Below are 57671 nucleotides of genomic sequence, written 5' to 3' on the forward strand. Positions count from 1 at the left end.
GCTTCCGCCGCATGAGATACCACCCTCGGAAGTTCCGGTTCCGGGCGATCCAAAGTCGGGTAGCACGTCAGGTACATTCAGGGGAGCAGGTCAAGAAGCTCGCGCTCAAAATCGGTCCCGTGGGCGTTCCGTGGGCGAATTGTACAACACCGAGCAACTGCACCGCGCATTCGGATATCGACCACCAGCTCAAAAGACCATCTTGCCGCCGACGGTTCCGTTTCTTCGCAACGAGAGTCAATTACCGGCTCAGAACTACGAAGAAGCACCCTGGTTCCATTTGGATTTTGTCGCTGTCAAAGGCAGCCCTAGCCTTGATTGGATAAGAAGGTGACTGATGAACCTGTCCGCTAAGCGACCGAAAGTCTTGTCAACATAACTGCAGCTGAGTGGTGACTGCAGCCGAGTGATCTCCATCAACCAAGGCGCACTGGCATCATGGGAGGGATTCTATGTCCGTACCGCCGATTCAGCAGAACAAGGCGCTCCTTCTTTTCGTCGCGGCAAGTCCAGCCGCGCGCCTGGCTCAATTTGCCCAAAGCGTTACCAAAGTGGTCGGTGCGGCGCCTGGCCAACCACATGCCGGCGCGAGCAAAACCCACGCCGCACACGGTCCCACGGGCCCATCCAATGCCAAGCCGCTTCCGCCAAACCTCCAGCAATTGCTTCAAACGGATTCGCAACCGCCCGCACCCGATTGGACATCGCACTTCCATGGGCAGCACGGCAATGATCGGCAGTCGTCCAATGCGCCAAAGACAAGGCAAAACACGAACTTGTCCACCAACAGGCCAGGCCCGGGGCTGAACCACACCGACTACACTCATTGGCTCGAAGCCGGAAACACCCTCAAAAAAGCGGCTCAAGCCACTGGCATGACTGAAACCGAACTGGTGTCCAAACTTGCCGAGAGCGGCGTCACGCTCAGCGACACCACTCAAGAATTGAATGATGGTACCTGTGTGGGAACGGTTACCGTAGAGTATGAGAGCGGCCGAAGGGTAACGGTCTTTCACGATCCCCAGCAGCCCGGCCTGACGAAGGAGGTGAACGAGGACGGCAAGAAGGTCCGAACCACGATCGGCAACTCCGAATATACGGACCGGCGCGTTGGCGACGGCCACGGGTTCCCGCTCATTCCGGCAGTTTCGGATCAACCGCCTCCAACGCCTATTGAACTGTTCATACCGGAGGACGGAGGATATCCCGATGGCCCGCCCGACCTGTCGGTGACGTCGCCGCTGATCATGCCAGGTCGCTTCAACACCACGGTGATCGATGGCAACTCCATGACCACCCCATGGAACGGCGAGATTCTCGGCCTGGCGGGACAGGCCGCGAAGCCCGGAGACACGCTTTTCGAGCATTATGTAAGGGCCGGCATCGATCCCAACGACCCCGGTGCGACCCGAGACCAACTGGCAGCCACGCCCTCGCTCGATCCCAGTCCTTTCGGAACCCGGCCGGCCGCGTCCGGCGACAGCGACCGGAAGTTGCGTGCCGGTGAGATCGTGTTCGTCCTCGATCCAACGCGCCTCGGGTATTTGAAGTATCAGCGGGAAGCCCTGGCGAAGGCGGGAAATCTAGAACTCTCTCAGAAGGAACGCAACGCGGCGAAGAGCGACCTCGTGGTTGGGATCGTGAAGGAGATCGACTACGGGGCGACCCTGCAGGGCGTTCCCTTCGTCGGCTACGACAGGAACGGGGACAACAAGCTGGAGCTCTCCGAACTGACGGATCTCGTCAAGCCGATTGCTGCCCGGGCGCCCAACGACCCGATCTACGTCGCGGCGGTCGACGAGGCGATCCTCATCAAGAAACGGGAATGGATGCTCGACGGGCGCACCAACGATCAGCTCGGCGTCATTATCGCGGCCGCGGAGCGCGGCGACTACGCCGAGGTGTCCGCTCAAACAAGCAAGCAGCTCGTCGCCTCGGCTGACGATGCGGCAGCCATACCGGGCACGCAAGCCATCCCCGAAGCTCAGGCGGCGGCGATGCTGAAACGCGGCGGCGTTTACCGGACCTATGTCGCCGGAGACCGCGACCTGTATTTGAGCGCCGTCAACAAGGGCATCGCCGACGCACATGACGAGATCTTCAAGAGAAGGCCGATCGGCGAGCTCCAGACGGCATGGGGCGACGGCGGAATGGACGGCGCCGTCGCTCTGATGGCAAAAGCCAAGGCCCTGACCAGCACGACCGCGACGCTGCCGGGTTACGGCGGCAAGATACTCAACGATCCCCGCGTCCTTGCGATGATGGATCAAGCGATAGGCGTGCTCGCCGATGACGGGAGCAGCGTGCCCATGCCGCTCGGGGACGACCCAGCGGAGGTGTTGCCCCAGGAACAGGCGTTGCGGGACCTTGCCGAAGTCAGTCGAAACGTCGTGTATGGCGACGGCGACGTGCCCGGGGAGGGCAAGGCCGCCGTCGATCACATCGCCGGTACGATCGTGAGCAGGTTGACGTTCAACCCACCCGGCGGGGGTGTCTTCCAGGACACGACCTACCTTGGGATCCTGGCCCGGTCAGGGCGCGACGGGAACATCACCCTGCTTCTCGCCACGGCGGCGAAAGCCAGCCCGGAGATGAGGGAAACGGCGTTCATCTTCGCCGTTCGCGGGATCAGAGGCTTTAATGGCGCCCTCAACAAACTCGATGGAAAGATTGCGAAAGGCTACAACGACATCTTCCACGGGGTCTCGACCTGGGGCGGGCTGACGGATGCTCTGAACGAGGAAGAGGCCCGGAAGCAGGGCTGGGAAGACGTTCAGAAACTGCTGCGGATCAACCCGCAAGCGGCACAAGCTTTGAGGATGGACGGCGAGAAGAAGATTCATCAGTGGGAACGTCAGGAAAGCATGCAGCTTGCCGTCAAACTGTATGGCGGCGAACTGGAGAACACACCCGGCTTTGACCGGGTTCCCATGCCAGTCAAATTGCGCGTCACCGGCCACGAGCCAATGACGATCACCCAGGCGCTCGCAAAGCTCCCGCCAATCCCCACGCATCGAGATGCCAGCGATCCCGCGAACTCCAAGCTGGAGCACCCCGAGCTTCCTTCGTCGGCTTGGCTTCAGCGCGCCGTCAGACAACTTTCGACATTCCTGACGGTGGAAGCCCTGAAGCGCGGCACGAAGGAAACCACGTTCCACAAGTTGCTGATCGGTCCGGTTGTCCCCGGAGGCGAAGACAATTCCAGCAAATACGCGATCGGCCGCGTCTCCGGTGGTCTCAGCGCTTTTTTGTTCAGTCGCAGCATCGGAGAACTCGTCCAAAGCGACAAACTGCTCGACTGGCTCTATGTGCCCCTTCACGCGTCCGTGGCCCTCTCGGCCACGGCGGGCGCATTGCTTCCCAACAACTGGAAGACGGCCGTCTTCGGTGTCGACATGAGCGGCAACGCAAACACACCGTTTCAGCGCCGCTTCAGTGCAGCGGACAAGCGCATCCAACAGATGAATGTGGGCGATGGCTGGAAGAAATTCATGTCCAGTGCTGCCGCAGTTCTCACAAAAGACCTGGCGGATGCCGGGTACTTCCTCGTTGACACTGCCAGCGCTATCGTCGCAGGTATCCGTGGCGACTGGATTACCGTCGGCGGCTACGGTCTTGTCGCGTTGAGCGACGGCTTCGCCATGGCGGGTCCCGGGTTCCAAGCGGCTCGAAATGTTGGCCCGGCGAGTGCGGCGACCGGCAAGACCGGCGTCGGCAACAATGCATTCAGCAAGGCCGCGTTGAGCCGCAGCGGCACTTTCTTTACCGGCTGGGCAGCAGTCTTCATGCTTGTCGGTACGACCATTGTCACCGCACGTGGAGCCTGGACCAAAGCACACGAGTTCGATCAGGCAGATGCCAACTTCCTGACAACAATACTCGGCGTCAAGCCGGACGTCGCAAAGGTACTGGCCGAGCACAACGACTTTCTTGACCAGGGAGCGCCGGGATTCGCCTCGCTTCTGTTCCCGGACGAAAACTATCTGGGCGGGCCTGATATCCAACGGAGCGCCGGCCATCTCCTGATGGGCGCACTCGGCGACCTTAAATACACGCGAGATCGCGCCAGGGACACCTTCAATCAATGGAGCCCCGAACAGGCGGAAGCAGTGGCCGAGTTTGTAAAAGAAGAAGGGGGCAGGTTTTTCATAGGATTATCGTACTTCAACGCCGATAAGCTATTGGGTTTTTGCAATAGAAACAACATCCCTATTAAAGATTACCGAATATCATATTGGTGATTATAGAATATCATAAACGTGAGAATCCAAAGGCACATGGCAACGCGCCACCTCCGCCGACGCCCTCCGGAAAGCACGCCCCTGCCGGCAACATCGCCAACCTCATCGGGCCACGAGCCGGAGCCTCGCCGGATCGAGATGAACCCGCACCTCGTTCTCCGACGCGTCGTGCGCCAGGGTGTCGTGCTTGATGTGGAAGAGTTCGCCGACCGGCGTCTCGATGCGGTAGAGTACGCGGTCGCCAAGAAAAGTGCAGGATCTGATCTCGCCGGGCACTCCGGTTCTCTCTGAAGCGGGGCCGATGCTGATCGCCGACGACCTGGCGACGAGCTTCGCGGCGCCCGCCTCGACGCCGCTCGCGGCCACCGGAAACTGGTGGTCGCCGATCATGGCGACCCACGAACCGTCGCTGCTGCGCAGCGCTTCGCAGTCGAGCAGATTGGCATCGCCCATGAAGCTCGCCACGAAGGCGGTGCGCGGCTGTTCGTAGAGCTCCATCGCCGTGCCGTCCTGGGCGATGCAGCCGCCCTGCATGATGACGATGCGGTCGGAGACGGCCATCGCCTCTTCCTGGTCGTGGGTCACGTAGACAGTAGTGACGCCGAGGCGCTGCTGCAGCGCCCGTATCTCGTCGCGCACCTGCCGGCGCAGTTTGGCGTCGAGGTTGGAGAGCGGCTCGTCGAGCAACAGCACCTCCGGCTGCAGCACGACCGCGCGCGCCACCGCGACGCGCTGCTGCTGGCCGCCGGAGAGCTCGCTCGGCAGGCGCTCGCCGTAGCCGGCGAGGCCGACGATCTCCAGCGCCTGCTCGGCCTTCGAACGCGCTTCCGCATTCTTCATGCCCGACATGCGCAGGCCATATGTCACGTTTCCCATGACCGTCATGTGAGGGAACAGAGCATAGGACTGGAACACCATCGCGACGTTGCGATAGGTCGCCGGCAGCGTCGACACGTCCTCGTCGCTGATCAATATGCGGCCATCGGTGGGCATCTCCAGCCCGGCGATCATGCGCAACGTCGTCGTCTTGCCGCAGCCCGACGGGCCGAGCAGCGTGACCAGCGTGCCGGGTTCCAGGTCGAAACTCACCGCCTCCACCGCACGCACGGCGCCATAACTCTTGGACACCCGGTCGAAGATCACCCGGCCATGATCGGCCTTGGTCGCGGTCGCAGCGTTGGGATTGTGAAGCATGAGACGTCCTCCTTGCACTTTTATGGTGGCTGCGTCGCGCGCGGATCAGCTTCTCGCGCGGGCGGGAAGCGCGTTTCCGATGCGCTCCTGCCGGCGCAGTCGGCGGCCGCCGAAGGCGAACTGAACCGCGAGCATCACCGCCAGCATGACAACGATCAGCACATTCGCGTAGGCGATCGCCACGCCATAGCTGCCGTTCTCGACCAGACCGATGATGTAGGCCGTCGCCATGTTGTGGTCGGCGCTGACGAGGAAGATGACAGCGCTGACCGACGTGATGCCGCGGATGAAGGAATAGGCGACGGCGGCGACGATGGCCGGCCGCAGGAGCGGCAGCAGAACGTAGCGCAGGGTCTGGAAGCTGCCGCCGCCGAGCGTCAGCGACGCTTCGTCGAGGCTGCGGTCGATCTGCTTGATCGCGGCAACGCCGCCGCGGACGCCCACTGGCATGTTGCGGAAGATAAAGCAGAGCACGAGGATCACACCGGTCCCGGTGAGCTCGATCGGCGGCACGTTGAAGGCGAGGATGTAGCTCAGGCCCACCACGGTTCCGGGAATGGCGAAGCTCAGCATCGTCACGAACTCGAAGGCCGTCTTGCCGAAAAACTCCTGGCGGATCAGCAGCCAGGCCGTCAGCAGGCCGAGGGCCGCCGTCAGCGGGGCGGCGACCGAGGAGATGGTGAGCGTCGTCCAGAACGAATTCCACGCCGATCCGCTCCACAGTACCGCGCCGTCGAGCCACTCGACGCGGAATGCCGTGCGATAGTGATCGAGGGTGATCGTGTGGTCGTAGCCCCACAGCTTCACGAAGCTGCCGTAGAAGATCATCGCATAGACCACCACCGTCAGGGCGAGCCACGGCATGGTCAGTCCGTGGACGGCCGCGCTGTGCCTAAGCGACAGCGGCGCGCGGGCCCCGTTGTCGCCCTTGCCAGTGATGGTGGCGTAGCTGGTGCGGCCGAGCCACATGCGCTGCACCAGGAACGCGCCGAGCGTCAGGAACAGCAGGATGATCGCGAGGACGGCGGCGCGCGCCGGATCGGCCTGCGCGCCGACCACGGCAAAATAGATCTCGGTCGAAAGCACACCGTCGGCGCCGCCGAGCACCAGGGGATTGCCGAAATCCGCCAGGCTTTCGATGAACCCCAGCAGGAAGGCATTGGCGAGGCCCGGCCGAAAGAGCGGCAGCGAGACCGTGCGCATCGTCGCCGAGAGGTCGGCGCGCAGCGTCTGGGCCGCCTCCTCGAGGGACGGGCTCACGCCCTCCACCACGCCGATCAGCACCAGGAAGGCGATGGGCGTGAATGCCAGGGTCTGGGCCAGCCATACGCCCCAAAGCCCATAGAGCCAGCGCCCGGCCTCGACGTCGAGGAAATCGGCGGCGAAGGTCGTCACCCAGCCGGCCCGGCCGAAGAGCAGGATGAGCGCCAGGCCGACGACGAAGGGCGGGGTGATGATGGGCAGAATCGTCAGCGCGCGCAGGAGCCCCTTGGCGGGGAAGCGGGTACGCGTGATCAGGAGCGCGAATGCAAGGCCGAGCACTGTGGTGCTCGTCGCCGTCAGAACGCCGAGCAGGATCGAGTTCACAGCGACGCCGCAATGGCGGCCGCCGGTGAAACAGGCAAGCCCCCATACGTCCCTGCCCGTCGCCGTCGAAAGCACGGAGCCGATCACGGTGCCCTCGCTGGGAGCGGATACGGCCTGCGTCAGCACGTGGAGGATCGGGTAGAAGACGAAAAGGCCGATCAGCACCAGCACAAGGGCGATCGAGCCGACGGCGAAGGCATCGCGGTTGCTGCGTCCCATGCGCGCCCAAAGCGTCGTCGCGCACAAGAGCAGAGACGCGGCCACGACGATGGCGCCATAGCCCAGCGCCTGGCCGCCGGCCTCGGGGAAGAAACCCAGCCAACGGGCGGCGAAAGGCGGCAGGGCGACGGCGGCAAGTCCCAGCACCAGCAGGCAGAGCAACAGGCGCGGACCGCGAGGGACGCCCCCGATCCCACAGGCCGAAAACAGAACATAGGCAAGCACCAGACCGGGGATCGCGAGCAGCGGACGTCCATGGATCAGCGTCTGCAGAAGTCCTGGCGCGCCCTGCTCGGAGAGAAGACCGCCGGCGTCGATCCAATCGCGCTCGAAGATGCCGTAGTCGACACCGAACCAGGGCATGGCGCAATAGCCCAGGAGTCCGAATGCCGCCAGGGTGAAAACTGCTCTCTGCATGACACAGCCTGTCTGTCGAGCCGGCCGGGCCGGTTCATTTGTAAGGTCGATGCGTGCCGGGACGAGAACCCGGAAAGCCATGATAGGGGAAAGAGCCCGGATCGCCGCCCGATGCCGGGGGGGCTGCGACGATCCGGGCAGTACGACATCAATGCGCCGTCTTCACCTCACCGTCGAAACGGGAGAGAAGGTGCGTGCGCATATCCGCCGATCCGTAAGTGGCGAAATCGTAGTCGACGAGCTTGATCGTCGCGATGTCGGGCGCTTCGGGCGGCACGGTGGCCTTGCCGTTCGACGGCACCTGGTTCTGGCCGGCCGCGGCGCCGGTCGCCTGGCCCTCGGCGCTCAGCGCGTAGTCGACGAACAGCTTGGCGTTGTCGAGGTTGCGCGCGCCCTTGATCACGCTGACGGCACCGATCTCGTAGCCCGTGCCCTCGCACGGAGCGACGATCTCGATCGGGAAGCCGGCTTGCTTCTGGGTCACGGCGTCGTGCATGAAGGCGATGCCGATCAGTGTCTCGCCGCGCGCCGCAGCCTTGACCGGCGCGGAGCCGGACTTGGTGTAGCTGTTGACGTTCTCGTTGAGCTCGCCGAGATAGCGATAGGCCTCGTCTTCGCCGAAGATCTGCACCAGCGTGGCGAGCGCCGTGTACGCGGTGCCGGACGAATTGGGATTGGCGATCTGCACCTCGCCGCGATAGGTCTCGCTCGCTAGGTCCTTCCAGCATGAGGGAGCGGTCAGCCCCTTCTTCTCGAGGATCTGCGTGTTGTAGGCGAAGCCCAGGGCGCCGGCATAGATGCCCGTCGCCCGGCCACCGGAAATGTCGTGAAAGTTCTGGGCCCACGGCAGAAGCTCGGAATGGACCGGGGAGGAATATGCCTCCAGAAGCCCTTCGGCGGCGGCCTGGAGCTGCGGGTCGCCGGTGCCGCCCCACCACACATCCACCTTGGGATTGTCCTTCTCGGCGCGGATCTGCGCAAGGATCTCGCCCGAGCTCTTGCGCACCATCGATACGTCGATGCCGGACTTTCGTTCAAAGGCAGCCTCGATCCCCGTGCACCAAGCCTCGTCGGCCCCGCACAAAACGTTCAGCCTGCCTTCGGCCGCCGCGGACGCAGTCATCGCAAGCAAGGCGACGGCACCTGCGCCGGAGTGAAACCTTCTCCTCATTCCTTCCTCCCGTCTGTCACGGAAGCCGGCCGTCCAACCCGACAGGCTTCCCTGAAGGAGAGAATGAAGGAACCTTCAGGCAGCGCAACAACGGTTCCGTTGCAAGCGTTGCGTTGCGCCCGGCAAAAAAATTGCCCGGATTGCATTTATTGCGAATGTGACTGTTATCGTCACAAGTCTTTCATTGGATATTTCTGTGAGCGGTTCTATCGTCGCATCGGGAGGAAGCGGTGTTGGACGGCAAGGATGTAAGAATTCTGATCGTCGAGGACGACCCGGATATGGCGGAGCTCATATCCGATCTCGTCGAATCCGAGGGCTGGCTGCCCTTCTGTACGGCATCGGCCGAGGAGGCGTGGCAGGCGCTGGCCGAGAACGACATGACGATCGCGCTCATCGATCACAATCTGCCCGGCCTTTCCGGACGCGCCTTCGCGCAGCGCCTGCGCGAGAAAAGCAATATGGGCATCGTCATGGTGACGGCAGCGGGCAGTCCCGCCGAACGCGTGCTCGGGCTCGAGACCGCGGCCGACGACTATGTGGTCAAGCCGTTCGAGCCGATCGAGCTGACCGCCCGCATCAAGGCGCTGCTGCGACGCTTCAACGGCCATGCGCGGATCGAGCCGGAGCGCGAGGCGACGATCAGGAGCGATGGCCGGAAGCCGCTGCATATCGGCGACTGGCACATCGACCTGAAAGCGCGGCGGGCGATCTGCCTGAGCAATTCGACGCTCACCCTCACCAGCTCGGAATTCGCCCTTCTCGAAATCCTCGCCGAGGCACCCGGCGAGGCCGTCGACCGCGTCCGCATCCTCAACCGCCTCGGCGCCGACGACGACCGCTACGCCGATCGCAACGTCGATGTCCTGGTGCTGCGCCTGCGCCGCAAGATCGAGCCCAATCCCGACCTTCCGCGGCACATCAAGACGCGACGCGGCAAGGGCTATGTCCTGATGATAGACGCCGCCGAAGAGGGACCGGCTTGAAGGATCGCTCGTTCTTCTCCTCGATCGCGTTCCGCCTGCCGTTCGTGATCATCTTCATCTGCGGGCTGGTCCTCGGCCTGTCGCTGATCGCCATACACGGCTTGACCAGCGCGCGCATGGAGATGACCTCCTACGGTTCTTCCGCCTTTGCCAGCCTCGCCAAGGCCTCGACGATCTCGCGGCGCATCTCTGCACTGTTGTCGGCTGCGCCTTTCCTGCCCAACAGCACCTCGCCCTACCGTCTCTCCAGCGAAAGCCTGGAGGTGGCGAAGCAGATCGACGAGCTGACGGGCTTCATCCGGAGCCGGCCGCCTGGCGGCTCCGCCGATCCGGAGGAGGAAGCGCAGACCGGAAAGGTTCTCGCGCTGCTCCTCGTCCTGCGCAGGGAGACATTGTCGCTCGCCGAGATCGCCGACGAGGCGCAGGACCACAAGGCGATGGCCACCGCCCAGATCGCGCGCATCGAGGCGGAACGCGACGAGCGCTATCTGGATCCGCAGCTCGGCGACGCCTTTCACCGCATTGCCCTGTCGGCCGCGGCATCGGAAAGCCTGCTTCATCTGGGCGAGATGCGCCGCCGCTTCCTGCAGGCGAGCGCGCCCGTTCGGGCAGACCTAGGCCAATCGGAAGCGGAAGCCGGGCGCGCCGGCTTCCTCGCGGCATACGAGCATCTCTTCGAGATGCGGAAGCGCTATCTCGCACGGCTGTCCGCCATCCGCTCCACGGTTGTCCGCCTGCGCTCGGCCTCGCAGCAGCTTGCAGCGGCAATGGAGGCGCAGACGGTACGGACCGGCGAGACGCTGAGCGCCGGTTTCGAGACCACCTCGCAGACATTGAACCGCCTGCGCGGCATGATCGTGCTGGCGCTGCTTCTGGTGATGGCGCTCAGCGTTTATGCGATCCGCTCGGCGGTCCGGATCTCGCAGGCCATCACCCGCATCTCCAACGGCATGGAGCACCTGACGCGCGGCGACAGGGATGCGGAACCGCCGCGTTTCGACGGCAGCGAGACGGAGCTGCGCAAGCTCGTCCGCGCCTTCGCCTCTTTCAAGGCCAGCGTCGACCGGGTTAGCCGGCTGCGCGGCACGGCGGAAACCGCGGCGCGCACCATCCGCTCGACGTTCCGCAGCATGAACGAGGGCATCGCCATCTTCGACCGCACCGGCCGGCCGATCACCATGAACCACCGCATCATCGCGCTGATGCGGGCACCGACCTCGGCGCGCAAGCTCAAGGCGCGCCATTTCGTTTCCGGCATCGCCGAGCTCGACCCCGGATTGCTGCCGCACGGCGAGGAGGATGCCGGCACGTTGCGCGCGCCGACCGTGATCCGCAGCCGCGGCACCGGCGCACGGGTGCTCGAGATCTCGCTGTCACGCCAGCCCGGCGAGCGGGTGGTGATGCTCGTGCGCGACGTGACGGAGGCTGAACAGCAGGAGCAGGAGGCGCGGCGCGCGCAGCGCCTCGATGGCCTGATGCTGATGACCCATCAGGTGAGCCACGAGGTGGGGAACATGATCGGCGTCATCACCGGCAGCCTCGGCATGCTGGAGAAGGCGGGCCGGCTCGACGACGGCCAGCAGCGCCACCTCGCCCGCATCCGCAAGGCGGCCGAGCGCGGCAAGTCGCTGGCGAGCAGCATGCTTTCGGTGGCAAGCCAGCAGGCGCTGGCGCCGTCCCGGGTGGATGTCGGATCGCTGCTCCACGGCATGGCGGACATCCTGGAGATGGCCGTCGGCCCGCGCTGCACGGTGAGGCTCGACGTGCGGAAGCCTCTGCCCGCCGTCTGCCTCGATCCCGCGGTGTTCGAGCAGGCGGTCTTCAACCTGTGCATCAACGCCGCGGCGGCCATGCCGGAGGGCGGCGAGATCACGATCGACGCTTCGGCGCGCCGGGACGTGCTGGCCGTGGAGGTGCGCGATCGCGGCGTCGGCATGGCGGCGGAGGTGGTCGACCGGGCCTTCGAGCCCTATTTCACGACCCGGCGCGCAGAGGGAGGCACCGGCCTCGGCCTGGCGGTGGTCTACGGCTTCGTACGCCAGTCGGGCGGGACGGTTTCCATCCGATCTCGTCCAGGGAAGGGCACGCGCGTAGAGATGCTGTTTCCCACGGCGCCCCACCCGGCAGACAATGCTTCGAGCCGGTGATCAGGCCAGGCTATAGGCACCCGCGAGGCTGGGATCGGGATCATCGGCGGCACCAGCCAAGGTCGCCGGGTCATGGGCCGCGACCGAGCCAAGCTCATCGTCAATCAGCGGATCGAAACGCTTCGTCTCCCCCAATGGCGGCAAGATTGGATAAGGCTCGAGCAGGTCACGGAGATCATCGAGCACGCCGTCGCCGAAGTCGAACAAGCGATCGAAAACGCTGGGATCGGTCTCTTCCTCGTCTTCACTGAGGAGTTTCGTCAAAAGGATCGCCGTAGGGACGGCTGCGCCAAGCGCGATCGCGCTGTATCGCATCACGAGCTTGGTCTTAGGACTGATGCTCAGCATCTTCGGAGTCTGCTGTACGAGAACCCAGCCGATGCTGCTCAGGGCCTGAGTAAAGGAGCCGCTGGCAAGAGCATAGTCGCCGGCCTTGAGATAACCGATGCCAACCAGGATGTTGCGCGCCGCGCTTGCCAGGCTCGTAAAGTCCGCCAAGGTATTCCATTTCCTGCGTTTGGTCTCGAGCTCGGCCAGCTTTTCCTCCTGCTCGGGCGTGCGCGGATAGGGGTGAGCGGCCTTGTAGTCGGTGATCTCACGCAGAGCCTTTAGATATTTCCACTGGACCCAAACGGCAGGCGCCACGCCCACCGGATCAGCCGAGTAGGCCGCCCAGTCGGCCCACGAGCCGTCCTTGGGCATCCCCTTGCTTCCCCAGGCCAGCAATACGTTGAAGGCGCCGCCGAACGAGCCGAGCTTGAAGAAGTAACCGAGCCAGGTGTCCGGAGACATCGAGCTTCCGGTCAGTTTCTCCGTCGCCTTGTGGTCAACCTTGTTCGGATCGCCTTTATCCGCAAAGCGTTCGTTGAGCAGTTTATGGAGTTTCTTGTAAGCCTTCTTCGCCTCGGCGGTCCGTAGCAGGTCCGATAGCATTTCCTGCTGCCGCAACATTTCCTGATTGCCGGTCTTTTCGAGCTTGGCAGCGAGGCTGCGGATGATCGTCTCGGGACGTTGGCCGTAGTACTCGCTGTTCCTGTCCGCGGCCATCGCAGCTAGCGTCTCGGCGACGCCATCGGCCTTTGCCAGATCGCGAAGAGTCTTTACGTTCGACAACTCATCGAGCGTGGGCAGCTTGCGGATCTTTATCGGTGGCAGCTTTCCTCGCTGTGCAGGATCGAGTTTGGCAAGCGCTTCCTGATATTTCTTGCCTGCATCGGCAACCTGCGCAACGAGTTTGCGCAGATCGGCAGCTTCTCGCTTGTTGAGTGGCAGGGCACCGCGTCGACCGGAGCGGTCGAGAATTTTCTCCAGGAGAGCAAGCGCATCATCCTTCCGCCCTTGTGCCGCGCGTTCGAACACATCGATCATTGCGTGGTTGTGTTTGTACCAGGCATATTTCGACAATGCCGACCGATAATAGGCGGCAGTCGAGGCCTCCGGCCCGCTCATGGAATTGAACGGGCCTTGTGCGCCGGTAACGTGACCGAAGGTGGCAGCGGACACCCGCGTCAAGACGATGTACATCGCCACCCGCGCAACATTCAGGAGCGGCGGCGCACGACGGTGGGTAGGCTCCCCGCTCTCGATCGCTGTCTTCTGCGCCTCGTCGAGCTTCGAAAGCTGTGCCGGGCCAAGGTCGTAGTCGAGGTTCTCCGCGATGGCCCACAGCTGCTCAACGTCCATGGCCGCCAACTGGTCCGGCGTGAGCTTTGCAACCTGTTCGGGCATCAAATGACGGACGTGCTCGACAGAAAGCCCGGCGACCGCCTCCGTGGGTATGGATGGCACCATTCTCGGCGGTATCTTGGCCAGCACCCGGGGCTTGAGCGCGTTGAGGTGGTCGGCCGTAACGCAGCGCCAGTGCTTCTTCCGCAGCGCGAGCAGCTGATCGAGCGTCAGCTCGGCGAATTGCTCCGGCGTCAGCCCAAGGAACTGCTCTTTCGTGAGCAATGCGAGGAGATGAGGCGGGATGGCGCGCAGTTCGGGGCCGGTCAGCTTTCCGATCTCACTCGACGTCAAGCCCCTAACCTCCGATTCGGTCGGCGCGCGCGGCTGCCCTACGTAACCAGGCTCCGCGTGGCTGCGTGAGGGCAAGCTCACCTCGACCTTGCCGGTGGTGGGATCGAAGACGGCCGTCGGCTGTTGCGATTGCCGTTCACCTTCAGGCCAATGGGGCTCGCCAGTATCGGCGGATTCTTTGTCACGGCTCTTGGCGCCAATCGTCTCGTCCACGCTGGGCGTGGGCTCGTCGCTTGCTCGCCGTGGCGTTTCCTCAGGCGATGCTTCCTGGCTCGCGCTCTCCGCGGGAGCATCGACGCGCAGCGCGTCCACGCCTTCGGGAGACCGTTCCTGCGTCTGTTGCGAAGAAGCGTCCTCTTGCAGCGCCGACGGCTCTTCCTCTTTCGGTCCGTCCGCGATCCTGGGCACAGCGCCCGGCTCACCGACCACCGGCCCGACGTTATGAGCCGCGCCGGCATAAGGCGGTTTCCTCGCTAGCCGATCCGGCCCCTCTAGTAACGATTGAGGTGCGGAATCAGTCTCCGTGCCTTCCGGATATTGCTCCGTCGCCCCATCAAGATTCCTAACCGGCTCGCGCCGCGGCATCGCACCCTTCGAGGGATCAAGATTCTTCTGCTGCACCAGAACCTGAAAAGCGCTGCCGAAGATCGTCATGCCCTTCGCCCGCGACTTTTCGGTCGGTTCCGCATCCTTAATGAGATCGAGAAAACCGTTGTCCTTCAAAAAGGTATTTTGGTCCGACAAAGCCTTCTGGCGCGGCAATGTGCTCGGCTCCAGGCCGACCTCACGACCTGTTGCCATCAGATGCTCAAAATCGACCCAGGATGTGATGTCGATGGCTCCAGGGGCCGCATAAGCAACATCGACGGGGAGTTTTTGCCGGAAGAACGAATAGGGCTCGCGCAGCGCCGCGTTGTTGGCGCCGTAGTCTATCGCGATCACGCCCCCCCTCTGCAAGGCATTTCCCATTTTCCGAATCCAATCGGCCGCCGCGAGGTTGACGGTTATGCGCTGCCCGTCCGGCAAGGAAGACCAACCGGGCACCAGTTGGTCGACAACGCCCAAGTTCTGCTCCAAATCCGGACTGAGGTCACCTTCCACCTCGACGATCTGTCCGTTTTCATCGACGGAAACGTAGATCTCCTTGAGTGTTCCTCCGCGAACGACCGCCTGATGGACCGGAAAAGCATCCGGCACCTCGTTCGACAGGAAGACCCCTTGGACATCCCGCAGAGGCATCTCGTAGGCGCTCCCATGCACCCATTGAACCTCGTGGTCTCCCAGCGTCTGCTTCTGGCGTTCGATCAGCGCCTTACCGCGTTCAAGAATGACGTAGTTGACGGCCGCATAGACGTCCGGGTGAGCCTCGCGCAACCAATCCAGAACGGTCTTCGCAAGCGTGCCGTTGCCAGCCCCCGTCTCGACGATATCGAACCGCGCGGGGCTCCCCATCGAACGATAGATGTCGGAGATGGCGTTTGCGACCGTATGGCCGAAATACTTGCTTCCCTCCGGCGACGTACCGAAGTCGGCCATGCCGTTGTCCGCCGCATCGGCGCTGATCGTCACGTCGCCGGAGTTGTAGTAGCCGCCATAGCCATCGATCCCGTAGAGAGCGTAATCCATGAAATCCCGGAACGTGATCTGACCGCCTTCGGCCTCGATCCGATCCTTGACGCGCGCGGCGAATTCGGGATCGACACGCGCCGCCACCTCGTCGGGCACCATTGGACCGGCGTGGACGCGACGGGTCTCCGGCGCTCCCTGAGCGGCATCGGCTGTGCCGGGTTGCGGATCAAGCGGCCGTTGCGCGGGCGGCGAAGAAAAGTCTCTTGCCGGCAAGCCCGTCGACCCTTGTCCAGCCACGGGCACGACATAGGGCGTGCCGTTCTCCCACACCACCTGGTGTGTCGCGCCCGCGTCGGCCTGCGACCCCGCCGATGATGCCGGTCCTCTTTCTGGTGTTACGCGCACATCGCCGGCACGCTGCGGGGGGCGCCCGACGATGCGTGCCTGGAGTATCTCTCCCGATCCGTCATCAAACTCGAAAAAGATCTGGCCGGCGTCTTCCTTGCCCGCATCCGGTCCCCTGAGCGCACGATGTCCGGGCCGGCGGTCGTCGTCGCCGGACGCGAGGGCGTCGTTCCGTTCCGAGGCGTCGGATGCGGGGGGGGACCCCTCCTCCTCCCGAGCGTACGCATCCGGGTTGGAACGGCCGAGCCGGCTTTGGCCCGGGATATCCCAGAGTTCCTGCCGGCGTTCGCCTTCAGGCGAAAGCCGCGGAGGTTGCGGCACGTGATCCGCGCTGAGGCTGGAACGCCTTTCATGCGGCCCCGGCTCCTCGATCGTCGGGCGTTCATGCGAGTCAGGATGAACTCCCTCCTGTCCCGCGACATAGGCCTCTGCTTTAGTTCGTGCAGGATCGGTGATGGATGCCTGGTGTCTCGCCCAATTGTCCTCCGCGACGTCCCGATAAAATCCTTCGAAATCTGTGCCGGCTTCCCCGCTCCTGAGCACTCTGACCATATGTCCGAGTTCACGCAAAGCTTGCTCAGGACCGATATCTCCATCGTGGTACCGCTCCATAACAGCCCTGCTAATCTGCGGCGAGGAAATTTCTAGAAACGAAGGGGGCAGATTCCGCTTCACGTCATTAAATATTATGTGAGATAAAAACAAATTTCTTGAAAATCTAAGTATCTCCTCATCAACATAATCTTTAATATAAGATTCCTTATCTGTGTAGTTATTTACCCTAACGTTGTCGTAATTGTTACCTTCAATTAAACAATTTACGAAATATACAAAAAATTCTTCTATACCAATTTCCGAATCGATAGATAGTCCATCTCTTATGTACTCGAACTTATTTGTAAATCTGCTGCCCTCGTCGGAGTTTTCCATCTCTTTATGCAAAAACGCGGAGGCAACTCTCCTCGTCAGCTCATCAGAAGCACTGGAAAAGTACGCAAGCTCATTGAGCAATGCCTCCCCTAAAGGCGACCTTGAAATCAGGGCGAAAATAATATGTGCTGTGAACTCTTGATTTTCGATGGAAATCGTTTCATAATTATTGTTGCCTACATTATTATTTAATATAATTATATCAAATTTATTCCTGCTTAAGGGATGATAAACTGGTATAATTATACCTCCCATGTAATTTTCTCTTACTTTTTCTCCGATTTGCTCCGCAACAATCCCTTCTATTACGGTGGCCCTCAGCTCCTCGGCATTCTTAAAGCTCCCATCCGAGAGTTTCGCATTGAGGAGACTTATTGACGCATCTCTATTTTTTATTGATAAGTTTGAATGAGCGATCTCGTGAATTAGTATAATTGATGGACTTATTATCTCATCATCGATCATAATTCCAGCCAAAGGATTCCAAACTATGAAATCGTTGTCCACGCTTGAAATATTACCCGATATGTATATTCTAACTATACCGTTGCTCTCCGACTCCCGGATTATCTCTCGAGCATACGAAGAGTTGTTTTCCAGATATGTGATTGCCTGATGAAACCAGTTGATCTCGACGGGGTTTCCACGCACCCGGAAGTTGCCGACCTTGTACTCGGCACGACCATCATGGGGAGAGAATTCGGATATCCTTTCCACTGACCTGGAAGACAGTTCGATCAGCAGGCTCGCCACTTCCTCGCCCTCTGGTACCGACCCCTGCAGGGCATGAAGTGTCTGCACCGACCCGGTATCGCGCTGCCCGGGGTATGCGTCGTACATGACGGGCTCCGCCGCCTTTTCCACCCCATCGTATACCGGTTGCTGTCTCGGATTGCCTTCTGGCTCGCGCGTTTTTTCTTTTTGCGGGTTTTGGTTGCTTTCGGAGAAGTTGATGAGTGTGGGGTCGTTTGCGCTGATCCATAGAATGTTGAGGAAGTGGACGAGTTCGTCGGGAGAGACGGTGCCGGGCTCGATCCGTGCGGCGAGCAGCTGGACGAGTTCGGCGACGTCCGGATCAAGGGCATTGAGGTCGGATATGGGATCGTCCGGGCTGCGGTGACCGCCGATGATGCCTGCGTTGAGAAGGGCTAGCATGTTGAAGATCTGGTGGTGGCGCGGCAACGCGCCGATGCTGAACGACGGGAATGTCAGCGTATGTAGGCTGAGTATGTCGCCGCCGATGAAGTCGTGCATCAGACCGCGGATGCTGAGACCGGTGCCGATGGTTCCCATGCTGAGGCCGACGATGGAGTCGGCGATTTCGACGAGGGACATGTCGCCGCCGCGCTCGATCAGTTCGGCCAGCGACTGGCCCAACAGGGGAAGCCCGACCAGCAAGCCGCCGGCATCCAGGCCAAGGATCGTCCGGTTCAAGGCCCGGGACCCGCTGCCGCGCATGGTCTTCATAGCTTCCCTGACGGCCGCCTCCGAAGGCAGCGCGCCGCCGAAGCTCATCAGGCCCCGGCCGCTCGCGCTGGCCATGTCGAAGCCGCCGGCCAGCGCATGGCCCCATGACATGCCGGTGCGCCGCAATCCGACGCCGCGCCCGACGCTTGCCGCCATTGGCAGGCTGATGGTGAGCCCGCCGGCCAGGGCCCAGAACGATTGCTCGTCAAGGTTCCCGCCCTGGACAAGCCAATGGTCGACAAACTCCTCCTTGATCTGCTTGCCGCCGAGATAGAGGCCTGTACCCATGGCGATCGGTTGCGCCAGAGGCCTGGCTAACGGAAAGAGCAGGGCCACGCCCTCGGCAGCAGCGCCAACAATGCCGATGGTGGCGTCGGCGATGCGCTCGCCCGTCGACACCTTGCGGGCGGCAATCATCTCCACGTCGCCGGGGCTGAACACGCCATCATCGCCGAGAGCCATGTCACCGCCCCTGGGGACGATCAGATGCCCTTGCTCGCTGTACAATCGGTTGTTGTGCTGGAAGCCGTCGAACTTGTCTTTGTCCGCCTCGTGCTCATGGTACTTGCCCGATGCATCGACGTAACCGACCTCCCGTCCGTCCTTCTTCACGGCAAACAGCGCCGATCCGCTCGCCATCCCCCCGTCGAGAGCAAATATGGGCACCACCCTGACTTCGGGCACGCCGTTGCTTCGATCCCGGATCTCCCCGACAACATCCTGTACGATCTCGCTGTGCCGATCGACGTTCAGCGCCTCCGCCGCGAGGCTCTCCAGCGCGTCGCCCTCGTAGAGGCGGAACTTGCCGTCCACGCCCGCCTCGTGCAGCCGCTCCAGGTTCCCTCGGTAGCGGGCCAGCGCCTTGTCGCGCTGCTCCTGGAAGTAGATGTATTCCGAACGGGATGCGTGGTCGACTGAACCACCGCCGCCAAAAAGCCGGAACCTGGCGGCGGATTGCCGATACAATCCTTGTTCGGCAACCATACTGCTGCGGCTTTCCCTTCCCCATTTCTCGTATTGCTTGCTCTCGTCCTCGGCCGCCTTGCGGTCAAGCTCCGCGGCCGCCACGTACGGATGAACCCAGCGCGGCCTGCCGTCAATCTCGATGCGGACGACCTTGTCGCTGGCGCCGAGCGCCTGGATGCCGTCCCGCTCATACAGTTCAGCGATCTCAGGGGAGACCCCGAGCGTGTATCCCTGGATCTTGATCTCGACGGTCTGCTCCCCGGGCTCCGGTACGCCCTCGCGCATCTCCATCGCGCCGCCCTGGTATAGCTTGAGCGCATCGTTGCGAGCCGTCATCAGTTCTACGCTTCGGGACTTGGCATTCTCGCGAAGGGCGTCCACCTGGTGGATCTGAAGACCCAGTATCCGCGCCTTCGCTCCGCTGAGCCCGGATTGAGAACCGTCAGCTTCCGCCTTGATGTCGCGGGTCACTGGCCGCGCGCTGTCTATCAGCGCTTGCCATTCCCGATTGGCGGGTCGGTCCCGGTATTCGGCGCGTACGGTCGCACCGCCCTCGCTCATAGGGAAGGTCAGCGTCCGGGCCAGGACCTTGGTGCCGCCCTTGCCCCGTTCCCTGTCGTAGAAGACGGAGTTCTCGTATTCGATGTGCAGACTGATCTGTCCGTCGTCGCTGTATTTGAGCTCGGCCTCCACCATCCGGCCGGTCCCCTTTCCTTCGCCGCGTAAGACCATCCCCTTATATCCCGCTCCATCGCCCCCAACGGTAAAGCCGTTCGGATCCTGAAGACGCGGATCGTTCCCAAAATACTCCTCCAAAATCCTTTGCTTGAGCGGTTCCGCACGCCAGTTCAGAACGGCCGCGCCATGCTGCCGCTCGGCATAGTCGTGGTAAGCTCCCGCCAGATTCGTCTCGCCGATGCCGATCTCCCGCAGCTCGACCATATCCTCATGCGCCTTCACCGCCGCCTTATGCTCGGCGCTGCCGGGCTTGTCCCGTTCGAGCCTCCGCCGATCCTCATCGGCAAGGTCGACCCAATAGTCGGCGTTAAGCTTGTCACCCTTGCTGATGTACATTGCGGCGGCGGTGAACGACTTGGCATTCCTGGTATGGGCCAGCCGAGCGGATGCATTCGGATCCGCGAAGTATTCGGCCGAGATACCCTGATCCACAGGGCGCTTCGCATCGGGCGCCTCGAGCCCGGGCAGTTGCGCCCGTGCGGCGATCGCATCCAGCAACTCCCCCCGGCCCTGCTCATATGCGCTGCGTGCCTGCCGCGCAGTATCGAGACGCCTATCGGCAGAGGCAAGCCGTTTCTGCGCCTCCGCAAGCGTGCCGCCAGACGCGCGAGCGGGCAATCGCTTGTCGTAGAACGCCAACACATTCTGGACCTTGCGCGTGGCTTCTCGCGCCGCCGAGCCGAACGCCGGATCCAACAGGTAGACGTCGAGCTGCGCATCATAGCGTCCCGCTTTCGCCTCGGCCTCGTTGTACTGGGTGACAGCGAGGTTTTCCGCGGTGATCGCATCGGCAACCTTGGGGTCGAACCATTTCCAGCCGCCGCCGACCAGCATGGGCGTCCAGTTGACCTTCGACGGCGGCTTATCGGATGGCGGTTTGCCGAATGGGCCGATCACGGCGCCGCTTGTATCGAGCGCGTCCTGGGCCGGACGTCCGGCCTCGTAGTCCGCTATCGCCCTGTCCTTGGCGGCGGCGCGTATCATCACCGCCTGGGACAGGGCCGGAAGCGCATCGCCATTGAGCAGGCTTCCAACCGCTGCCGTGATGATCTCGCCTTCCTTGGCTTTCTGCAGGTCGGTGCTGTCAGGGTCGGCGCCAAGCAGGAGCATGGCGAGCCCTTCCTGCGCGCTACCGGGCATGATCGGGATGGCGCTTCCCCCGTTCTCGTCGCCCAGCGTCAGCCTGCCGTCGGGATGGCGCGTCAGTGTGTGACCGTTGGCCGTCACCTTGTGCGTCGTCTCGCCACCACCACCGTCGATTCGGACGCTATCCGTCTCCGCATAGACCAGATCCGGGTCTCTCTGCGGATTGGCGAAGAGGTGCGGATTGTCGGCCTTGAAGGCATCCCAGGAGATGCCGCGCGGCTTCGCCTCCGCTTCCCATATGCCCGACAGATGCTCGCCCGGTCGGACGTCCCGCCAATAGCCCTTGTCGTCCAGCCGCCGGACGGTTTCCGTACGCCCGCCCTTGCCGTCCTCCACGATCCTCCGCTCGGTTCCCGCCTTTGGATCGACGATGGTGGTCGTGCTCCTGCCCGTCCGGAGATCGGTTTCGGTATCACTCGTGCGGCCATTGCCGTCCTTCCGGGAAGTGGTCCGCCTGCTTCCATCCTCCACAATCGTGGTGCGGCTGTCGTGCTGATGGTCGTGAGAGACGGTGGTGACCTTACCGCTCCGCCGGTCTGTCAGAGTGGTGGAGGCCACATCGCCATTGTCTCCGGTCGGCGCGGTTGCCGTCACCGTCACGTTCTTCTCGGATTCCAGAAGGGCCTTCAGCGCGGATTGATCAAGCCCCATGCTGCTGGAGACGTGCTCCAGCGTCTCGCCGTTCTCCAGCCGTTTCAAGGCGACGTCGCTCTGCCGCGGGCCCATCACCTTCGGCTGAACGGGCTGCGGCCGCCGGTCTTCCGCGGCGCGGTCGAGAGGCCGATCGGTGCCAAGCTCCAGGGGCGACTTGTGAAACAGCGCGACAGGAGACGAGCTCAATTGCAGGAGCCGGGGGGACAGAACGCGCGAAGACACCCCCGCCGGAGCACCGCCCCTCGAATGTCCGGCCGACGCCTGCCGCGCGACAGACCTGGCCATGTCGGAGAACGTCGTGGTGAATTTGGCGAACGGGTTCACCCCGGCGACAAGATCAAGCGGAGACTTCTGATGGGTCTTGTTCACCGACATCGGCGTCTCCGGATAAAGGGCCCACACGCCCAGGGAAGAAACCCCGAACGCTCCACGGCCAAACTCATTCTAAGATTGGACAAACGCACCGCGAGAACCCGGCTGCGACCGATCGCATGCATAGCGGATGCGGAATGCCGTCGCCGGACCCCAGCCCGCGGGCAACGCGTCAGGCCACATGATTGCAACTCGCCTCATGGATGGCATCGCTTCACATTCATCGAGCAGTCCGGTCATGAAATCCTCGCGTAGGCCCTCATCGAGCCACGTTCGCGCTCAAGTTAGATCGCCCCCGCAAGTGAGCAAAATCCATATGGAATGGCGAAAAGCTCGATGTCCGGAACGCCGGTCGCCCTGCTCGACCTGGCGGGAACTCCGGAAGAACGTTTCCCGAGGCATGGATGCGTAGATATCACATGTTGATTGTGATCAGTGGCTTCACCCGCCCTGCCCGACGCGTCCGACAGGCAGCGCTGCGCGCCATAGCGACCCTGAGGCATTACAAGCAACTCAACTGTTTAGATACGAAGCATCGCGATAGGGGCATACTCCTATTGTTCAGCCGGCGCGGGCGGCTTTCTTCGATATCACAAACAAGTCACAATTTTATCTTGCATATACTCACAAAATAATCCTATGTTCCGTCACGCGCTCCTCGCGCGGCTCAAACCATCCTCAACCCAATCCTTGCCGCGATCTGGCGCGGTTCATCGGACTGCCAAATTGCGACAAGCAGCGGCCTCCCCACGAAGCACGATCCTGCCGGGGACGGTTCGCCCGGCGATCGCCCCACTCGACATCACCATGCGAGCCTAGGAGATGAAAACGATGGACCACGCCTACCTGCCCGAACCCTGGCGCATAAAGGCGGTTGAGCCGATGAGCAGGCCGGCGCCCGCAACGCTGCATGCGTCGCTGCGCAAGGCCGGGTTCAACACCTGCCTGTTGCATTCGCGGGACGTGTACATCGATCTCTTCACCGATTCCGGCACGAATGCGATGTCCGCCGCACAATGGGCGGCCATGATGGTCGGGGACGAAGCCTATGCCGGCGCCACCAGCTTCTACCGCTTCCACGATACGATCAGAGGGTACTACGGCTATGAGCACATCATACCCGTGCATCAGGGACGCGCGGCCGAGAACATCATATCTCAATGCCTCGTCTGGCCTGGAAGCAATCTGCCGGGAAACATGTACTTCCCCTCGACGCGCATTCATCAGGAACTGAACGGCGGAACGTTCCACGATGCGATCATCGATGAAGGGCACGACCCCTCCTCGGCCCATCCCTTCAAGGGGAATTTCGACATCGGCAAGCTGAGAGATCTCATCAAGCGCCTCGGAGCGGCGACGATCCCGTATGTTTGCGTGGGTGCGACGGTGAACATGGCCGGCGGGCAGCCCATCAGCATGGCGAACCTGGCGGCGGTGCGCGAACTGGCCAATGAGCACGGCATCATGGTCGTCCTCGACGCGGCGCGGGCGATCGAGAATGCGTGGTTCATCAAGACGCGGGAGGAAGAATGGCGCGACCGGAGCATCGCCGAAATCCTGCTGGCGATGTGCGACCTGACGGACGCCGCGACCATGTCGGCAAAGAAAGACAGCTTCGCGAACATCGGCGGCTGGCTTGGTGTCCGGTCCGCCGAGCTCGCAGAGCAGGCGCGCTCCAAGGTGCTGCTCTATGAGGGTCTGCATACCTACGGCGGCATGGCCGGCCGCGATATGGAGGCGATCGCGCAGGGGATCGAGGAATCCGTTCAGGAAGACAGCATCCGCGCGCGCGTCGAGCAGGTCGCCTATCTGGGAAATCGGTTGATTGCCGCGGATGTTCCGGTCGTCATGCCGATCGGCGGGCACGCGGTGTATCTGGATGCGGCGGCCACGCTGAGCCATGTTCCCAGGGAAGAGTTTCCGGCACAAACGCTGGCGGCCGCCATTTATGAGCGGTCGGGCGTCCGCGGCGTGGAGCGGGGCGCCATCTCCGCCGGCCGCCACCCCGAAACGGGCGCCAATCGCATGCCGAAACTGGAACTGGTCCGGTTCGCCATTCCCCGCCGCGTCTATACGCGCAGCCACATGGATTTCGTCGCGGATTCCATCATCGATGTGCATCGGTCGCGGCACCGCATCCTCCGTGGCCTGCGCTTCGTTCACGAGCCGAAGCATCTTCGCTTCTTCCAGGCCCGCTTCGAGCCGATGCAGGGAAGCGAACTGTTCGCCGATGAGTGACGGTGGCGAACGCCCGCAGGCGGGCCGGCGCGCTATCGTTGCCTGCCCCTCCGGCGCAAGGCCTGTTGGCGGCGGGTCTGCCTGACCGGGGGTAGCCATGTGCCCGGCCTGTGCGGGCAGCGTGACACCACTGCTCGTTCCAAGCCCAAGGGCCAAACCGTTGCCCGGATCAACGCGGCTCGGCCGCGCCTCTCATGCAGGCACGCGCTCGCATGCGATGGGCACCGCATTCTGCTCGTGCCTTAGATCGACCAGGGTGATCCTGGTATCCGGCTTCAACTTCTCGGCAACCATTGCGGCCAGGACGTCGGCCACGGCGATCGCTGCTATGCCGGCGCACCGAGCGCCGTGGAAGGGTTCTGCGACCGTGATGCTGGCATTGGCCAGGCGCGCGAGCGGGGATGCCCTCTCGCCGACGATCGCCACCGTGGTGGCGCCGGCAGCGGCAGCCCTGCGCAGCATTCCGGCGGTCTCCGGACAATCGGGCGCCAGCCCGACCGCGAAGACGATATCCCCCGTCTTGGCCCGCTGCATGGACATGCCGTCCCTGTCTGTTTCGGGCGGCATCGCCGCGCGCATGCGCGACCCCAGCGAGAACGCGAAATGGTGCGCTGCCGCGTGATCGGCGTCGAGCCCTACGCATATGATGCCGCGCGCGGCAGCCATGTTCCGGGCGACCGCTTTCAGCTGGGCAACCCTGCCCTCATCGGCCAGTTGCATGATCTGGGCAGCAGCGGCATAAATGGCCTCGCCGCACTCGGCAACCCGTCCCATGGAGACTTGCTTGCCCGCATCGCATCCGTCCGACGCAAACCCGGTGTGACGGATCGAGTCGATATAGAGTTCGCGCAGCTCCTCGAAACGTTCGAAACCGACGAACTGCGCAAGCCGCACCATCGTGCTGTGCGAAACCCCAGCCTTGGCTGCCTGCTCCCGCATCGACAGCAAAGCCACGTCCTTAGGGTGCGCCAGAATGAAACGCGCAGCCGCCTGCAGTTGTTGAGACATCTCGTTGTAAGAGCGCAGCAGCTCTTCGGCCAGTGGATTCCCGTCATTCAGATTCTGATAAACCACGACAGACATCACAGAACACCTCATGTATCGCGCCTACCCCCGGCCGAGGCTGTTGAACTATTGACGAGTCAGATAATCACAGGACATCACAAATCCATTACAAAAGACATCACAATATTGATAAAGCGCTGTAATGTGATTTTATCACAGAAATTCGCGCGGACGATTTATGCAGAGCCTGGCGGGGGAGGACATCCGCCCGGTGCATTGCGTGACAAGGCATTGGTGAGGGAAATCTGGCGGCATGCACGAGGCAGGAACCAGCCAATCAGGCGCCGCCGGCCGGCGGCCGACATCAGGCGGAACCGCTTATCGTCCCGGATCAGAACCTAGAACGTTTTGCAGTCGGGTGGAATCACCCGACGCCCGCATAAACGCGGAGAAACAAGGAGTTAGAACGGTTCAGCGTTTCTGTGAAACGATGAACCGGTCTAGACGCAGGATTAAGAGGCTTTCGCCTCATCGGCGGCGTCCACCTTGGCATCGCCGAAGAAGTATCTGTACCGTCCATCGACGGAGGCGCGCCGGATCTCGTTGCTGCCGGACATGGTGGAGAGGGCAGCGCCCACCTGGTTCAAACTGTAGACATGGCCGTCCTGCCGCAGTTTCTCGACGATCTCCGCAATGCCATGCGGCTCGTTGAAGAAACCTTCGTCGCGCAACGCCTTGATGCGCTGGCGGCACGAGGGACCGGCACGACGCGATGCCTTTCGCGGCTGGCGGGGTTCGGCGGGCACCTTTTCGGGCCGCGACTTTCCCGTCACGGAAGGACGGTCATCGGGATCCGCGTCTCCGGCCGGTCGTTCGCCCTCCGGCTGCCCGTCGTCGGAGCCGATCCGCTCGATGATCGGCAACAGACGATCCAGATATGTGCGCACGAAATCGTCCTCTCCCTCGATCTCGATCGTGAGTGCTTTTGTGTTGATGTGGACTTTCGTGCTGGTCATTGTTTCACGGATTTCGGGGATCACAGGAAACGGCAGCCCGCATGATGCCACGGGCCGGGTCGTTGCGGAACGCCCGTGAAAAGCGACGGACGATCACCGATACAGGCGCTGTCTGCGCGCGCCGGCCAGGCGTTCCGGCTTCTGCATCGTCGACGGAAACTTGACCTCCAAGGTTATCGCCACCGCATCGGCTATTCCGTAGTTTCATCCTGGGCGATCCATAACCTTCACGGAAGCATCGGTTCTTGGGCGGACACCGTGCTTTTAGAACAGGAACCGCAGGTACATGCAATATGTAGCAAAAGCTTGGATCAGTGAATTGCTCCTGAAGGCCCCCTTCATACAGCCTCTGGGTATCGAGATGATCTCCGCCGTGCCGGAACGGATACATATAAGGCTGCCGTTTCGCGAGGAACTCACCGGCGTCGATCAGCATGTCCACAGCGGGGCGATTGCCGCCCTGGTGGAGTTCGCGGGCACCGTTGCCGCAGTGTCGGGCATCGGCGACGAGGACAAGGTTGCCGGCTGCATCACATCGCAGATCAACCTGACCTTCCTGTCGGCCCCCTACGGCACACGGGTTGATGCCGTGGCGACCGTGGCACACCGGACGGAGAAACAGGTGGTCATCGACGTTTCGATCCACGGCGACGACGACCGCGCGCTGGCCAGGGCGACGACGATCTGCAGGATCTTCGAAGCCCCCTATGTCGTCGAAGAGGCGGCATAGGGCGGGCCGCAAGTCCCGCATACGGCACATTCCATTCATACCAGGCCGAAGCGGATCAGGTTTCTGATGACGCTCGGAAACGCGCTCTGTCCTATGAATTCGCCGACGGTCGAGCCGGGATAAAGCATCTCCAGCGCCTCTCGGTCGTCGGTGATTGCCAATCCGCGCCGCTTCGCCTCGGCAAGCTGCGCCCGTGCCGCGGCGCCCTGTCCCTTGGCCACGACGACCGGAACCGATGTCTGGTCCTTGACATAGAGCAGGCCGACAAGGCGATCCTCGGCGAAGAAGACCAGATTGGCATTCTGGATGCCGGTCTTGACGCCTTCCTCGGTTCCGTTGGCATTCTGCTGTCTCTGCCGATTGCGTTCCTGGCGGATATGGGGATCGCCCTCGAGGTCCTTACGCTCGCGCTTATACTCCGTCTTGGTCATCCGCATGTCGCGCAGGAACAGCCAGAGCTGCAGAAACAGGTCGATCACGCCGGTCACGACGAATGTCAGGGCGGCGGCCGCTCCGAGCGGGATGAGAACGGCTTTGATGATCTGCTCGAGGCACGTTTCCCCGCATGCAGGCGCTTCGAAAAGGGACTGGAGCCATGTCAGGAAGATCGCCAAGAAAATGCCGGTAAGGAGAACGATCTTCGTCAGTCCCTTGGCGAACTCGACGACGTTGCGCAGGGAGAATATCCGCATGAACCCCTTTGCGGGATTGATGTGCTCGAACTTGGGTTTGACCGGCTCCACCGAGAAAACAGGCCCGCGGGTGGCGAGAACGCTGAAGACGATGGTGAGGACCACGACGAGTATGGTGACGGGTACGACCGCCGTCGCCACCACCAGAACGACATGTCGCGCCGACCGCGCCGCCATCGCCTCGAACGTGTCGCCCGGCCAGGACGTGACCGTGTCGATGAGCTGATACAGACGCTCCAGGAAGCCCGGCCAGGCGTAGAAGAGGTAAACCAGAGCGGCGACCAGCGTGAAGCCGGAAATCAGGTCGCGGCTATGGGAAACCTGCCCCTTGCGGCGCCCTTCCCTCAGTTTCCTGTCGGATGCCGGGAGTTGCTTTTCCTCGGCTTGCTCGTTCATCCCTGCATCCCCTCATTCCGCCCGCTTCCAGGCGTCGCATGGCCAGGGCGGCAAGCCGGCTCGGCGGCACAACGGCAAGGAAGTCCGCAAGAGGCTCCTTGCCCGGTCGCGACGTCACAATCCCGTATCGATCGACATCGATCCGGCCGCACCCCCGACCGGGATGCTCGTGTCGTCGGGATGAAGGTAACGCCTCGCCGCGCGGGCGACGGGGGCGGCGGCGGCCGGCCCCATGCGCCGCCCTTCGACAAGGTCGCGCTCGCTCTCGACCATGCGCTGGAGATTGTAGGCATTCGCGCAGCCCGGCGGCAGATGGGCGCCCAGGCCGGAAACGATTGTAAGCTCGGTTGCGGCCGGAGAAGGGCCGTCCGCCGGCTCCGCCAGGCATGCGTTGGGAACCAGCATTCCACCCCCGACGCTTTTCGCGGAGGCATTCGAGGGCGGCCCGTAGACATAGCTGTACCCCGAGGCCTGCTCCGGCATGTCGGGTTTGGCGTTAACGCAGCCGGCGGGCAGCGCCAGGACGATGAGAAAAGCGGCCTTCGTGGTGATCGAGCGGTCCAAATACGTGCTCCCCTTGCTACTTGATGATGAGCCCCATGGCCGACGAGTTCTTCGAGTGCCTCCGGGTACCTTTTCCCGCAGGGCGATCGCTGGGAGCGGCGAGAGTGTCGCTGACTGGCTCGACGAGATAGGGCGTGATCAGGATGACCAGCTCGGTCTCCTCCTTCTGGAAGCGCTGCGACTGGAACAGGGCTCCGAGAACCGGAACGTCGCCCAGCACGGGAAACTTCTCCAGATCGCGGGTGAATGTCTGCTGGAACAGACCGGCTATCGCAAAGGTCTGTCCACTGGCCACCTCGACGATCGTGTCGGCCTTGCGCACCACGAAGCTCGGCAGGTTGAAGCCGTTGGCGCCGATGGCGGATCCGCTTGTGGAAATCGAGCTGACTTCGGGCTTCACGTGCAGGCCGATCCGGTTGCGACCGATCAGCGTCGGCGTGAACGTGAGGGAGACGCCGAACGACTTGTACTGAACGGTGACCGTGTCGGACCCTTGCGGGACCGGGATGGGAATCTCGCCACCGGCCAGGAAGCTCGCCGTCTGACCGGTCACGGCCGTCAGGTTCGGCTCCGCCAGGATCTTGACGAGACCGTTGCGCTGAAGCGCTTCGATGAAGACCTCGAAATTGAAACCCGTGGCCTGCCCCAGCACCGCCCCGAGGCCCCCATCCTTGCTGGACGGCACGCCGTTGTTCTGCATGAGGCTGAATTCGAAGCCGCCCGACTTGTATCCCACCGACCAGTCGACCCCGTAGGACTGGAGCTCCTTGCGGGAGACCTCGGCGAAGCGGACGCGGATGTTGACCTGCTGGCCGCCTTGCATGGTGGTCGCATTGATCGGCGGCTGCCCGGGAGAGAAGGATCGCGCGACCTCGTCGACGTCGATGGCTTCATCGACGTTCCGCGCCTGGCCGACCGCCACCATCCGGTCCCCGAATATGGTCAGGTCTATCGACGAAGTGGGCTGCAACCTGTTTCGTGCGTCGCCCGCCGCGCGACCATCGGCCGAAACCCGGAAATGTGCCGTCGCCTCGATTCGCTGGTCGGCGGTGACGGCGATCAGATTGGTCGAGCCCGGTTTCAGGCCGAAGACATAGACGATGTCTGGCGAAACCACCTGGAGATCCGCAATCGTCGTGTCGGCGATCAGAACGGATTCGACCGGCTCGTTGAAACGCACGATGCGCCCCTGGCCGACGGGCAGATCGATGGTCGGTTCGCTTGGCAGAGGCGATGCATCCTGCGCATTTGCGGCCATCGGCATGCCGGCGAGCGCCAGCCAGAGCATCGCGAAAAGCCACGGCAAGATGCGCCTCTTCAGCGGCGGTTCGCCGGCGCTGCGCGGATCGGATTGAGCCTTGCCGCCTGCCACGCCGTATAAAGTCTGCCCGTTCGATCCCACGTAGCCCCCTTCTCGCCTCATGTTACGGTTTCTTGTGTCGCTCGATTTTCCATCGGCGGCAGCGCCCGGGCCTCCCGCCCCTCTCCGCTGCCGGTGTCCTTGACCGCGATCCCGGCGAGCGGCTGCACGCTGAACTCGGGAGCAAGTTCCTGGAATGACAGGACGGGCAGGACGATCCCGTTATGCAGCAAGAGGCTGCGCATATGTCGGCGCAGATCCATGGAGGTGAGCACCACGGGCAGCACGCCGGCGGACGTCTGTGCCAGCGCCTGGCCAATCTGCGTCGAGAGCGATTGCACCCGGTCGTCGAGCAGGTTCACGAAGGCGCCGGCCGAACTGTCCTGCACGGCCGCCCGCAGGACCTCCTCGGCGGACGGCTGCAGAATATAGGCCGCGATGACATTGTTCCGATCCGCGGCGCGGAAACTGATCTGCCGCTTCAACGCGGCACGAACATACTCGGCCAGCAGGACCACATCCTCCTCGCGCCGCCCCCATTCTATAAGCGCCTCGAGGATCGGCCGCAGATTGCCGATCGGCACGTTCTCGGCGACAAGCCTGCGCAGAACCTCCGAGATCTTCTGCAGGGGCAGCGCTTCCTGGACTTCCCTGACCAGATCGCCATAGTCCGCCTCCATTCCGGTCAGGAGTGTGCGCGCTTCCTGGATGCCGATGAAGTTTCCCGCATAGATCCGGAGCGCATGGTCGAGCCATTTGCAGGACATCTCGACCGAGGTCAGTGTCCTGACACCCGCCTCCTGCAACGCCGCCAGATGACGCGGCTCGACCCAGACGGTTTCGCGCTGGCCGATGACGGTCGGGCCCGTCCGGTAGTCGATCCCGAGCAGTTCCAGGTTGCTCGCGCTGCCCTCGACCAGAACGCCGTCATCCGGCACCTCGACATCGAATATCGGCGCGCCGTCGAGGTCGATGCGGATGCGCCAGGGCGCCAGATCGTCATCAACCTGGTAACCGATGCCCGGCACGTCGATGCCGAGATCCTCGAGCAGTTCCGTGCGGATGGTCGACGCCCGCCCGGCGAACTCCGCTTCCGGAACAGCCCGGCCGAGCGCGCTGCCGAAGCGGGCGACGAGCCGGGAAGGCTCCCGGGACACGGCCGTTCCCTTCGCGGCAAGGAGGGCACCACCTGCTTCCGCCTCCGCCTCGGCACTGACGATCCCGTCGTCTGCGGGGTGTTCCTGGTTCGCGGACCGCCGCGAGACATAGGCGCCGAAGCCGAACGCCGCTCCGAGAGCGAGGAAGGCGAACATCGGGAAGCCGGGCACGAGGCTGAGTCCGATCATGATCGCCGCGGCGACCGCAAGGGCGCGCGGATCGCGCAGCAATTGTCCGCTGATCTGCCTGGCAAGGTCGTCCTGCCCTTCCGCGCCGGCGACACGCGTCACGATCGTGCCCGCGCCGACGGCAACGAGCAGGGCGGGGATCTGCGCCACGAGGCCGTCGCCCACGGTCAGCAGCGAATAGGTCGATGCGGCCTCGCCGAGAGACATCCCATGCTGCAGCGTGCCGACCGTGAAGCCGCCGATCAGGTTGACGAGGATGATGATGATCCCCGCGATGACGTCGCCCTTGACGAACTTCATCGCGCCGTCCATCGCGCCGAAAAGCTGGCTCTCGCGCTCCAGCCGGTTGCGCAAGCGGCGCGCTTCCGCCTGGTCGATGTCGCCGTTGCGCAGCTCCGCATCGATGCTCATCTGCTTGCCAGGCAAGGCATCGAGCGTGAAACGCGCGGCCACTTCCGCGACGCGCTCGGCTCCCTTGGCGACGACGACGAACTGGGCGACGGTGATGATCAGGAAAACCACCAGCCCGACCGCGATGCTGCCGCCGACGACGAAGGCGCCGAATGCCGAGATGATCTCGCCGGCATCCGCCTGCGTGAGGATCAGCCTGGTGGTGGAGATGGTGATGGCCAGCCGGAACAGGGTGGACATCAGAATGACGGACGGCAGTGACGAGAATTCCAGGGGATGGGTCACGTAGAACGAGACCAGCAGGATCAGCACGCTGACGGCGATGTTCGCGGTGATCAACGTGTCGATGAGGAAGGTCGGCAGCGGGATGATGACCATCACGACGGCCGTGATCACCAGCATGGCGATGACGAGATCGCTGCGTTTCGACAGTTTGGTCAGCAGTCCGACGAGACGATCCGACATGGTTCAGACGCCGTCCCGGCCGGCGAGGAAATCGCGGAAGGCAAGCTGCGCTTCCGGCGCCCTGCCGGCGGCCAGAAGGGCCCTGCTCTTCAAGAGCGACAGAGACTGATGGTCCGTATCATCCATGGCTTCCAGTCTGGCGATTGTGGCGAGCGCCTTGTCGGCCTCGCCGTCGAGGATCAGCAAATAGGCCAGCGTCCTGAGAACGTCGGCGTTATCGGGAGAAAGCTGAGCGGCTATCAGCAGATAGGTCGCGCCGCGCTTCACCTGCCCATGGCTGCCGTAGAGATGGCCAAGAACATGCAGCAACTGGACCGTATCGCGCTCGCCCGTCAGACGTCGCCCCTCCCCTGCAAGCGGCCAAGCAACTCCCGGTGCCGGTCGATCTCGTCCCGCATCAGGCTCGTGGCGAGGATCTTCAACTGTTCGCCGCCGTCGAGCCGGGGGATGATCTCCGACACGAAATGCTGAAGAATCGGCACGGACCGCCGGAGGATCCCCGGTTCGGAAAGGCGCGGCATGACGAGATCGTTGAGGGCATCGTCTATGGATCTGGCGCCGGCGGCGACCCTGGCGTCAAGCTCCGCGACGTCCGCCTCCTCCGAAGCAGCCGACACGCTGGGCTTCCTGTCCCGTTCCGAGACTTTCTCCGAACCCTTCAGGCGGCGCCGGCCGACCGGCTGAGGACGCACGCTCTCGCCCGGGGGCGCCTCCTGTGTCGGCGGCGTGGCGCGCGCCGTGTTGAGCAACGGCCCGTCGAGACGGCGCGTCACGGATATTTGAGCGCGAAGCCGGCGCCCCCTTTCTCCAGCACCAGTTCTCTGTCCCCGATGCGTTTGATCAGCCAGCCGTCATTGGTGAAGGCGCCCTCGTGGTAGCGGGCGCCGTCTCCGGCGATGATGTAGGGCCGCTCGCCGTGCCAGATCGCCTGCAGGGTCAGGCGCGGCTCGCCCTGGGCACCGCTGCCGACGACCGCGTTCGAGACGAGCACCACGTCGGCGCCGAACGTCTGGTCGAACCAGGCCTGGGCGTTGGACCATAGGGCGCTTTGCGCCGCCGGCACCGTTCCCGCAACGATCAGGCGACCGCCGGTCTCTGCCACGTTCAACGTCTCGAGCCCAAGCTCGGCCAGCCGCACGCGAAGCCGCTCCGCCGCATCTCCGGCCGATCCCTGAGCGGCGGTTTCACGCGAATCTCCTTCGACGCTCGCTGTGGCGATCATCGCGTTTTCGCCGATTCCATCCTTGCCACCGGTCTCGGCGAGAGAAAGGCCGTTCGCCGCGACAAACACGGCGAAAGCCGCCATCAGGAGCATGGCGGCGGGCAATAGTCGCGCCATTCCTCCGGCGCGGCGCGGTGCAACGGCCGGGTTGGCCAGAAGCACCTGCGCGCCGCCGATCGCCGCATCGAAGGGCATTCCACAGCGGCGGCCATTGCCTTCGGGAACGACCCGGCCGTCCGCCAGGACGATATCACCGCCAACGGCCTCCACCTCCACATGGCTGCCCTTGAAGCGCAGGCGCGCATGAACTGCCGCGATGCCGGCATCATGCAGGACGATATCGGCTTCCGTGCTGGACCCGATGGTCAGGACCTGTCGGTCGAGCAAAGCGGAGGCGCCGGTATGCACCCCGCCCGTTACGCGAAAGGTAACTTCCCGCTCTCCTATGGATCGCAACCAATCAAGCACAGGGATCAGCGATGACGTCCTGATAAGAGATTCAATAGAAGCGATCTTCACCTATTCCTCTCACGAAAATTAATTTTTTGATTAACTAGGCACCTGCGCAATATAATCTTTATACGCGCAGATGCTTAGAAAATTGCTACATTCTCTCAGAAGCTTTTTTAGCTTCCTGAATAATTGCCATACGGGTATCGTGTCCAACTCTACTTTTTTGAAGACTTACATTATTCGCGAACGCTTCATCTTGAAGTTTGTTTAAGTCCATCAAGTGCTTTGCCGGATTGGATCCGGAAGCGCTGGTAGATCCTACACCATCACTCATAGTTTTCTCCTTGCTACTTGCTGCAATCGAAGGCACACCCTCAGGATGCTCGAAGCACCACGCTGGCACGTTATGCCTCGCGTCTCACAGACCATAATCCAATTGGATCGGCATCGCCCATCGATCATCTCCGGTAGATCGCAAAGCCGATCCCGCCCCCTCTACCGACACGAACGACAAGCAAACGCCTCCAGGAGCCCGGAAGCATCACCGAGGAAGCGCAGGTCCTGGGCGGCATAGGTGATCAGGAAGGCGGCGTAGAGGGCGAAGACGAGGCTGTATACGAGGGTCTTGGCGACGAGGGACAGCGCGAAGACGTTCAGGTGCGGCGATGCGCGCGCCAGAAAGGCGAAGACGATGTCGGACAGGAGGAGGCTGACGATCAAGGGGAACATCAGCGTCAACGCCATCATCAGGATGCGGGTCAGAAGATCGAGAAAGGCGAGCGCCGTCTCCTCGCTGAAACGCGGCAGCAGATGATCGAGCGGCCATAGCTCATAGCTGCCATAAAGGCTCTCGAGCGTCAGTTCGAGCCCTCCGGCCGCCAGGTAGACCATGATCATGACGACGGCGAGGAAGGTCCCGGTGATGCTCGTTTCGTAACTCATCGACGGATCGATCAGATTGCCCATCATGGAACCGCGCTGGAGATCGACAATATCGCCGGCCGCTTCGGCCGCCCAGAATGGAACGCCCAGAACGAGGGCCAGCACGAGCCCCACCAGCACCTCCTTGAAGAGGTAGAGGAGGATCATCATGGTCGCCATCTCGTTCCGCCCGAGTTCGTCGACGACCATCGGGAATATCGGAACGACGAGGGCGAGCGCCAAACCGGTGCGCAGCAATCCCGACAGACGAATGCGCGTGAAAAGAGGCATGATCGTCATGAGCGCGGCCATGCGGGCGGTCGCGACGCCGGCCGCCAGCACATAGGCCAGCAGATCGGTGAGCGGGGAAACCAGACCATTGGTCGGCAACGAAAAATCCTCAGCGGGTGGCGATCGGGAACTCGTCCAGAGCGGTGGAAGCCTGCCCCGCGACCTGCTGGCCGATCATCGGGCCGAAAACCAGAAGGACGACGAGGATCACCACGAGCTTCACCGTTTGCGGCAGGGACTGATCCTGGATCTGCGTCAGCGCCTGCGCCAGGCCGATGAAGAGCCCGATCGCCAGGGCGGCGATGATGACCGGCGACGAAACGAACAGAATGGTCAGAAGCGCGCCCTGAACCTTGGCGAGTACGAAATCCGTGCCCATCAATCTTCCTTCTGCAACAAGAGGCCCCGCGCGTCAGGCGTAGCTGAGGATCAGGCCGTGCATCAGCCGCGACCAGCCGTCGATGGCGACGAAGAGGAAAAGCTTCAGCGGGATCGAGATCAGCACGGGCGACACCATGATCATGCCGAGTGTCATCAGGATGTTGGCCACGACGATGTCGACGATGAGAAACGGCAGGTAGAGAAGAAAACCAATCTCGAAAGCGCGCGTCAGTTCGGAGGCGACAAATGCCGGCACGAGGATCGCCAGATCGTCGTTGCGCAAGTTCTCGCGCGCGCGCTCGGGCCAGAGGCGATCGGTCGCGTCGAGAAAGAACTGGCGCTCCTCGGGCCGGGTGAATCGCATCAGGTGCTGCTGCAGCGGCTCCCGGATCAGTTCGGCGGCGCGCGCGACATCATCGGCCGACTGGAGGACGATCTGCCGCTCCTCCATGCGCGTCGACACCTCGCTGATCAGAGGCGCGCTGACATAGGCGGTAAGCACCAGGGCGATGCCGTAGAGCACCATGTTGGGCGGCATCTGCTGAATGCCGAGGGCATTGCGGATCAGGAACAGCACCACCGATATCTTCAGGAAACCCGTCATCGTGACCACGGCGAGCGGCAACAGGCCGACAACGCCGATGGCGACGACGAGGCCGAGATAGTTCGGAGCGCCTTCAAGCATGGTCGAGAATGCGGACCAGCCGCACGCCCATCGCTTCGCCGATGCGAACGATCTCGCCGCGGCCGATGCGCTTGCCGTTGGCGATCACGTCGACCCCCGTCCCGGACGCTTCCGCAAGCGGGACGACCGTGCCGGGCGCAAGATCCGCCAACTCTCCAAGCGGCATGGTCTTGCGGCCGAGCTCGAACACCAGCGCGACGGGCACCCCGTCGAAATCCACATCCTCGACATCGCGTCCGGTCGCGGGGGATATCTTGTCTTCCATGATCCATTCCCATCTTGAGCCAATGGCGAGATTAAGCGGCGCGCCCAGGCGAATGCCGGCGTCGGTGCGATCGACCGGGGCGAGAAGATGATCGGCGACGATCAGCAGTCCTGTTGCCGCCTCTCCGGCGGTATCGTCGACGAGGACGACGTCGCCCGGTAGCAGCGCGCGCATCTCGCCGGCGCTGATCCGCGCGGCGCCGAAGCAATGCCGGACCGGCAGGAGCACATGGTTCGGTCGCGGCGGCGACCCGGTTCTGTGCTCAGCCAGCAATCGTCCGAGTGACGCCGCTGCGCTTCCGTCCTCGAAGCGCAGCGCACCCACGAAAAGTTCGCCGACTGCGCGGATCGTGAACGTCAAAGGCTCCACCTCGCCAGGGGGTGGGGCCTCTCCGATCGCCTCGATGGCGATGCGTTCGCCGAGTTTCTCTTCCAGCCAGACGAGTTCCCGGGAGAGATAAGATTCAAGCAGCATGGCCGCGTGCTCAGGCGCCAGGCGCGACAAAAGCACCACCGGATCGGCCCGGATCAGCCATGTCTCGACGAGCTGACGCGGGAGAAGCAGCGCGGCTTTCTTCTTCCCCAGCTTGAACGTCACGAGGCTGCAAGGGTGCGCGTCCGCCAGCGAAAGCCCCCATGCCGGCGTCAGGAAATGCTCGTCTCCGGCGATCGCCGCCCGCACCGACAAACCCCTTCGGTAAAAGACGTTCAGCGCCGCCACGTCAGCAGCGCAAACGGTTTCGAACGCGACCGATTCGCCATCGTCGGCGCGCACCGGCCGGCCCTTCGCCGAGCGCCGCGTCTTCTGCCCTTTCATCGTAACCGATGCTTCAGACGCTCGTCCGGTGTCGCGCGCTAAAGCTCTGGCCATCGCGGTCCCAATCGGTGTGTCTCCTCTTCGGTGGCCTCGGCCAGCACCGCCGCGCGGCGGACCTTTCGAGCGTCTGCCTTGTCCACCAGATGGCCGAGCTTGATCGTTGCCTTGTGGCAATGGTTCAGCTCGCGCTGCGCCGTCGACAGCTCCGACAGGCGAGCGGCCTCGTTCGCTGCCGCTTCGCGCTCCGCTTCCCGTAGCAGCTCAACCTCGCGCCTCGCGCGCCCGGGCCGCCCCTGGATTGTGTACATGTCCGCCAGCGAAGCAGCGGGCTTACTCATCAGCGCCTCCAAGGCGGCTTGTTCCGCTTCGGCGGCGCGATGCAGTTGCGCGGCGACCGCTGCGGCGGCGGCACCCTTTCGCGCCGTCGCTTCTTCGAGCTCCGCCTTTTTCCGGACCACGGTCTCCTCGGCGCGCCTTTGGCGCAATTGCCTCACTTCGCGCAGGCGACCGATGAGCTCATCGTCCCTCATCGACGATCTCCCGCATGCGTTGTCTCGTTTCGTCCAGCGTCTCGGCGCTGCGCGAGGATTGGCGCAGGAAGGCGTTGATGCGGTCGATCTTCGCCACAGCCTCGTCCGCCAGAGGATCGCTGCCCTCCTTGTACTCGCCGATCCGCATCAGCAGCTCGATGTCGGCGTGACGGGCAAGCAGCTCCCGGATGCGGGCGGCGTCGGCGCGATGCCGTTCCGGGACGACCGCATCCATGAGGCGGCTGCGGCTGCGCAGGACATCGACGGCCGGAAAGTGGTTGCGCTGCGCGAGCTCGTTCGACAGGAACACATGGCCGTCGAGGAGGGCCTGAATCTCCTCGGCGACCGGGTCCATCGTGCCGTCGCCCTCCATCAGCACGTTGTAGAGCCCGGTCACGGACCCGGTCCGGCCGGGACCGGAGCGCTCGAGGAGCCGCGGCAGCGCGGCGAACAGGGACGGCGGATAGCCGCGCCGCGTCGGCGGCTCGCCGGACGCCAGCCCGATCTCGCGCTGTGCCCGGGCAAAGCGCGTGACATTGTCCATCGCAAGCAGCACGTGCTGCCCCTTGTCCCGGAAATACTCGGCTATCGTGGTGGCGACATAGGCCGCCTTGACCCGCTCGATCGCGGGTCTGTCGGAGGTCGCGACGACGGTGACGACGCGGGCGCGCTGTTCCGGCCCGATCTGGCGATCGACGAACTCGCGCACCTCTCGGCCACGCTCGCCGACGAGAGCGACCACCACCACGTCGGCGTCGGTTCCCTTGATGATGTCCGAGAGCAACAGCGACTTGCCGACGCCCGGCGCGCCGAAGACGCCGACGCGCTGACCCCTGGCGCAGGTCAGAAGCCCGTCGAGCGCGCGGATGCCAAGCGCGATCGGCTCGGCGATCATCGCTCGCTCGAGCGGCTGCGGCGGGAAGGCGTTCACCGGATAGCGCCCGTCTATCCCCTCCTTCCGCAACGGCGCGCCGTCTAGGGGCTGTCCGAGCGCGTCGATCACCCGGCCCAGAAGGCCGGTGCCCACCGGTATGCGCAGTTCGTGGCCGGTCGGGACGACCTCCGTCAGGCTGGACAGCCCGCTTATGTCGCCCAATGGAACCAGAACCGCCGTGTCGTCCATGAAGCCGACGACCTCTGCCCTGGTGCGCCTGCCGGTCTTCGGATCGGCCAGCTCGCAGATTTCGCCGAGCCTCACCTCTTCGACGGACGCGTGGACGACGACGCCGGTGACCCGGAGGATGCGGCCGCCGCGCCTGCCACCACTCTCCTCGCGCAGGCCATGCCGCAGGTGCGGGAGGATCGTGGCAAGCCGGCTCTCAACACTCTCGTTCGGGTTGCCGCTCACGCGTCGTCCTCCGCTTTTCCGGTGAAGGCTGCCTTGAGCGCGTCGAGTTGCGTGTCAATGCTCGCATCGAGAACGGCGATATCCGTCGCAACGATGCAGGCTCCTTCGGCCAGCGTGCTGTCAAGCTGGAGCTCGACGGTCAATCCCAGCCCGCCGCCCTCCATCATGATGTCCAGCTCGTCGCGCACTTCCTCCGCGACGTCCGGGTGAACGGTCACCCTTATGTACTTGCCGCGGCGGATCTCGGCGACGGCCTGGCGCGCGGCCTTGGCGACAAGCAGGCCGACATCGAAGTCGCCGAGAACCCTGCGCACCACGTCCAGCGCCAGCCCGATCACCTCTTCCTGAAGCGTGCCGAGATAGCGGTCGACCTTGATCGCCGTTTCAACGACGAGGGTCGCCGCTTCCTCCTCGCCTCTGGCCTTTCCGTCGGCATAGCCTCGCGCGCAGTCGTCTGCGTATGCGCTTCGCGCATCCTGCCGCAGGCGCTCGCTCTCTTGCTGCGCCGCATGCAGAAGGGCGAAACCATCCTGCCACGCCTGTGCTTCCGCTGCCGGAAGGATGCGGCCGGCCGGTCGCGTCGGCAAAGCGTCGACCATCGTCGTTTTCTGATCCATCGCCTCACCCCACCGCCCGGCGAATGACGATCGGGCCGGCCTCGGCGAAATCTCCGATCGGGTTCTCGACAGCCATTTCCTCCGGCTCCAGCCGAAGGCGGACGCGGGCGCCGACCGCTTGCGGTACCGCGCGACACCAGGCCGCCAGGCAACGCCAGCCGTCGGCCGTCAGGCGATCTGGAAGTCCGTCCAGATCCTCGATTGGACGCACCGGTCCCGAAAGGTCGCGGTTGGCCATCGCGAATCCGCTCAGGTCGGTGCCGAGCACCGCATTGAGGGCGGCCGCGTCGGCGCTCATGATGATGCCGGCAAAGCTGCCGGCCCACCGTATGGCGCCGGCGCGAAGCACGATGTCCTGCAATTCCTCGCGCGTCGCCAGGGCAACGCGCCTATCCTTCTCGTCGACCTGGCCGGCCGGGAAGGAGCGCGGGATGTCATAGTGGCTCAGAAGCAGAGTTGTGAGCCGCGGCCGAAGGCGCTCCGCCGCAAGCATGTCCGCGCAGGCCGCGATGCCGATCGCGCCGTCGAAACAGGCAGCCAGCCTTCCCGGCCGGGCATAGTCCGCCGGGTCGTCCATGAAGGATCGCCATTCTGCGGAATCCGGTGTTGTCGCGGATTCGGCCGGCATCACAGCTTCTTCACGGGAAGCGACCCGTCGAGCGTGTAGGTGCCGCGCCGGCGGAAGCGCAGATAGGCGAGCCGGCCCCCCAATGCCAGGACGAGCCCGACAAGACCGAAAACGAGCCATGCGGCCGACGTCACGCTGTCGGGATGGAGCCAGAGGCCGAGAAAGCGCCTGAAAGGCGGCGCGGCGGCGGCATCTTCCGATGCCGTCGCGGCGACCGGCACCAGCACGACCGAAACATTGTCATAGGTCAGCCCGGAAATCCCGTTGGCGACCAGCATCTTCACCTGCGGAATGAGATCGGTCATCGCCGCGCTCTCGCGATGGCGGATGAAGACCGAAGCCGAGGAAGGCACCAGCCGCTGGCGAAGCGGATCGTTCTCCGGCAGCACCAGATGAACCCGCGCCGACAGGACGCCGTCGATGTCGGAAATCGTCCGCGACAGCTCCTGGCTGAGACCGTAGATCATTGCCGCCCGTTCCTCGACCGGCGAGGAAACCAGGCCGTCGCGCTTGAACACCTCGCCCAGCGTGGCGAATTCCTGCCGGGGAAGGCCGTTCTCCTCCATGATGGCGACGGCCTCGGCAAAGCTGCCCTTCTGCACCGAAACCGTCATCGTGCCGTCTTTCGCGAGCTGGCGCTGCGCGGGGATGCCCTGCCGCATCAGCACCGCCACGATCTCGTTTGCCTGGCGCTGGTCCAGGCCGGTGTAGAGCTCGACGGAGCAGCCCTGCAGGAGGAGCATACCGAAAAGGAACAGCGCGACGCGGCGACGCCGGACACAGCGGCGCCAAACCGGAAGCCAGGACAACAAAGCTTTCACGTTCACGAATGCACCATGGGATACCGCCGCCGACTACTGCTGCTTGACCAGGCTGTTGACGGACGAGGTCGCGGCTCCGACGCTGTTGACCGCAAGCGATACCTTGAAGGCAGCCCATGTGACGCTCGTGTATTGCTGCAGCAACCTGTCGATCGACGTATCGTTGATGCCGGCCGGCTCGCCCGTCTTGCCGGAGCCGGCCTGCGCGACAGCGTCGGGCTCTGCGGCATCGGCGGCGGCCTCCTGCCCCGCGCCAAGGCCATCGATGGGCACTTGGCCGCTGGTGGCCATCACTCGCTGGAAATCCTCCACCGAGGCGCCGATCGACTGGAAGGCGCTTCCCATGATCCCATGCAGGTCCGTCATCGGCCCCGCGACCTTCTCGGCATCGATGAGATACTCGAAGAGCGCGCGCTCCACGGCCGGTTCGACCCGCTCGGAACTGCCGGGCATTCCCTTGTCGAAAGCTGCGGAAAGCGTCGTCCCGGTTCCAGCCTTCTCCTTGGCGGCGGCGGCGTCCGGTCCACGCCCCTCGCCTTTCCCGGCCTTCGATACGGAGGTTCTTTCCTCCGTGCGCGCAGCGACGCCGCTGCCGGCCTGGGCGACGGTGACGCCCGAAAGCTGTTGCGGAACCGACCCGGCGAGAAGGCTTGCGAGCTGGGCGGACCCGATGGGGGCGATTTCCATGATGACCGGCCTTTCTATTGTGCCTTGTCGTTTGTGAAACTCTGCGCTTCGGCGCTGCGGCCGCGGAACACGCGCACCGAGGTCGCTTTCCGTTCGCCATCCACCGAGCGGTCCTGAGCCGTGTTGACGCCGAGCGTCTTCTGCACGAGGTCGACATAGGATGGGGGTCCAGAGACCGAGACGATGTTGTCGCTGCGCGAGAAGCGGATCGGGAAACGGACATCGGCGACCCCCAGCGCATCCAGGCGCTCGGCGGCGCCGGAGGCGGTGTTGGTACCCAGCCTGAAGACCTCGGTGCGGACTTCCGCCTCGGTCGCGACGTGAAGCACCGAGCCATCGAAATGCCACACCAGGCCGTAGCGCGTGCAAAGGTCATTGAGGAATTCGCGGGCGGTGGCCTGCGGCATGCCGGCACTGACGCGCCCGCGAATCTTGCCGCTGGCGCGAACGGGCACGCCGATGTTACGGCCGAACTCGGCCAGCACGTCATCAACAGCCTGATCGACGACGATGTATTTGTAGGGGCCCTCGGGCCAACGGGGCTCGGCCGCCATCGCGTCCAGGCTCACCGAACAGAGCAAGAGGCCGAGAACCTGGCAGATCAAGCGTGTCATAGACCGTGGATCGTCTTTCCATCATCAGCGAGTTGCGCGTCGGTGAATCCCGGGCCCATCCGTCGGTCACGATGACCCGGAAATCCGGCAACGGGGCCCGAAGGAAGGCTCTCGAACACTAGGCCAGCGCTCCCGAGCCGGAAAATCCATTTGGATCACGCTTGCGCTACCCGGAGCGTGTGATCAATTCAGGGAGAACCACACTCAGAGGACCGCCGGGAACGCCCGTCACTGGCATACGACAAGCAACCGCAATACTTCGAGGCAATGGAAGTGCCGGGCGAACTGGCCCGGCAAGAGGTATCTTCCATAAAGGTTCCAACCGGACGGTCGCTACTCGGCAGTGATCAATCGGCCCGAGCGTGTTTGTCCGCCTTCTGCCGGATCATCCGGGTTGGTCGATATATAACTTTCAAGGCGATCCATGCGGGTGCCCGCCGGGTTCAGGCACTGCTCGGCCGCAATCCGTTCGAGCATGTGTCGGTGTAGATCCGTGAGATCGGGCTTGGGCGCCGGCATCTTTGTCATGCAAGCGCCGCATTGCTTCTGCGCCGGCTTGTGCGCGGTCTGGCTACCGGCTTTCGCCATTGCTTCGAAACCGCGCCCGGTGCCTGTCGAGTGATTGCCCGCGGAACCGGGTTTCGTTCGCTGGGCCGCGACGCCAAACCTTGCTCCATCCAATTGTACGAGTGCCAAAGGTCATCTCCTCACTGCCAACGCATCGTTCTTCTCGACCATCGCGAAGGCCCCAGGGCACGCTCTCACCGAGAGCCAAGGCCCCACAATAACCATTGAGATAATACGGTGCCCGGCGATCATCACAATTATTATGAGACTTTAACGGAATGTCACATAGGCCAGTCGATACCATCATGAGAAGTGAAGGAATTTTGTGATATGCCGTTCGAACCCATCGGCGAGATGCCCATCTGGATGCCCAATGCCGACAACCATACCGCTCCTGTCGCTCGCACTAGAATTCGCCCTCAAGGTGCGTGGCGACGTTCGCGCTGCTACGCCCGGCAAGTCCCTGTTGGCGCAGATCCTCCTCGCGACCGCCTGCCTTCTCGCTGCATCTGCGGCCGTCGCCGAAAGCCGCTACGATCCCAGAACCTGGAGTTTCGACCCGGCACGGGGCACCGTGATTTCCCCGTCGGAGCTTGAAGCATCCGCCCCGTCCCCGGAGAGGCGGCCGGCGGCTCGCCCACAACTCGTTTCCTTTCAGGATGCGCATCCCGCCGGCTCGATCGTCGTCCGTACGTCCGAGCGGTGGCTCTATCTCGTCCTGGGCGGCGGCAAGGCGCTCAGATATGCGGTGGGGGTGGGGCGCGAAGGGTTCGAGTGGTCCGGGAGCGACCGCATCTCGGCAAAGAAGGAATGGCCGGACTGGAGGCCCCCCGCCGAGATGAGGAGGCGCGAGGCGGCCATGGGACGCCAGCTTCCGGCCCATGTCGCGGGCGGGCCTGACAACCCGCTGGGTGCGCGCGCGCTGTATATCGGCGACACGCTCTATCGCATCCACGGCACCAACCAGCCCTGGACCGTCGGCGAGGCGAATTCCTCCGGCTGTATCCGCATGACGAACGACGATGTAATCGACCTCTACGGAAGGGTTTCCGTCGGCGCGCGGGTGACCGTCCAGGACTGACCGCGGCGCGCCGGCGGCAGCAACAGAACCCCAAAAATTCCCGCGGCGGCTCCTCACGCCCCTCTGGAGCGAAGACGCGCGCGCGGCCGGAAGATCTCGGTCGCGAGCGCCCGCCCCGCGTCGGGAGCCGAAATACGGCGCCCGCGCGTTGATATTGTGACTATCTTGTGATCACATAGTATAGATATCACAAATCTGTAGCCGCCGACCGCTACTCTCCAGCATTCGAAAGAGCCGAGCACCGAATACAGCCAGAACATAGTCACAGGGAGGATCACATGTCCGCTTGCACCGTCGGAGGCAGCCCGGAGAGAACGGGCTGCGGCATGCAGTCAAGCCTTCTGACCGTCCTGTCGCTGTCGGCCGGCCTGACGGCCGCGTGCAGCTACTACAATCAATCCATGCTCGGCAACATTTCCGACGATTTCGGCCTGAGCGCATCCATCGTGGTTCTCGTTCCGGCACTGACGCAGCTCGGAAATGCCCTCGGGGTTCTGCTGATCGCACCGATGGGCGACAGCGTCGATCGCAAGAAGCTCCTGATCCTGACGATATCCTGCCTGGTCCTGGCGCTCACAATGGCGGCCGTCGCGCCCAGCTTTCATTGGCTTGCGGCCGCCAGTTTCCTGATCGGGCTCACCGCCTCGGTCCCGCAACAGCTTGTCCCGCTGTCCGTCCACCTGGCGTCCCCGCAGGCCAGGGGCAGGGTAACGGGCATCATGCTGAGCGGCATTCTGATCGGGCTGCTCTTCTCACGCGCGATCAGCGGTTTCGTCGCCGATCACTGGAACTGGCGGGCGATGTTTCTGCTCGCCGCCATCTCCATCGCTGCCGTCACCGCTCTTCTGGCCCGGCGCCTGCCGCGCACCGCCCCGGCCGGCCAGATCACATATGCGGAGCTGATCGGTTCGCTGCGCTCACTGATAGTCGCCCATCCGTGTCTGCTGCGCATCTCTTGCGCCCAGGCCCTCCTTTTCTCCGCCCTTCTCGGCTTCTGGTCCACATTGCCGCTGACCGTGCAGGACGGACCGGACGGGCTGAGCAGCGCCGGGATCGGCGCCATCGGCCTTGCCGGCATCGGGGGCGTGATCGCGGCATCCTACGCCGGCCGCTGCGCGGACAGATATGGCGCCGGCCGCATCGCCTCGAGCGGGCTTTTCATCGTGTTGTCCTCATTCGTCTTCCTTGCCTATTCCGGCACCGCGGTGTGGTCGATGGTCATCGGCCTGTTTCTAATGGACGCCGGCGTTCAGGCGTCGCATGCCGCCAATCAATCCCGGGTCTGCGCGCTGGACCCCGCCGCCCGAAACCGGCTCAACACCGTATTCATGGCAAGCGTGCTCATCGGCGGGTCCCTCGGCGCGATTCTGGGCGGCATGGTATTCGCCTGGCTCGGCTGGCTGGGCGTGTGCGGGCTCGGCATGGCCGCCATAAGCCTGTCATACCTGCTGCTGCCCGGATCCGTTCCTCTTGCAGGCGAGCGCCAGCTCACGGTTCCGGCAAAAGCCGGAACCGGCGTGTGATCCATCAGCGCTCCTGGCACTTACGCGACAGGTCGGAAATTGACCTTGGAGGTAATCGCCACCGCCGCAGCGCCTACCTATGGTATCGATGGGGCGGGGCTTTCATCATGAACCGTGATGATAATGGAGGTGTTGCGCGTTGATCCCGCAACAAGAATGCAGCCCTTGCGTGCCCGGCACCATTCTCATGAAACGATCGGCAGTGGAGAAACACGCCTTTCCACTCGGACATGGCGAGGGTTCCGGTCGTTTCACGCGGCATCAGCACTGCAGGGTGCCCACCCTGCATGCCGGGGCATTCAGGCACAGAAACTCCGGCCGATCACAGCACTCATCGTAGCTTCCACCACTCTCTGACGGGAGCGTCCACCGGCAAGGCCTGCCCTTCATCCAGTCTCGGCGGATCTCTCAACGGAAAAGCTCAGGGGATGCGCACCGCTCGCCATGAGAGGCGGCCGTCTTGCTCCCTATCGAGATGATGTCAAACAGCCGACCGCCAAGCGCATTGAGCCAGAACATGTTGAATGATACGATGAAATCACAAGTTCAAGACATCAATTTTTCTGACCCGGCTCCAATTTTACATAAGTATAAATGGTAGCAACCGAGTTACGAAATTCAGTTTTCCTTAGGCCTTCAAGGAAACTTTGATGTCGACATGGTTACCCGATCTGGACAATCGAAAAGGCGCGAGATACGTCGCATTGGCGGACGAGATTGGCAAGGCGATCCGCGATGGACGGCTGTCCGCCGGCGCTCGGCTGCCCACCCAACGAGAGCTGGCGCGCACCACCGGGCTGAACCTGACCACCGTCAATCGCGGCTATGCGCTCGCAACTCGCCGGGGACTGCTCAGCTCCGAAGTCGGCCGCGGGACCTTTGTACGCACCGTGGGAATTCCGTCGATGATCCATTGGCCCAGGGGCGCCGACTTCTCGGGCATCGATCTGAGTGCCAATCTGCCGAGCGCATCGGGGACAGTTGACGACATTGCCTGGGCGATATCCTCCTTTGGCGCCGACTCCGCCAGCCGATTGCTGGGATATCAGCCCGCCCACGGGCTTGCCGAGCATCGAGCCGCGGCCGCGGACTGGCTTGGCCAGCTGGGCATGGCAGCACCCCCGGAGCAGGTGTTGACCGTATCCGGAGCGATGCATGGAATGTCGCTCAGCCTCATGGCGATCTGCCAACCCGGGGACCGCGTGCTGGTGGAGGAACTGACCTCGCCGGGGATCATAGCACTGTGCAGCGCATTGGGGCTCAACGTCGCCCAGGTGCCCCTTGATGCCGAGGGCGTGACGCCCCGCGGGCTCGAGCGCGCGCTCGACGCCGGTGCCGCCAAAGCCCTGATCGTCGTTCCCAACCTGCAGAACCCGACCCTTTCGATCATGCCGACCGAGCGACGCCTGGCGATCGCCGAGGTGCTGAAACGGCGCCGGGTCCTGGCGGTCGAGAACGATGTTTATGGGCCTCTCGCCTTCGATCGGCCCGCTCCATTGGCAACCCTCGCACCGGGTTTGGTCTGTTACGTGACCAGTCTCTCCAAGTCTGCCGCTCCCGGCATGCGTATCGGTTGGCTGGTGCCGCCGCCGTCGCTCCTGCGCCGCACGATCGACCGCCTTCAGGCAACCAACGGCTATACATCCCCCGTGCTTATGGAGATCGCCGCTTCATGGATCAGGAGCGGCCGCGCAAACGATATGGTCAGGATGCAACGGGAGAAGGCCAGGCAACGACAAGCCCTGGCGATGCGCGTTCTACAAGGTCTTTCCGTTACGACGCAGCCGACGGCATTGCACATATGGCTCGAATTGCCGGAGCCGTGGCGCGCTGAGGAACTCGTTGCCTACGCCGGAGAACGCGATGTCGCAGTGATGCCCTCCGAAGCTTTCACGACCTCGCGACGCCAGCAGCGCGCCGCCATCCGGATCAGCCTGTGCAACGGTTCCATGGCCGATCTGGAGAACGGGCTGAAGAAGCTCCGCGCCATCCTGGACGGGCATCTCTGATCCACCGCAACCGAGGTTCGAAATGCGCAGCGGACAACACTCCCGATTGCCGCGACAATCCAACGCGAGACGCTTCCGCGACCGGGAGACGACTTGCCTCTACAGGCGCGCGGCAGCGCCATGGCGACACATTGTTCGACAATCAATTGCAGATGAATGGTCGGCAAACTTGGAGATTGCTTGGCCGGCTACGACCGACCATTCTTTCCGCCGAGACGTTCATGTCGCCGCACGGACCAACTGCATTCTTGCGTCGCCGTGGGCCGGTCGACCGGAAACCCAGCTACGCTTCACTGCCCTGATGAGATCGGATCGGGAGTTCGTGACATGTGAACCTGACCGCCAGCCGGTTCGCCGTTTCACCGACCCACGGGAGCCGCATGATCATTGCCATCCCGGGCAACCGGACTCTTGTTTCACTGCATTCCAGAAAGCCGCCGGTGACCCGGCACGAGGTCATGATGAGCTTGCCTGAACTCCTTCGCCATACGCGCAAGTCCAGCGGGCTAAGCCAGCTGGAACTCGCTCTGGAGCTCGGCGTTTCGCAGCGGCATGTCAGCTTTCTCGAATGCGGTAAGGCTCTGCCGAGCAGGGATCTCCTGCTCGCCTGGATGGCCAAGGTGGAGGCATCCCTGTCAATCTGCAACGCCGCCCTTCTGCGTGTGGGCTACAGCCGAACCGGTGCGTTCAGGCAGGGGACGGACGACCCGTCCCGCACCAAGACACCCCTGCGGGATTTGCTGACCGCACATCATCCCTTCCCCGGTCTTGTATTCGATGCCGACTGGATCACCGTCGATATCAATCGCGGGGGTCGATGGTTGTGTTCGGTCCTGCTCCCGGAATTCATGGCGACCATCGAAGCCAACAACAAAGGAGTTGATATGATCGCCGCCCTTGCCCATCCGGGCGGCCTTCTCTCCCGCATGCGGAACCCCGAACTGGCAGGTTATTCACTGTTGCGGCAATTGCAGGTCGAACAATGGGTGCACCCATCGCTCAAGCCCCGTGTGGATGCGCTTGCCGAGGCATTGGCAAACAGATTTGGCCCCTTGCCGCCCGACCAGGCGAGCGACAGGATCGAGCCCCACCTCAATCTGGTGTTCGACACGCCCTACGGAGTTTTGTCCTTCCTGACCGTTCAAAGCGTCCACGGCTTGCCGCAGGATATCACCGTTGCGTCGCTGCGAACGGAGCTCTGGGTTCCGACCGACCAGTTCACTCGCGACGTGATGGCTCAGCAGATCAACAGGCTGGTGCCCCGCTCCGGCCTGATGCCGGTTTCGCGTACGGGAACGTAAGGTGCTTGGCGGAGCCGAAGTACCGAGATGGGGAAACGGGAGCACGGGAAATACGCTGGATTCTTTTTCTGTCGCATGTCGTTGTCCCGAAACGGTTTCCACTTTCGGGCGACATGCTTTAGCCGGACATGGAGCCGAGAGCCTTCGCCTTGGCCTGGACCGAGTTCTTCGTGCGGATCGACTTGGCGCGGGAAAGAAGCGCAGTCACCTCCTCGGTGGAAAGCCCGATCGGCGGCGAAGACTTGACCTTTTCCGACTGGCCGAGCAGGCCGTAAGCCAGCACCGCGTTGCGCTTGTGGTGAAGCTGCGCGTCGGGGGAGTTCAGCACCCCCTCGATGCGCGACACAGCCGTCGCGTCACTGCCTTCGAGGGCGGCTGCGAGAGCCATGTTGGTCTGGATGTCGAGGTCGCCAGGCGCCAAGGCCAGGGCGTGCTTCAATGTGCCCTGCGCGGCACCCGTTTCCCCGGCGAAGATCTGCGCCACCGCCAAACGGTTGTAGGCCTTGCTGGTGTTGACGATGGGTGCGGCCCGACTCAGCGCTCGGATACCCGCCGGCAGATCGCCGGTATCGATCATCGCCGAACCCAGCCCCATCATGGCCGGCCCATTGTCGGGCGCTTCGGACAGTGCCGCGTGATAGGCGGCGATCGCTTCGTCAGCGTAGCCGGCACGCATCAAGGCTTCGCCGGCTTTCACAAAGGTCGAAGGCTTGGCGTCCGGCAAGGCGATCGCCCGCCGGTACAGCACGATCGCCGTTTCCTCCTCGCCGCGCGCCTCGATATCGGTGGCCAGCCTGACCAGCCGGTCGGACTGCGTGACCGCCATATCGACCTCCGCCTTCTTCGCGTAGGCATCGGCCTGCATGGTTTCACAGCCGGGAAACACCAGCAGACTTATGACGGGCAAGAAAATAATGCGCAGCCGCATGGCCTGTCTCTCTGAAACTTAGCCTACCGTGCGATTTATGACAGCCATTCCTGACGAGCACAAGTTTGTGAGAAAACATAATGCACCTTGTTGCCCATCTTTTCTATGGATCATAGCGCCATTTCGGAGATCACAGCCCTAGACGTGATGACTGTGATTCTTCCGAGAAGACACAAGACACACCAGGATGAGCGACGAGAAGAAGCTCTCTGCGACGGCATCGTCATCGCAGTTGTCGCGTCAGCTCATCGAGTGCTCGAGATTGTGCCCTCTGATGAATGCAGTCTGCGGGTGAACTGCGAGCTCGGATCCGAAAGTCAGCATCTGTTGCTTCGGTTTGCACCGCCATACGACCATGTGCAGCGCCTGCAGCACGACATCGGTGGCTTGCCGGCTCTGCATCACCCCCACCACCCGGTGGGGATATAGGTCGGTCACGACAACCAGATTGGCAAAGCTTTCCAGGCTGCGGATGTAGGTGATGTCTGGCACGCAGGCAGAGTCTTGTGCGGCCATGTCTAACTCACGATCCAAAGTGTTATCGACCGCCGGATATGGTTTGCCACCATCTCGGCCCGGCCGGCACCTTCTGCCGCCTGAGCCCGACACCCCGGAAGTTCCGGTTCGGGGCGATCCAAAGTCGGGGTGCACGTCAGCCTTGCAGCAGGGCTCAAGGGTTTTTGCACAATCTGGGGGGAGCAGGTCAAATCCAATTAGAAGCCAGTATGGTCCTCGACAGACCTTCCAATCTCGGCACTGAGCCCGACCATTCGCAGCAACACCGATCCTCCAGCGTGCAATACGAAAGCAATTGCGATGGCGTTGATCGGCGTGATGCCGAAGCCCAGGGACCCGCCGAGGAAGCCGCCGGCGAGGACCGAGGCCACGGCCAGCCAGTTGATGCCTGCATGCTGCGCGCCCGGACCGAACTTATAATCACGCTGCTCCAGAACGCGCTTCACGATCCAGTGGTCGGCGATCACCACGCCGGCGATGGGCGGCACATAGCTGCTCAGGAAGTTGAGATAGGGGACGAAGTAGTTCTCCACCCCCGACAAGGCGATCAGTACGCCGACGACGCCCATGGCGATGCAGAGGACCGATTTGGGCAAGCGAACAACGTTGGCCAGCCCGAGCGCTCCTGAATAGAGATTGTTGTCGTTGGTGGTCCATTGCGCGAAGAGCAGGATCAGGAAAGCGAAGAACCCCATGCCGACCGCCGCCATCGCGGCGGGTAGATTTCCTGCGGCGGTGCCGGCCGATGCGGTGATCGCCGCCCCCGCGAGAACCGCGAGGACGCCGCCGAGGAAATAACCGCCGCACGTCGCAAGCGCCCCAACGGAAGCCGTGCGGGCATAGCGCGTCAGGTCGGGAAAGATGACGGCCCCCAGCGCGGCATTGCCGACGACGATGGAGACCCCCTCGAACAGGCTCATGGTCGCTTCCAGCGGAGTAGCCTGCGTGGCCGCCCCCAGGGACACCCACAGGCCCCACGCTGACAGGGCGACGATCAGGGGCACCGCGAACATGCTCAATGCGGAGAGAGCCCGATAGCCGATGAACGCGGTCAGGATCATCAGCGACCCGCCCCACACGACGGCGGGCTGATAGGAGGCGAGCCAGGCGTCCGGGAACATGGTCGCCAGTGTCTGGGCGAAGAAGGCGATCTGCCATCCGAACCAGCCGATCCCCAACGTGAGCGCGAACACGATGCCGAGCAGCGAAGAGCCGACCCGTCCGAACGCCTCGCGCGCGAGCACGGTCGTCGAAACGCCGTAGCGCGCGCCGAGCCAGCCCATGAAGGCGCCGTAGGCGACGAGAATGCCCATGCCGAGAATGGTCGCGTTGACGACCATGGCGAACGGCATCCCCTGCGCCAGCACGCTGCCGGTCCAGAGCGTCGACATGGCGATCACCCAAGCGCCCGTGGTCACACTGACGTTCAGAAACGGCTTCCGTTCGGCTTCAGGGACCGGTCGAATGGCGTAGTCCTGGGTCAGGAACATCGGCGCCGCACTCTCAGTCGGCGCCGGTCTCCTCATCGACCGGCCCTTTCCATCCGCTTCCTTATCGCTTGCATCTGTCATGGTCACCTCCCGTTTGATTTGAATATGCGGCTTTATTCTTGTCCGTGCGCGGGCCGCCGATCACCGCGCAGTTCAGTCGTCCTTTGCTGTTCGACGGTCAGCGTTCTTTCGTCGATGGCGACGCCGTAGACCTCCTCGGCGGCGGCGATCGAGACGTAGCCGTTGGAGACGTCGGCAAGAACCGATGCCGGGGGCCGCTCGTGCGGCGCGCCCCAGCCGCCGCCGCCGCCGCGCAGGAATTCGATCGTGCTGTCGCGGGCGAGCCGGTGGTTGTAGACCACTTCGGTCACGTCCAGGCGAACGCCTTCGGAGGTCAGGGCCAGCGCATTGGGCGGGCCGTCGTTTCCGCCGCAGAATCCGCGCGTCGGATGGCGGACGCCTGCCAGCATCGCATTGGTGATGTTGCTCGCCAGAAAGCGGATGCGCGTCCCCACGCCGGGCGCGCCGCGCCACAGGCCGGCGCCTTCCGTGTCGGTCACATATTCATGGCGCTCGATGCGCATCGGATACTGCATCTCGTTCATCTCGATGGAGGGCAGGATCACTCCGGTCATGAGCGGCGGATAGAGGCCCCACCCGTCCGTTCCGTAGGCCGCGCCGGCGCCGCCCGTATAGCCGTGGAAGTTGAGGCTGATCCACGGCTTGCCGTCCTCGTAGCGGCCGCTCGTATAGGCGAGCGGCAGCTTGTGGCAGTTCACGCCCACGCGTTGCGGCGCGCATTGCGACAGCGCGAGCAGCGCCACCTCCGCGATCTCCGCGCCGCAGATGCAGGTGCAGTTGCCGACCGGCTTCGGCCATCGGGGATTCACCACCGTGCCCTCGGGCGCCACGACGCGAACCGGATTGATGTAACCCTCGTTGATCGGCACATCCTCGTCGATGCACGAGGCGATAGCGACGAAGACGAAGGACAGGGTGTTGGCGAGCGTCGAGTTGACGAAGCCGTCGACCTGCGGCGCCGAGCCGGTGAAATCGAAGGTGATGTCCGACCCGCGCACGCGCGCCGTGCAGCAGATCCTGATATCGTGCGCGCCCTGGTAGTCGTGGTCGATGAAGGTTTCGGCGTGATAGTCGCCATCCGGCCAGGAACCGATCTCGGCCCGCACACGGCGCTCGGTATAGGCGACATTGTGACCGATCGAGGCGCGGACATCGGCGAGCCCGAAACGCTCGATCACCCGCTCGATGCCGCGCGCCGCGGTCAGGCAGGCACCGCGCATCGCGTCGAGGTCCCCCTTCAGCCAGGTTTCCACCCGGTTGTTGGCGAGGATGAGATCGAACACGTCGGTCCTGCGCTCGCCCTTTTCGTAGAGCTTCAGCGGCGGGACCACGACGCCGTCCTGCCAGATGTCGCGCGCGGCGGGGTTGTATCCGCCGGCGACCGGGCCGCCGCTGTCGGCGAAATGCGCCCGAACGACCGGGAAGAAGACGGGCTTCCTGTCGGCGAACACCGGCATGATCACCACGTGATCGGGAATGTGGGTGCCGCCATGGCCGGGATCGGAGGCCAGGATGATGTCGCCCGGATGCAGGTCGTTCTTGAACACGTCCAGCGCCGCCTGCACCGCAGAACAGATGGCGTAGAGATGCAGCGTGCAACCCGGCGCCTGCGCGATCAGCCGCGCCTTGCCCTCGTGCAGGTCGAAGATCCCCGTGGTGAAATCGTGCGCTTCGTTGAAGATCGGCGAGCGCGCGGTGCGCGTCACGGTGGCGCTCATCTCCTCGGCGGCGGTGTCGAAGGCGCCGGCCACCACGCGGGCGCGGATCATCTCATCGGATTGCATGGGACCCTCCAGTTTCGCGTCGCGCATAGGAAAAACTGACCACCGCGCCAGCCTCGAGATCGAGGACGTTGGAACGGTCGCGGACCAGCGGACGGCGCTGGCGAACGGCCGGCCGGTTGTCGTCGCCCGTGGGCGGCAGGATCGCTTCGAACCCCTCGCGGGCCACCTCGACCTCAGCCAGGATGTTGCCTTCTCCGTCGAACTGACGCGCGAGAAGGCGGAACGCGCCCGCGGTTTCGAGCTCTTCCGCCGACGGCAGCATCCGCAGGCCGTCGAGCGGGTCGCTTCCCGCCAGCCCCTCGGCCGGGCGATAGGCCGGCGAAAGCAGGATCGGTTCGCTCTGCGCCGCGGACCCGACCGCCTCGAACACCACCATCGCCGGCGCCGCCGCGGAGAACACGGCGGCATCGCTTCCGGTCGCCTGCGCCAGGGCGGCCGAGACCAGCGGCGAGACGAGCCGCCAGCCCAGGCTGACCGCCGCCGGATAGGCCGGATTGACGCAGCGATCCGCGCTGCAGACGATCTCCACCGCTTCGAGCAGGCCCTCGTTGACGGCGAGTTCCTCGAGTAGCCCGGAGAAGAGCTGCGTCACCACGGCGGCCCGCGTCGCCGACGGCGTCAGGTTGGCGGAGCCTTCGCTGGTGCGCGAGCTTCCACTGAAATCGATCCTGAGCGTCTGCCCGGCGCGTGCGATCGAGACGGCCACCTCGACGGGCGCGAAGCCGTCCTCGCTCAAAGCCGCCCTGCCGGTTCCGCCGGGAGCCGCCATCCTGTCCAGGCTGTGCGCGGCGCGGATGCGCGCATAGGCGATCCCGTGGTCGGCCGCCCGCACCAGGGCCTCCAGCCCGTGCGTCTCGACGATGGCGTCGATCTTGTCAGCCACGCGGCCCGTGCTCGCGAAGGCGGCGGCGAGATCGGCGCGCAGGCAGTCCGGCGCGCGCGTGTTGCGCAGGATGTAGCGCATCACGTCCTTCTGCGGATTACCGCCGCGGTTGAGCTTGACCGGCGTCACGCGCAGGCTTTCCTGCCAGACCTCATGCGCCCCCGGCTGCATCAGGCCCGACACGTCGCCGGCGAGATCGACCGCCGCGAAGCGCACGGCGGCGAAGAAGGCGATGTCGCCGCCCGCCTGCACCGGCCGCACCACCGTGAGGTGGCCGCCCGAAGTGCCTCCGAAATAGGGGTCGCCGACCAGCAGAATGTCGCCGTCGGCGATGTTGAAGGAGAAGTAGTCGACGAGGCGGCGCACCGTGTCGCGCACGGCGGCCAACTGGCTCGGCTCGCCCTGCTCCTGCGCCAGCAGACGCCCCTCGGCGTCGAGCACCGCGCAGGCATACTGCCCTTCCTGCATCACCAGCGGCGAGCGCGCCATGCGCCGGAACGTCTCCGCGCCTTCGCGGCAGATCGCCACCAGCCGGTTCTGCAGGATCTGCGAGGCGAGCGCGGTCATTGGGCGCCTCCCGCCTGGCCGTTCTCGATGATGCAGTTGCCGTAGGCGTCGATGAGCGCTTCCTGCTGGGGGTAGATGATGATCGTGGTGCCCCAGTTCTCGATGGCGGCAGGACCGGTGATGAAATGTCCCGGCCTGAGCTTGTCGCCGTCATAGACCCTCGTGTCCGCCTGGCCGCCCGCGAACCAGATCGGCCGAACGTTCTTGATGGCCTCGTCGGCGTTCTCGCCGCCGAAGCTGGCGCCGCGCGGGCGCACCGTGTCGCGCACGCCCACCACCTCGACCCGCAGCGTCAGAAGCTCGACCGGGTGAGCGACGTCCTTGTGGGCGAAAAGCTGCTCGTGCTGTTCGTGGAAGGCGCGCACGGTGGCCTCGACGTTCAGGGCCGTGACCCGGCGCGTGCGCGTGCGCAGCGGAACCGTCAATTCATGCACCTCGCCTTCGTAGCGCAGGTCGAGGCTGCGCTTGAGTTCGAAATCCCGCGTGACGTTCTGGCCGGCGAGCCGTTCTCGCGCCACCGCTTCAAGATCGTCGAAACGGGCATTGATATCGGCAAGGTCGAGCGTCGCAAGATTGGCGAAGTAGGTGCGCGATTCGCTGACCTTCAGATTCGCGACCGTATCGCCGAGGGCGCAGAAGACCGGGCCTGCGGCCGGCACGAGGACCGAGGCCATGCCCAACAGCTCCGCCTGCCTGCCGGCGTGGAGCGCGCCCGCGCCGCCCACCGCGACGAGCGCGAAGTCGCGCGGGTCGAGGCCGCGCCGTGTGGTGACCAGATGGCTGGCGTCCGCCATGTTGTTGTTGACGATCTCGGAGATGGCTTGCGCCGCCTCGATCACGCCGATGCCGAGCGGATCTGCGACGTGAAGGCGCACCGCCTCCTTCGCGGCCTCGACGTCCAGCTTCATCTCGCCGCCGAGGAAGAAATCCGGGTTGAGATAGCCGAGGATCAGGTTGACGTCGGTGGTCGTCGGACGCGTTCCGCCGCGACCGTAGCAGGCAGGCCCCGGCAGGGAACCCGCGCTTTCCGGCCCGACGCGCAGGGCGCCGCCATCGTCGATCCAGGCGATCGACCCGCCACCCGCGCCGATCGTGTGGATGTCGAGCATGGGAAGGGCGATGCGGTAGCGGGCGAGCCAGCTCTCCGTCGTCATGCCGGGCGTGAGATTGGTGATGATCGAGATGTCGTAGCTGGTGCCGCCCATGTCGACCGTCATCAGGTTCTTGTAGCCCGACAGCTCGCCGATCATGGCCGCCGCCGTGACGCCGCCGGCGGGTCCGGACAGAAGCGTTCCAACCGCGTGGCGCGTCGTCTCCGCCGCCGTCAGCATGCCGCCGTTCGATTGCATGATGAACAGCTCGCCGGCGAAGCCCTTCGAGCGCAGCTTGTCGTCCAGATGCGAGACATAGGATTTGATCGCCGGCCCGACATAGGCGTTCACCACCGTGGTCGACACGCGCTCGTATTCGCGGATCTCCGGCAGCACCTCGTGCGAGAGGCTGATGTAGAGGCCGGGGCTTTCCTCCTCGATGATCTCGCGGGTGCGCCGTTCATGATCGGGGCGAATGAAGCTGAACAGGTAGCAGACCGCGATCGCCTCGACCCCTTCGGCAACGAGGAAGCGGACCGCCTCGCGCACCGCGTCCTCGTTAAGCGGCGTCAGGACCCCGCCATTGCTGTCGACCCGTTCCGGCACGCCGATGCGCAGCCGCCGCGGGCAGATCGGATGGGGCGCCTGAAGACGCGGGTTGAAGGTGCTCTCCTTGTAGGACCGGCGGAATTCCAGTTCGTCGCGAAAGCCCTCCGTGGTGATCAGGCCGACCTTGACGCCGCGATATTCGAGCAGGGCGTTGGTGGCGACGGTGGTGCCGTGGACGATGATCGACACCTCCGGCAGCAGGCTTTCGAGGGTCAGCCCCGCGTGGCCGGCGATCTTGCCGATGCCCGCCAGCACGCCGTCCGACTGATCCTTGGTCGAAGGCGTCTTCGTCGTATGCAGGTCGCCGTCGGGCCCGCTGAGCACGATGTCGGTGAAGGTTCCCCCGACATCGATGCCGAGATTCCATTTCTGGTTCGCAGTCGCCATTTCAGATCGCCAGTTCGAATTCGCAGTTGAGAGTGTTGGTGACCGTGCAGATGCGCTTGGCATCCTTGGCGATCCGCGCCGCCCTGTCGGCGTCGAGCCCGTCGATCATGTAGCGGATGCGCGC

42 protein-coding genes (1 of these 42 running past the window's edge) are annotated in these 57671 nt (G+C 63.6%); 9 read left to right on the plus strand and 33 right to left on the minus strand.

The genetic code is table 11. The features are described 5' to 3' along the window. Window positions 1-452: 452 nt before the first annotated feature. Complete coding sequence (locus NA2_RS16520; RefSeq protein ID WP_157188269.1) at window positions 453-4241, plus strand: hypothetical protein; 3789 nt, start codon at window positions 453-455, stop codon at window positions 4239-4241. Window positions 4242-4343: 102 nt separating this feature from the next. Here NA2_RS16520 and NA2_RS16525 read toward each other — a convergent pair whose 3' ends face one another. From NA2_RS16525 to NA2_RS16535, 3 genes are all read right to left on the minus strand, one after another. After that, window positions 4344-5435, minus strand: a complete 1092-nt coding sequence (locus NA2_RS16525) for an ABC transporter ATP-binding protein (protein ID WP_008598179.1) — start codon at window positions 5433-5435, stop codon at window positions 4344-4346. A gap of 45 nt (window positions 5436-5480) precedes the next feature. Then, window positions 5481-7658 (minus strand): ABC transporter permease, encoded by a 2178-nt coding sequence (locus tag NA2_RS16530; RefSeq protein ID WP_008598180.1) that lies wholly within the window; start codon window positions 7656-7658, stop codon window positions 5481-5483. A gap of 148 nt (window positions 7659-7806) precedes the next feature. Continuing rightward, window positions 7807-8781, minus strand: coding sequence for an ABC transporter substrate-binding protein (locus NA2_RS16535; protein WP_040678251.1), 975 nt, complete (start codon window positions 8779-8781; stop codon window positions 7807-7809). 281 nt (window positions 8782-9062) lie between these two features. Here NA2_RS16535 and NA2_RS16540 point away from each other — a divergent pair, with 281 nt between their 5' ends. Together NA2_RS16540 and NA2_RS16545 are read left to right on the plus strand one after the other, a co-directional pair. Then, a complete protein-coding gene (locus NA2_RS16540; protein ID WP_008598182.1) occupies window positions 9063-9815 on the plus strand; it encodes a response regulator transcription factor in 753 nt (250 codons plus the stop codon). After that, a complete protein-coding gene (locus NA2_RS16545) occupies window positions 9812-11962 on the plus strand; it encodes a two-component system sensor histidine kinase NtrB (RefSeq protein WP_008598183.1) in 2151 nt (716 codons plus the stop codon). The genes NA2_RS16540 and NA2_RS16545 overlap by 4 nt, the downstream gene beginning before the upstream one ends. On the opposite strand, the gene NA2_RS16550 is transcribed toward NA2_RS16545, so the two are convergent. Then, complete coding sequence (locus NA2_RS16550) at window positions 11963-22231, minus strand: SAM-dependent methyltransferase (RefSeq protein WP_008598184.1); 10269 nt, start codon at window positions 22229-22231, stop codon at window positions 11963-11965. Window positions 22232-23059: 828 nt separating this feature from the next. On the opposite strand from NA2_RS16550, the gene NA2_RS16555 reads away from it, so the two are divergent. Further along, a complete protein-coding gene (locus NA2_RS16555; RefSeq protein ID WP_008598185.1) occupies window positions 23060-24466 on the plus strand; it encodes a tryptophanase in 1407 nt (468 codons plus the stop codon). 192 nt (window positions 24467-24658) lie between these two features. Here NA2_RS16555 and NA2_RS16560 read toward each other — a convergent pair whose 3' ends face one another. Together NA2_RS16560 and NA2_RS16565 are read right to left on the minus strand one after the other, a co-directional pair. Beyond that, entirely contained in the window at window positions 24659-25549 is an 891-nt protein-coding gene (locus tag NA2_RS16560) for a MurR/RpiR family transcriptional regulator (protein ID WP_008598186.1), read from the minus strand. A 434-nt stretch (window positions 25550-25983) separates the two neighbouring features. Further along, window positions 25984-26487 (minus strand): hypothetical protein, encoded by a 504-nt coding sequence (locus tag NA2_RS16565; RefSeq protein ID WP_008598187.1) that lies wholly within the window; start codon window positions 26485-26487, stop codon window positions 25984-25986. Between the two features lie 319 nt (window positions 26488-26806). Between NA2_RS16565 and NA2_RS16570 the strand changes: the two genes are divergently transcribed. Continuing rightward, on the plus strand, window positions 26807-27217 hold the full coding sequence (locus NA2_RS16570; protein WP_008598188.1) for a PaaI family thioesterase: 411 nt from the start codon (window positions 26807-26809) through the stop codon (window positions 27215-27217). 35 nt (window positions 27218-27252) lie between these two features. On the opposite strand, the gene NA2_RS16575 is transcribed toward NA2_RS16570, so the two are convergent. The 20 genes from NA2_RS16575 to NA2_RS22010 all read right to left on the minus strand — a co-directional run bounded on the left by NA2_RS16575 (window position 27253) and on the right by NA2_RS22010 (window position 43426). Next, the gene (locus NA2_RS16575; protein ID WP_008598189.1) at window positions 27253-28305 is read right to left on the minus strand and encodes an EscU/YscU/HrcU family type III secretion system export apparatus switch protein; all 1053 of its coding nucleotides are present in this window, start codon (window positions 28303-28305) and stop codon (window positions 27253-27255) included. 114 nt (window positions 28306-28419) lie between these two features. After that, window positions 28420-28869: a hypothetical protein gene (locus NA2_RS16580; RefSeq protein WP_008598190.1), complete on the minus strand. Its 450-nt coding sequence runs from the start codon at window positions 28867-28869 to the stop codon at window positions 28420-28422. 16 nt (window positions 28870-28885) lie between these two features. Continuing rightward, window positions 28886-30292, minus strand: coding sequence for a type II and III secretion system protein family protein (locus NA2_RS16585; RefSeq protein WP_157188270.1), 1407 nt, complete (start codon window positions 30290-30292; stop codon window positions 28886-28888). Further along, window positions 30289-32451: a type III secretion system export apparatus subunit SctV gene (gene sctV, locus NA2_RS16590; protein WP_008598192.1), complete on the minus strand. Its 2163-nt coding sequence runs from the start codon at window positions 32449-32451 to the stop codon at window positions 30289-30291. Before sctV ends, NA2_RS16585 begins: the two co-directional genes overlap by 4 nt. 3 nt (window positions 32452-32454) lie before the next feature. Beyond that, window positions 32455-32760, minus strand: coding sequence for a tetratricopeptide repeat protein (locus NA2_RS16595; protein ID WP_008598193.1), 306 nt, complete (start codon window positions 32758-32760; stop codon window positions 32455-32457). A 23-nt stretch (window positions 32761-32783) separates the two neighbouring features. After that, the gene (locus tag NA2_RS16600; protein WP_008598194.1) at window positions 32784-33224 is read right to left on the minus strand and encodes a hypothetical protein; all 441 of its coding nucleotides are present in this window, start codon (window positions 33222-33224) and stop codon (window positions 32784-32786) included. Beyond that, window positions 33221-34192, minus strand: a complete 972-nt coding sequence (locus tag NA2_RS16605) for a SctD/MshK family protein (protein WP_081582708.1) — start codon at window positions 34190-34192, stop codon at window positions 33221-33223. Before NA2_RS16605 ends, NA2_RS16600 begins: the two co-directional genes overlap by 4 nt. Window positions 34193-34277: 85 nt before the next feature. Continuing rightward, the gene (locus tag NA2_RS22005) at window positions 34278-34460 is read right to left on the minus strand and encodes a hypothetical protein (RefSeq protein ID WP_157188271.1); all 183 of its coding nucleotides are present in this window, start codon (window positions 34458-34460) and stop codon (window positions 34278-34280) included. Between the two features lie 161 nt (window positions 34461-34621). Next, window positions 34622-35437 carry a type III secretion system export apparatus subunit SctT gene (sctT, locus tag NA2_RS16610; RefSeq protein WP_008598196.1) on the minus strand — a complete coding sequence of 272 codons (816 nt, stop codon included), beginning with the start codon at window positions 35435-35437 and terminating at the stop codon, window positions 34622-34624. 10 nt (window positions 35438-35447) lie between these two features. Next, window positions 35448-35717, minus strand: coding sequence for an EscS/YscS/HrcS family type III secretion system export apparatus protein (locus NA2_RS16615; RefSeq protein WP_008598197.1), 270 nt, complete (start codon window positions 35715-35717; stop codon window positions 35448-35450). Between the two features lie 33 nt (window positions 35718-35750). Next, a complete protein-coding gene (sctR, locus tag NA2_RS16620) occupies window positions 35751-36404 on the minus strand; it encodes a type III secretion system export apparatus subunit SctR (RefSeq protein ID WP_008598198.1) in 654 nt (217 codons plus the stop codon). Continuing rightward, complete coding sequence (gene sctQ / locus NA2_RS16625; RefSeq protein ID WP_157188272.1) at window positions 36397-37443, minus strand: type III secretion system cytoplasmic ring protein SctQ; 1047 nt, start codon at window positions 37441-37443, stop codon at window positions 36397-36399. Before sctQ ends, sctR begins: the two co-directional genes overlap by 8 nt. 80 nt (window positions 37444-37523) lie before the next feature. Next, window positions 37524-38015 (minus strand): hypothetical protein, encoded by a 492-nt coding sequence (locus tag NA2_RS16630; protein WP_008598200.1) that lies wholly within the window; start codon window positions 38013-38015, stop codon window positions 37524-37526. Then, window positions 38002-39363 (minus strand): FliI/YscN family ATPase, encoded by a 1362-nt coding sequence (locus tag NA2_RS16635; protein ID WP_008598201.1) that lies wholly within the window; start codon window positions 39361-39363, stop codon window positions 38002-38004. The genes NA2_RS16630 and NA2_RS16635 overlap by 14 nt, the downstream gene beginning before the upstream one ends. After that, on the minus strand, window positions 39360-39980 hold the full coding sequence (sctL, locus tag NA2_RS16640) for a type III secretion system stator protein SctL (RefSeq protein WP_157188273.1): 621 nt from the start codon (window positions 39978-39980) through the stop codon (window positions 39360-39362). Before sctL ends, NA2_RS16635 begins: the two co-directional genes overlap by 4 nt. Window positions 39981-39984: 4 nt before the next feature. Next, on the minus strand, window positions 39985-40557 hold the full coding sequence (locus NA2_RS16645; protein WP_157188274.1) for a SctK family type III secretion system sorting platform protein: 573 nt from the start codon (window positions 40555-40557) through the stop codon (window positions 39985-39987). 50 nt (window positions 40558-40607) lie between these two features. Next, window positions 40608-41417 carry a type III secretion system inner membrane ring lipoprotein SctJ gene (sctJ, locus tag NA2_RS16650; protein WP_008598204.1) on the minus strand — a complete coding sequence of 270 codons (810 nt, stop codon included), beginning with the start codon at window positions 41415-41417 and terminating at the stop codon, window positions 40608-40610. A 45-nt stretch (window positions 41418-41462) separates the two neighbouring features. Further along, window positions 41463-42116 carry a hypothetical protein gene (locus NA2_RS16655; RefSeq protein ID WP_008598205.1) on the minus strand — a complete coding sequence of 218 codons (654 nt, stop codon included), beginning with the start codon at window positions 42114-42116 and terminating at the stop codon, window positions 41463-41465. Between the two features lie 14 nt (window positions 42117-42130). Continuing rightward, window positions 42131-42730, minus strand: coding sequence for a type III secretion protein (locus NA2_RS16660; RefSeq protein ID WP_008598206.1), 600 nt, complete (start codon window positions 42728-42730; stop codon window positions 42131-42133). A gap of 333 nt (window positions 42731-43063) precedes the next feature. Next, entirely contained in the window at window positions 43064-43426 is a 363-nt protein-coding gene (locus NA2_RS22010) for a hypothetical protein (RefSeq protein ID WP_157188275.1), read from the minus strand. A gap of 244 nt (window positions 43427-43670) precedes the next feature. On the opposite strand from NA2_RS22010, the gene NA2_RS16665 reads away from it, so the two are divergent. From NA2_RS16665 to NA2_RS16680, 4 genes are all read left to right on the plus strand, one after another. Continuing rightward, complete coding sequence (locus tag NA2_RS16665; RefSeq protein ID WP_008598207.1) at window positions 43671-44378, plus strand: L,D-transpeptidase; 708 nt, start codon at window positions 43671-43673, stop codon at window positions 44376-44378. Window positions 44379-44704: 326 nt separating this feature from the next. Continuing rightward, entirely contained in the window at window positions 44705-45901 is a 1197-nt protein-coding gene (locus NA2_RS16670; protein ID WP_008598208.1) for an MFS transporter, read from the plus strand. 650 nt (window positions 45902-46551) lie between these two features. Next, window positions 46552-47910, plus strand: coding sequence for an aminotransferase-like domain-containing protein (locus tag NA2_RS16675; protein WP_008598209.1), 1359 nt, complete (start codon window positions 46552-46554; stop codon window positions 47908-47910). Between the two features lie 380 nt (window positions 47911-48290). Continuing rightward, window positions 48291-49211 (plus strand): helix-turn-helix domain-containing protein, encoded by a 921-nt coding sequence (locus NA2_RS16680; protein WP_051011670.1) that lies wholly within the window; start codon window positions 48291-48293, stop codon window positions 49209-49211. 118 nt (window positions 49212-49329) lie between these two features. Here the strand turns inward: NA2_RS16680 and NA2_RS16685 are convergent, their stop codons facing one another. The 7 genes from NA2_RS16685 to NA2_RS16715 form a co-directional block, all read right to left on the minus strand. Next, window positions 49330-50139, minus strand: coding sequence for a tetratricopeptide repeat protein (locus tag NA2_RS16685; protein WP_008598211.1), 810 nt, complete (start codon window positions 50137-50139; stop codon window positions 49330-49332). A 240-nt stretch (window positions 50140-50379) separates the two neighbouring features. Beyond that, window positions 50380-50655 carry a hypothetical protein gene (locus NA2_RS21300; RefSeq protein ID WP_008598212.1) on the minus strand — a complete coding sequence of 92 codons (276 nt, stop codon included), beginning with the start codon at window positions 50653-50655 and terminating at the stop codon, window positions 50380-50382. 197 nt (window positions 50656-50852) lie between these two features. Continuing rightward, on the minus strand, window positions 50853-52181 hold the full coding sequence (locus NA2_RS16695) for a cytosine permease (protein WP_420798710.1): 1329 nt from the start codon (window positions 52179-52181) through the stop codon (window positions 50853-50855). Between the two features lie 77 nt (window positions 52182-52258). Next, a complete protein-coding gene (locus tag NA2_RS16700; protein ID WP_008598214.1) occupies window positions 52259-54010 on the minus strand; it encodes a hydantoinase B/oxoprolinase family protein in 1752 nt (583 codons plus the stop codon). Then, window positions 53997-55460: a hydantoinase B/oxoprolinase family protein gene (locus NA2_RS16705; protein WP_008598215.1), complete on the minus strand. Its 1464-nt coding sequence runs from the start codon at window positions 55458-55460 to the stop codon at window positions 53997-53999. Before NA2_RS16705 ends, NA2_RS16700 begins: the two co-directional genes overlap by 14 nt. Further along, complete coding sequence (locus NA2_RS16710; protein WP_008598217.1) at window positions 55457-57547, minus strand: hydantoinase/oxoprolinase family protein; 2091 nt, start codon at window positions 57545-57547, stop codon at window positions 55457-55459. Before NA2_RS16710 ends, NA2_RS16705 begins: the two co-directional genes overlap by 4 nt. Window position 57548: 1 nt before the next feature. Continuing rightward, window positions 57549-57671: the 3' portion of an OsmC family protein gene (locus tag NA2_RS16715; protein ID WP_051011671.1), read on the minus strand. 237 nt of this gene lie beyond the right edge of the window; only the last 123 of its 360 coding nucleotides appear in the window; its start codon lies beyond the right edge, outside the window; the stop codon is at window positions 57549-57551.

Source organism: Nitratireductor pacificus pht-3B (assembly GCF_000300335.1).
Classification (GTDB): Bacteria; Pseudomonadota; Alphaproteobacteria; order Rhizobiales; family Rhizobiaceae; genus Nitratireductor; species Nitratireductor pacificus.

What these genes read in the sequence shown, in the direction of transcription:
- NA2_RS16520 (WP_157188269.1), top strand. Translation starts at nt 453, where the DNA reads ATGTCCGTACCGCCGATTCAGCAGAACAAGGCGCTCCTTCTTTTCGTC.
- NA2_RS16525 (WP_008598179.1), bottom strand. Translation starts at nt 5,435, where the DNA reads ATGCTTCACAATCCCAACGCTGCGACCGCGACCAAGGCCGATCATGGC.
- NA2_RS16530 (WP_008598180.1), bottom strand. Translation starts at nt 7,658, where the DNA reads ATGCAGAGAGCAGTTTTCACCCTGGCGGCATTCGGACTCCTGGGCTAT.
- NA2_RS16535 (WP_040678251.1), bottom strand. Translation starts at nt 8,781, where the DNA reads ATGACTGCGTCCGCGGCGGCCGAAGGCAGGCTGAACGTTTTGTGCGGG.
- NA2_RS16550 (WP_008598184.1), bottom strand. Translation starts at nt 22,231, where the DNA reads ATGTCGGTGAACAAGACCCATCAGAAGTCTCCGCTTGATCTTGTCGCC.
- NA2_RS16555 (WP_008598185.1), top strand. Translation starts at nt 23,060, where the DNA reads ATGGACCACGCCTACCTGCCCGAACCCTGGCGCATAAAGGCGGTTGAG.
- NA2_RS16560 (WP_008598186.1), bottom strand. Translation starts at nt 25,549, where the DNA reads ATGTCTGTCGTGGTTTATCAGAATCTGAATGACGGGAATCCACTGGCC.
- NA2_RS16565 (WP_008598187.1), bottom strand. Translation starts at nt 26,487, where the DNA reads ATGACCAGCACGAAAGTCCACATCAACACAAAAGCACTCACGATCGAG.
- NA2_RS16575 (WP_008598189.1), bottom strand. Translation starts at nt 28,305, where the DNA reads ATGAACGAGCAAGCCGAGGAAAAGCAACTCCCGGCATCCGACAGGAAA.
- NA2_RS16585 (WP_157188270.1), bottom strand. Translation starts at nt 30,292, where the DNA reads ATGAGGCGAGAAGGGGGCTACGTGGGATCGAACGGGCAGACTTTATAC.
- sctV (WP_008598192.1), bottom strand. Translation starts at nt 32,451, where the DNA reads ATGTCGGATCGTCTCGTCGGACTGCTGACCAAACTGTCGAAACGCAGC.
- NA2_RS22005 (WP_157188271.1), bottom strand. Translation starts at nt 34,460, where the DNA reads ATGAGTGATGGTGTAGGATCTACCAGCGCTTCCGGATCCAATCCGGCA.
- NA2_RS16615 (WP_008598197.1), bottom strand. Translation starts at nt 35,717, where the DNA reads ATGGGCACGGATTTCGTACTCGCCAAGGTTCAGGGCGCGCTTCTGACC.
- sctR (WP_008598198.1), bottom strand. Translation starts at nt 36,404, where the DNA reads ATGCTTGAAGGCGCTCCGAACTATCTCGGCCTCGTCGTCGCCATCGGC.
- NA2_RS16630 (WP_008598200.1), bottom strand. Translation starts at nt 38,015, where the DNA reads ATGAGGGACGATGAGCTCATCGGTCGCCTGCGCGAAGTGAGGCAATTG.
- sctL (WP_157188273.1), bottom strand. Translation starts at nt 39,980, where the DNA reads ATGGATCAGAAAACGACGATGGTCGACGCTTTGCCGACGCGACCGGCC.
- NA2_RS16645 (WP_157188274.1), bottom strand. Translation starts at nt 40,557, where the DNA reads ATGGACGACCCGGCGGACTATGCCCGGCCGGGAAGGCTGGCTGCCTGT.
- NA2_RS16655 (WP_008598205.1), bottom strand. Translation starts at nt 42,116, where the DNA reads ATGGAAATCGCCCCCATCGGGTCCGCCCAGCTCGCAAGCCTTCTCGCC.
- NA2_RS16660 (WP_008598206.1), bottom strand. Translation starts at nt 42,730, where the DNA reads ATGACACGCTTGATCTGCCAGGTTCTCGGCCTCTTGCTCTGTTCGGTG.
- NA2_RS16665 (WP_008598207.1), top strand. Translation starts at nt 43,671, where the DNA reads ATGCCGACAACCATACCGCTCCTGTCGCTCGCACTAGAATTCGCCCTC.
- NA2_RS16670 (WP_008598208.1), top strand. Translation starts at nt 44,705, where the DNA reads ATGCAGTCAAGCCTTCTGACCGTCCTGTCGCTGTCGGCCGGCCTGACG.
- NA2_RS16675 (WP_008598209.1), top strand. Translation starts at nt 46,552, where the DNA reads ATGTCGACATGGTTACCCGATCTGGACAATCGAAAAGGCGCGAGATAC.
- NA2_RS16680 (WP_051011670.1), top strand. Translation starts at nt 48,291, where the DNA reads ATGATCATTGCCATCCCGGGCAACCGGACTCTTGTTTCACTGCATTCC.
- NA2_RS16685 (WP_008598211.1), bottom strand. Translation starts at nt 50,139, where the DNA reads ATGCGGCTGCGCATTATTTTCTTGCCCGTCATAAGTCTGCTGGTGTTT.
- NA2_RS21300 (WP_008598212.1), bottom strand. Translation starts at nt 50,655, where the DNA reads ATGGCCGCACAAGACTCTGCCTGCGTGCCAGACATCACCTACATCCGC.
- NA2_RS16695 (WP_420798710.1), bottom strand. Translation starts at nt 52,181, where the DNA reads ATGAGGAGACCGGCGCCGACTGAGAGTGCGGCGCCGATGTTCCTGACC.
- NA2_RS16700 (WP_008598214.1), bottom strand. Translation starts at nt 54,010, where the DNA reads ATGCAATCCGATGAGATGATCCGCGCCCGCGTGGTGGCCGGCGCCTTC.
- NA2_RS16705 (WP_008598215.1), bottom strand. Translation starts at nt 55,460, where the DNA reads ATGACCGCGCTCGCCTCGCAGATCCTGCAGAACCGGCTGGTGGCGATC.
- NA2_RS16710 (WP_008598217.1), bottom strand. Translation starts at nt 57,547, where the DNA reads ATGGCGACTGCGAACCAGAAATGGAATCTCGGCATCGATGTCGGGGGA.